This is a genomic window from Streptomyces sp. NPDC020845, assembly GCF_044334165.1.
In the GTDB taxonomy this organism is placed as follows: domain Bacteria; phylum Actinomycetota; class Actinomycetes; order Streptomycetales; family Streptomycetaceae; genus Streptomyces.
In genome coordinates this window covers 57,672-114,298 of the sequence record NZ_JBIRSJ010000004.1, presented here as the reverse complement: position 1 = coordinate 114,298, position 56,627 = coordinate 57,672, and the positions used below count along the sequence as shown (strand labels likewise).

The 56,627-nt window shown below is 69.9% G+C and carries 49 protein-coding genes and 4 pseudogenes (2 of these 53 cut by a window edge); 24 read left to right on the top strand and 29 right to left on the bottom strand.

Translation table 11 applies throughout. The annotated features are described in order from the left end of the window. The 3 genes and pseudogenes from ACH4U7_RS10665 to ACH4U7_RS10655 form a co-directional block, all read right to left on the bottom strand. Window positions 1-589: the 5' portion of a helix-turn-helix transcriptional regulator gene (locus ACH4U7_RS10665; RefSeq protein WP_398527600.1), read on the bottom strand. It extends 101 nt beyond the left edge of the window; only the first 589 of its 690 coding nucleotides appear in the window; its start codon is at window positions 587-589; its stop codon lies beyond the left edge, outside the window. A 78-nt stretch (window positions 590-667) separates the two neighbouring features. Next, on the bottom strand, window positions 668-796 hold the full coding sequence (locus tag ACH4U7_RS10660; protein ID WP_398527982.1) for a methyltransferase domain-containing protein: 129 nt from the start codon (window positions 794-796) through the stop codon (window positions 668-670). 146 nt (window positions 797-942) lie between these two features. Beyond that, window positions 943-2,125 (bottom strand): annotated as a pseudogene (locus tag ACH4U7_RS10655) (IS256 family transposase); the annotation flags it as partial. A gap of 211 nt (window positions 2,126-2,336) precedes the next feature. On the opposite strand from ACH4U7_RS10655, the pseudogene ACH4U7_RS10650 reads away from it, so the two are divergent. Continuing rightward, a pseudogene (locus ACH4U7_RS10650) lies at window positions 2,337-2,580 on the top strand (transposase); the annotation flags it as partial. 364 nt (window positions 2,581-2,944) lie between these two features. Next, window positions 2,945-3,227 (top strand): annotated as a pseudogene (locus ACH4U7_RS10645) (transposase); the annotation flags it as partial. Window positions 3,228-3,378: 151 nt separating this feature from the next. On the opposite strand, the gene ACH4U7_RS10640 reads toward ACH4U7_RS10645, so the two are convergent. Beyond that, window positions 3,379-4,311 (bottom strand): LysR family transcriptional regulator, encoded by a 933-nt coding sequence (locus ACH4U7_RS10640; protein WP_398527599.1) that lies wholly within the window; start codon window positions 4,309-4,311, stop codon window positions 3,379-3,381. Window positions 4,312-4,657: 346 nt separating this feature from the next. Here ACH4U7_RS10640 and ACH4U7_RS10635 point away from each other — a divergent pair, with 346 nt between their 5' ends. Both ACH4U7_RS10635 and ACH4U7_RS10630 read left to right on the top strand, forming a co-directional pair. Next, entirely contained in the window at window positions 4,658-5,599 is a 942-nt protein-coding gene (locus tag ACH4U7_RS10635; protein ID WP_398527598.1) for a YeiH family protein, read from the top strand. Between the two features lie 329 nt (window positions 5,600-5,928). Beyond that, window positions 5,929-6,072, top strand: a complete 144-nt coding sequence (locus tag ACH4U7_RS10630) for a hypothetical protein (protein ID WP_398527597.1) — start codon at window positions 5,929-5,931, stop codon at window positions 6,070-6,072. 34 nt (window positions 6,073-6,106) lie between these two features. On the opposite strand, the gene ACH4U7_RS10625 is transcribed toward ACH4U7_RS10630, so the two are convergent. Together ACH4U7_RS10625 and ACH4U7_RS10620 are read right to left on the bottom strand one after the other, a co-directional pair. Further along, window positions 6,107-6,628, bottom strand: a complete 522-nt coding sequence (locus ACH4U7_RS10625) for a YbaK/EbsC family protein (RefSeq protein WP_398527596.1) — start codon at window positions 6,626-6,628, stop codon at window positions 6,107-6,109. Further along, entirely contained in the window at window positions 6,598-7,566 is a 969-nt protein-coding gene (locus tag ACH4U7_RS10620) for a DMT family transporter (protein WP_398527595.1), read from the bottom strand. The genes ACH4U7_RS10625 and ACH4U7_RS10620 overlap by 31 nt, the downstream gene beginning before the upstream one ends. A gap of 80 nt (window positions 7,567-7,646) precedes the next feature. On the opposite strand from ACH4U7_RS10620, the gene ACH4U7_RS10615 reads away from it, so the two are divergent. Both ACH4U7_RS10615 and ACH4U7_RS10610 read left to right on the top strand, forming a co-directional pair. After that, the gene (locus ACH4U7_RS10615) at window positions 7,647-8,570 is read left to right on the top strand and encodes a LysR family transcriptional regulator (protein WP_398527594.1); all 924 of its coding nucleotides are present in this window, start codon (window positions 7,647-7,649) and stop codon (window positions 8,568-8,570) included. Window positions 8,571-8,669: 99 nt separating this feature from the next. Next, entirely contained in the window at window positions 8,670-9,374 is a 705-nt protein-coding gene (locus tag ACH4U7_RS10610; RefSeq protein WP_398527593.1) for a Clp protease N-terminal domain-containing protein, read from the top strand. A gap of 148 nt (window positions 9,375-9,522) precedes the next feature. Here ACH4U7_RS10610 and ACH4U7_RS10605 read toward each other — a convergent pair whose 3' ends face one another. The 8 genes and pseudogenes from ACH4U7_RS10605 to ACH4U7_RS10570 all read right to left on the bottom strand — a co-directional run bounded on the left by ACH4U7_RS10605 (window position 9,523) and on the right by ACH4U7_RS10570 (window position 16,792). Then, entirely contained in the window at window positions 9,523-10,278 is a 756-nt protein-coding gene (locus ACH4U7_RS10605; RefSeq protein WP_398527592.1) for a TetR/AcrR family transcriptional regulator, read from the bottom strand. A 48-nt stretch (window positions 10,279-10,326) separates the two neighbouring features. Next, a complete protein-coding gene (locus ACH4U7_RS10600) occupies window positions 10,327-10,992 on the bottom strand; it encodes a DUF4232 domain-containing protein (RefSeq protein WP_398527591.1) in 666 nt (221 codons plus the stop codon). A gap of 231 nt (window positions 10,993-11,223) precedes the next feature. Further along, a pseudogene (locus ACH4U7_RS10595) lies at window positions 11,224-11,717 on the bottom strand (ABC transporter permease); the annotation flags it as partial. 166 nt (window positions 11,718-11,883) lie between these two features. Further along, the gene (locus ACH4U7_RS10590) at window positions 11,884-12,792 is read right to left on the bottom strand and encodes a class I SAM-dependent methyltransferase (RefSeq protein WP_398527590.1); all 909 of its coding nucleotides are present in this window, start codon (window positions 12,790-12,792) and stop codon (window positions 11,884-11,886) included. 58 nt (window positions 12,793-12,850) lie between these two features. Then, window positions 12,851-13,984, bottom strand: coding sequence for an NAD(P)-dependent alcohol dehydrogenase (locus tag ACH4U7_RS10585; protein ID WP_398527589.1), 1,134 nt, complete (start codon window positions 13,982-13,984; stop codon window positions 12,851-12,853). Between the two features lie 2 nt (window positions 13,985-13,986). Then, window positions 13,987-15,387 (bottom strand): aldehyde dehydrogenase family protein, encoded by a 1,401-nt coding sequence (locus tag ACH4U7_RS10580; protein ID WP_398527588.1) that lies wholly within the window; start codon window positions 15,385-15,387, stop codon window positions 13,987-13,989. A gap of 8 nt (window positions 15,388-15,395) precedes the next feature. Then, a complete protein-coding gene (locus tag ACH4U7_RS10575; RefSeq protein ID WP_398527587.1) occupies window positions 15,396-16,172 on the bottom strand; it encodes a (5-formylfuran-3-yl)methyl phosphate synthase in 777 nt (258 codons plus the stop codon). Window positions 16,173-16,333: 161 nt separating this feature from the next. After that, window positions 16,334-16,792 (bottom strand): MerR family transcriptional regulator, encoded by a 459-nt coding sequence (locus ACH4U7_RS10570; protein ID WP_398527586.1) that lies wholly within the window; start codon window positions 16,790-16,792, stop codon window positions 16,334-16,336. A 29-nt stretch (window positions 16,793-16,821) separates the two neighbouring features. Between ACH4U7_RS10570 and ACH4U7_RS10565 the strand changes: the two genes are divergently transcribed. Beyond that, entirely contained in the window at window positions 16,822-17,592 is a 771-nt protein-coding gene (locus ACH4U7_RS10565) for a methyltransferase domain-containing protein (RefSeq protein ID WP_398527585.1), read from the top strand. Window positions 17,593-17,668: 76 nt separating this feature from the next. Here the strand turns inward: ACH4U7_RS10565 and ACH4U7_RS10560 are convergent, their stop codons facing one another. The 3 genes from ACH4U7_RS10560 to ACH4U7_RS10550 form a co-directional block, all read right to left on the bottom strand. After that, the gene (locus ACH4U7_RS10560) at window positions 17,669-19,294 is read right to left on the bottom strand and encodes a multicopper oxidase family protein (protein WP_398527584.1); all 1,626 of its coding nucleotides are present in this window, start codon (window positions 19,292-19,294) and stop codon (window positions 17,669-17,671) included. 96 nt (window positions 19,295-19,390) lie between these two features. Next, on the bottom strand, window positions 19,391-19,867 hold the full coding sequence (locus ACH4U7_RS10555; RefSeq protein WP_398527583.1) for a hypothetical protein: 477 nt from the start codon (window positions 19,865-19,867) through the stop codon (window positions 19,391-19,393). A 206-nt stretch (window positions 19,868-20,073) separates the two neighbouring features. Continuing rightward, a complete protein-coding gene (locus ACH4U7_RS10550; RefSeq protein WP_398527582.1) occupies window positions 20,074-21,510 on the bottom strand; it encodes an MFS transporter in 1,437 nt (478 codons plus the stop codon). A gap of 405 nt (window positions 21,511-21,915) precedes the next feature. On the opposite strand from ACH4U7_RS10550, the gene ACH4U7_RS10545 reads away from it, so the two are divergent. After that, window positions 21,916-22,563: a TetR/AcrR family transcriptional regulator gene (locus ACH4U7_RS10545; protein ID WP_398527581.1), complete on the top strand. Its 648-nt coding sequence runs from the start codon at window positions 21,916-21,918 to the stop codon at window positions 22,561-22,563. A 53-nt stretch (window positions 22,564-22,616) separates the two neighbouring features. Further along, window positions 22,617-23,186, top strand: coding sequence for a S1 RNA-binding domain-containing protein (locus ACH4U7_RS10540; protein ID WP_398527580.1), 570 nt, complete (start codon window positions 22,617-22,619; stop codon window positions 23,184-23,186). Between the two features lie 188 nt (window positions 23,187-23,374). Here ACH4U7_RS10540 and ACH4U7_RS10535 read toward each other — a convergent pair whose 3' ends face one another. The 3 genes from ACH4U7_RS10535 to ACH4U7_RS10525 all read right to left on the bottom strand — a co-directional run bounded on the left by ACH4U7_RS10535 (window position 23,375) and on the right by ACH4U7_RS10525 (window position 27,947). Beyond that, window positions 23,375-23,959, bottom strand: coding sequence for a hypothetical protein (locus ACH4U7_RS10535; RefSeq protein ID WP_398527579.1), 585 nt, complete (start codon window positions 23,957-23,959; stop codon window positions 23,375-23,377). Window positions 23,960-24,194: 235 nt separating this feature from the next. Continuing rightward, window positions 24,195-27,671, bottom strand: a complete 3,477-nt coding sequence (locus tag ACH4U7_RS10530) for a DUF4132 domain-containing protein (RefSeq protein WP_398527578.1) — start codon at window positions 27,669-27,671, stop codon at window positions 24,195-24,197. A 63-nt stretch (window positions 27,672-27,734) separates the two neighbouring features. Then, window positions 27,735-27,947, bottom strand: coding sequence for a hypothetical protein (locus ACH4U7_RS10525; protein ID WP_398527577.1), 213 nt, complete (start codon window positions 27,945-27,947; stop codon window positions 27,735-27,737). A gap of 261 nt (window positions 27,948-28,208) precedes the next feature. On the opposite strand from ACH4U7_RS10525, the gene ACH4U7_RS10520 reads away from it, so the two are divergent. Next, the gene (locus ACH4U7_RS10520) at window positions 28,209-28,694 is read left to right on the top strand and encodes a DUF2269 family protein (RefSeq protein WP_398527576.1); all 486 of its coding nucleotides are present in this window, start codon (window positions 28,209-28,211) and stop codon (window positions 28,692-28,694) included. Window positions 28,695-28,739: 45 nt separating this feature from the next. After that, on the top strand, window positions 28,740-29,192 hold the full coding sequence (locus ACH4U7_RS10515) for a hypothetical protein (RefSeq protein ID WP_398527575.1): 453 nt from the start codon (window positions 28,740-28,742) through the stop codon (window positions 29,190-29,192). 42 nt (window positions 29,193-29,234) lie between these two features. Here ACH4U7_RS10515 and ACH4U7_RS10510 read toward each other — a convergent pair whose 3' ends face one another. Beyond that, window positions 29,235-30,206, bottom strand: a complete 972-nt coding sequence (locus tag ACH4U7_RS10510; RefSeq protein ID WP_398527574.1) for a LacI family DNA-binding transcriptional regulator — start codon at window positions 30,204-30,206, stop codon at window positions 29,235-29,237. A gap of 190 nt (window positions 30,207-30,396) precedes the next feature. Here ACH4U7_RS10510 and ACH4U7_RS10505 point away from each other — a divergent pair, with 190 nt between their 5' ends. From ACH4U7_RS10505 to ACH4U7_RS10495, 3 genes are all read left to right on the top strand, one after another. Then, window positions 30,397-32,322 (top strand): purine-cytosine permease family protein, encoded by a 1,926-nt coding sequence (locus ACH4U7_RS10505; RefSeq protein ID WP_398527573.1) that lies wholly within the window; start codon window positions 30,397-30,399, stop codon window positions 32,320-32,322. A 75-nt stretch (window positions 32,323-32,397) separates the two neighbouring features. Further along, window positions 32,398-35,205: a hypothetical protein gene (locus tag ACH4U7_RS10500; protein WP_398527572.1), complete on the top strand. Its 2,808-nt coding sequence runs from the start codon at window positions 32,398-32,400 to the stop codon at window positions 35,203-35,205. 6 nt (window positions 35,206-35,211) lie between these two features. After that, window positions 35,212-35,658 (top strand): RbsD/FucU family protein, encoded by a 447-nt coding sequence (locus ACH4U7_RS10495; RefSeq protein WP_398527571.1) that lies wholly within the window; start codon window positions 35,212-35,214, stop codon window positions 35,656-35,658. Here the strand turns inward: ACH4U7_RS10495 and ACH4U7_RS10490 are convergent. Beyond that, window positions 35,618-36,319, bottom strand: coding sequence for a lactate utilization protein C (locus tag ACH4U7_RS10490; protein WP_398527570.1), 702 nt, complete (start codon window positions 36,317-36,319; stop codon window positions 35,618-35,620). The two genes, ACH4U7_RS10495 and ACH4U7_RS10490, sit on opposite strands and share 41 nt — an antisense overlap. A 137-nt stretch (window positions 36,320-36,456) precedes the next feature. Between ACH4U7_RS10490 and ACH4U7_RS10485 the strand changes: the two genes are divergently transcribed. After that, window positions 36,457-37,140, top strand: a complete 684-nt coding sequence (locus tag ACH4U7_RS10485) for a GntR family transcriptional regulator (protein ID WP_398527569.1) — start codon at window positions 36,457-36,459, stop codon at window positions 37,138-37,140. A gap of 61 nt (window positions 37,141-37,201) precedes the next feature. On the opposite strand, the gene ACH4U7_RS10480 is transcribed toward ACH4U7_RS10485, so the two are convergent. Beyond that, window positions 37,202-37,909, bottom strand: coding sequence for a GntR family transcriptional regulator (locus ACH4U7_RS10480; RefSeq protein WP_398527568.1), 708 nt, complete (start codon window positions 37,907-37,909; stop codon window positions 37,202-37,204). A gap of 186 nt (window positions 37,910-38,095) precedes the next feature. Here ACH4U7_RS10480 and ACH4U7_RS10475 point away from each other — a divergent pair, with 186 nt between their 5' ends. The 7 genes from ACH4U7_RS10475 (at window position 38,096) to ACH4U7_RS10445 (ending at window position 45,683) form a co-directional block, all read left to right on the top strand. Continuing rightward, entirely contained in the window at window positions 38,096-39,385 is a 1,290-nt protein-coding gene (locus ACH4U7_RS10475; RefSeq protein ID WP_398527567.1) for an alpha-L-fucosidase, read from the top strand. Next, entirely contained in the window at window positions 39,372-40,724 is a 1,353-nt protein-coding gene (locus tag ACH4U7_RS10470; protein ID WP_398527566.1) for an ABC transporter substrate-binding protein, read from the top strand. The genes ACH4U7_RS10475 and ACH4U7_RS10470 overlap by 14 nt, the downstream gene beginning before the upstream one ends. Beyond that, window positions 40,724-41,656 carry a carbohydrate ABC transporter permease gene (locus ACH4U7_RS10465; protein ID WP_398527564.1) on the top strand — a complete coding sequence of 311 codons (933 nt, stop codon included), beginning with the start codon at window positions 40,724-40,726 and terminating at the stop codon, window positions 41,654-41,656. The genes ACH4U7_RS10470 and ACH4U7_RS10465 overlap by 1 nt, the downstream gene beginning before the upstream one ends. Before the next feature lie 152 nt (window positions 41,657-41,808). Further along, window positions 41,809-42,588 carry a carbohydrate ABC transporter permease gene (locus ACH4U7_RS10460; RefSeq protein WP_398527563.1) on the top strand — a complete coding sequence of 260 codons (780 nt, stop codon included), beginning with the start codon at window positions 41,809-41,811 and terminating at the stop codon, window positions 42,586-42,588. Window positions 42,589-42,640: 52 nt separating this feature from the next. After that, the gene (locus ACH4U7_RS10455) at window positions 42,641-43,729 is read left to right on the top strand and encodes a mandelate racemase/muconate lactonizing enzyme family protein (protein WP_398527562.1); all 1,089 of its coding nucleotides are present in this window, start codon (window positions 42,641-42,643) and stop codon (window positions 43,727-43,729) included. A gap of 41 nt (window positions 43,730-43,770) precedes the next feature. Continuing rightward, the gene (locus tag ACH4U7_RS10450; protein WP_398527561.1) at window positions 43,771-44,691 is read left to right on the top strand and encodes an amidohydrolase family protein; all 921 of its coding nucleotides are present in this window, start codon (window positions 43,771-43,773) and stop codon (window positions 44,689-44,691) included. Next, window positions 44,688-45,683: an aldo/keto reductase gene (locus ACH4U7_RS10445; protein ID WP_398527560.1), complete on the top strand. Its 996-nt coding sequence runs from the start codon at window positions 44,688-44,690 to the stop codon at window positions 45,681-45,683. Before ACH4U7_RS10450 ends, ACH4U7_RS10445 begins: the two co-directional genes overlap by 4 nt. A 150-nt stretch (window positions 45,684-45,833) precedes the next feature. Here the strand turns inward: ACH4U7_RS10445 and ACH4U7_RS10440 are convergent, their stop codons facing one another. The 4 genes from ACH4U7_RS10440 to ACH4U7_RS10425 form a co-directional block, all read right to left on the bottom strand. Next, complete coding sequence (locus ACH4U7_RS10440; protein ID WP_398527559.1) at window positions 45,834-48,785, bottom strand: hypothetical protein; 2,952 nt, start codon at window positions 48,783-48,785, stop codon at window positions 45,834-45,836. A 2-nt stretch (window positions 48,786-48,787) separates the two neighbouring features. Then, a complete protein-coding gene (locus tag ACH4U7_RS10435) occupies window positions 48,788-50,707 on the bottom strand; it encodes an HSP90 family protein (RefSeq protein WP_398527558.1) in 1,920 nt (639 codons plus the stop codon). Between the two features lie 63 nt (window positions 50,708-50,770). After that, window positions 50,771-51,757 (bottom strand): hypothetical protein, encoded by a 987-nt coding sequence (locus ACH4U7_RS10430; RefSeq protein WP_398527557.1) that lies wholly within the window; start codon window positions 51,755-51,757, stop codon window positions 50,771-50,773. A 96-nt stretch (window positions 51,758-51,853) separates the two neighbouring features. After that, complete coding sequence (locus ACH4U7_RS10425; RefSeq protein WP_398527556.1) at window positions 51,854-54,529, bottom strand: FHA domain-containing protein; 2,676 nt, start codon at window positions 54,527-54,529, stop codon at window positions 51,854-51,856. On the opposite strand from ACH4U7_RS10425, the gene ACH4U7_RS10420 reads away from it, so the two are divergent. Continuing rightward, window positions 54,509-54,706 (top strand): hypothetical protein, encoded by a 198-nt coding sequence (locus ACH4U7_RS10420; RefSeq protein ID WP_398527555.1) that lies wholly within the window; start codon window positions 54,509-54,511, stop codon window positions 54,704-54,706. The two genes, ACH4U7_RS10425 and ACH4U7_RS10420, sit on opposite strands and share 21 nt — an antisense overlap. A 420-nt stretch (window positions 54,707-55,126) precedes the next feature. Here ACH4U7_RS10420 and ACH4U7_RS10415 read toward each other — a convergent pair whose 3' ends face one another. Then, a complete protein-coding gene (locus tag ACH4U7_RS10415; protein WP_398527554.1) occupies window positions 55,127-55,738 on the bottom strand; it encodes an ATP-binding cassette domain-containing protein in 612 nt (203 codons plus the stop codon). Between ACH4U7_RS10415 and ACH4U7_RS10410 the strand changes: the two genes are divergently transcribed. After that, entirely contained in the window at window positions 55,714-56,463 is a 750-nt protein-coding gene (locus ACH4U7_RS10410) for a SpoIIE family protein phosphatase (protein WP_398527981.1), read from the top strand. The two genes, ACH4U7_RS10415 and ACH4U7_RS10410, sit on opposite strands and share 25 nt — an antisense overlap. Before the next feature lie 13 nt (window positions 56,464-56,476). On the opposite strand, the gene ACH4U7_RS10405 is transcribed toward ACH4U7_RS10410, so the two are convergent. Next, on the bottom strand, window positions 56,477-56,627 hold the 3' end of the coding sequence (locus ACH4U7_RS10405; protein ID WP_398527553.1) for a DeoR/GlpR family DNA-binding transcription regulator. The gene runs 656 nt beyond the window's last position; only the last 151 of its 807 coding nucleotides appear in the window; its start codon lies off the right edge, out of view; the stop codon is at window positions 56,477-56,479.

Here is a 56,627-nt window from a genome sequence, read left to right as displayed (position 1 = left end):
CCAGCAGCGCGAGATTCATGCCGCAGACCAATGGCGGGAAGCGTTCGGCGACAGCATGGAAGGGGCAGTTGCGCATACGCACGACACTCGCGGCCGCCTCCGACACCCCTTTGGCGTCTTCGGCGCCTTCCAGGTGTGGTTCGTAGCCGCGGGCGGCCAGCATCTCCATGGCCTCTTCAAGACCGCCGCAGGGCGCCGCCGAGCCACGCAGGACCTCACCCCGGCGGCGCGCCGCCGCACACAGCCCGGCATCCAGCCCGGCCTGCTCGGCCGCCTCAGCGAGCAGCACGGCGGCAGTGCGGTAGTCGCGGGCGGGCAGCGACACCGACAGCTCCGCCTGCGCCCGCGTGTACACCTTGGCGGGACGGCCCGCCCCCGGCCCCGAGCGGCCCGACAGACGGCGGCTGCCGCTCTCCAGCAGCCCGACCTCGGCCAGCCTGTCCAGATGGTGCGCAGCGAGCGTGCGCGCGACCCCGGTCGCCTCGGCGGCCTCGTTGCGCCCGACCTCGCGGCCCTGCGCCGCCACGTACTCGTACAGGCGACGCCGCACCGGATCCTGCAACGCCGCGATCGCGTCAATGTCCTCCACCCGGCCATTCTAGGAACAACACAGGTTGGAGATAGAACGGCGGACCCGACCCCGGCCAGTGTGCCCGATTCACGTGGCCTATCTGGGATGCAGGTGGCGTGCCCGTTCGATCATTCCTGGCGAGATATCGGCGCCCGTGAGGTTGTCGAAGCCGTGCTGTTCGAGCTTCTCCATGACGCGGCCGTAGCCGGATCCGTGGTCGAGGATCGCGGCGTGCCTGCTGATCCCGTCGAGCCGGGACAGATGGAGCGGGTGGGTGAACGCCTTCGTGGCCGCGGCGGCATCCCAGTAGGGAACCTAGCTGTCGAGGTAGGACATGAGGGATGCCTCCCTGGGGGCTTGGCTGAAGCCGGTCATGCTGCCATGGCGGTGGGACGCTCGACGAGCTGGCCGCGCTCGAAGCGGGCACCTGCCCGGACAAGAGCAACCAGGTGAGGCGCGTTCACGGCCCGCCACCGATGCTGGGCGGACTCCACCAGCTTGAAGACCATCGCCAGGGCGGCCGTCCGGGAGCCGGCCCCGCGGGTGACCTTGGTCCGCAGGCGGACGGTGGAGAAGGTGGACTCAATGGGGTTCGTGGTGCGCAGGTGAATCCAGTGCTCGGTGGGAAAGCCGTAGAACGCCAGCAGTTGCTCCTGGTCGTCAGTGATCTTCTTGACGGCCTTGGGGAACTTCGCGCCGTAGGAGCTTCTCGAACGTCTTGACCGCCGCCGCAGCGTGGTCGGTCCTCGGCGTTGTAGATGTCCTGGATCGCCTTCTTCGCTCCGGGCTGCGCGGACTTCGACATGGAGTCGAGGACGTTGGCCGTTTTATGAACCCAGCACCGCTGCTCGCGGGTGGCGGGGAACACCTCGGCCAGGGCCTTCCAGAAGCCAAGAGCGCCGTCACCGACCGCCAGGACGGGGCGCGCATGCCCCGGCGGGCGCAGTCGCGCATCAAGTCAGCCCACGATTCCGCCGATTCGCGGTAGCCGTCGGTGAGGGCGACCAGTTCCTTGGAACCATCGGCGCGGACCCCGATGAGGACCAGGACGCAGGCTTTGGCCTCCTCCAGGCGGATGTTGAGGTGGATGCCGTCGGCCCACACGTACACGTAGTCGGCATGCGACAGGTCACGGTCCATGAAGGCGGCGTGGTCGGCCTGCCACTGCTGGGTGAGCCGGTTGACCGTGGTCGGCGAGAGCCCGGCCGCACTGCCGAGGAACTGCTCCAAGGCCGGGACGAAGTCCCCGGAGGAGAGGCCGTGCAGGTAGAGCAGCGGCAGCACCTCACTGATCTTCGGGGACTTGCGGCACCACGGCGGCAGGATCGCCGAGCTGAACCGCTTGCGCTCGCCTGTCTCCTCATCGACGCGCTTGTCGTTCACCCGCGGGGCCTTCACCTCGACCACCCCGGCCGCGGTGCTGACCTTCCTGAGCCGGCGGCAGCCGTTGCGGACCACGAGCCGTCGGCCGGTGCCGTCGCGCTGGTCGGCCAGCTCGGCTATGTACGCGTTGGCTTCGACCTCCAGGGCCGCCGCGAGCATCCGCCGGCGCCCTCGAACACCGGGCTACTCGATGACCATCAGTCGATCACTCGGGAAGGTACGCCCTTCGCGCGCTCCCCGAGCTCGATCCACAGGTCTTGAGCATGGCTCGCGCGACCTTGGTCACCTGCCCTGTACGTGAACGAGGCCAAACGGCGTCGGGCCGCAACTGCCTGAACTGACGCCACCCGTGCAGGGCCCTACACGGTTCCGATCCACCGCCCGTCCGAAGCTCCGTACCCCCGGGGCCTGCGACCGCTGGACCTGGCTCGTCATCGCCGCCAACACCCAGCCCCCGCTCCTCCGCCAGAGTCCGCCGGAGGCAAACCCTCACGGCCAGGCCCGGACGACCTCCCGGCTCCAAGAACAAGCGGCCAGCAGCCCGCTACGACGCAGGCAAGACCATCAAACGACCTGACAGCATCTACCGAACGCGACCAGCTCAGAGAGTAGAACTCAAGCTCTAGAGTCACGGTATGACTCTGAACGACCCGGTCGGACTGCGAAGGCGGCTTCGACAGCCCAGCGGTAGACGCCCAGGCCGAAGCTTCCGAAGAACCGAAGGCGGTTCATGGACTCACCGGACCGGTATGGTCCCAAGCTGTGCCACCGAACAGTTCCTGACGCAGATACGCGCCCGCGCGGTGGCGGGCAACCCAGCCGCCGCGCGCGAGCTGGGACGCCTGCTCAACCTGCCGCCTGGCGACCCAGCGGATATGGAGGCGGCCGATCTCCCTGGTCATCGACCTAGTTGGCCCGGTGAGCCCTGGTTGCGTGCGGCGCTCTCGGCCCGTCCTGGCGACACCGCCGCAGCCTTGCTACTCGCGGGTCAGCTCCTGCGGCAGATACAGGACCGGCAGCAAGCACCACGTAATCACCGAGGCGCACGGCATCCCACTCGCTGCCACGCTGACCGGCGGCAACCGCCACGATGTCGCCCAGCTCATACCCCTGGTCCACGCGGTTCCGCTGTGCGGGCAGGCGCGGGCATCCCCGTCGGCGTCCCGACGCGCTGTACGCCGACCGCGGCTACGACTACGACACCTACCGCCGCGACCTGCACGAACTGAGCATCCGCCCGATCATCGCCCGCCGCGGGAGCCAGCACGGCTCCGCCCAGCACGCGGCATGAACTGCGCGGATGATTTATCGGCCCCCAAAGGGACCCGGCTTCGGCCAGGGGCCCGTTCCCACGTCAGCGCTGTGGTCGCTGCAGTCCCGGCCGGTAGTGGCGGTCGTCCGCGGGGTCGCCTCGTCGCGCGCGCTCATCGCGGGGTGACGCCCGTGGCGGCGACGTCTGGTCTGTGTCGCCTGGTCACGGCAAGGAGTTCAGCAGCAGGGCCGACCAGGGGGCGTTCCGATGCCCATACGGCGCGCAGGACACGGTGCAGTTTGATGCCCTCGACCTCAACCGCTACCAGGCGGCGATCGGCGAGGTCCGTTCGCACAGCGAGTTCGCTGATCACTGCCGGGCCGGTCCCGGCGATCACGGCGTTTCGCACGGCGGTCGCCGACCCCAGCTCCAGCAGGGGCCGGGGCTCAGCCGCCCCCGCCCGGCGCAGCGCCTGGTCCAGAGTTTCGCGTGTGCCCGATCCTTGTTCACGGAGAACCAGCGGCGCGGCGGCAAGCTCGGCGACGCCCAGCGGGCGACGGCGGCGCGCCCAGGGGTGCCCCGGCGCAACCACCACGAGCAGACGGTCATAGGCGACCCGCCGAGCAGGCAATCCGGCTGGAGCCTGCGGTGACTCTATGAAGCCGACATCCACCGCTCCACTGCGCAACAACTCGGGGACGTGCTCGCTGTTGGTCACCTGGAGACCCACGTACAGCTCCGGCCGCATCCGGCGCAGTTCGCCGAGCCAACCCGGCACCAAGTACTCGGCCACAGTCATGCTCGCCGCGACCCGCAACTCGGCGTCCCGCTTGGTGCGCAACGCCTCCGCGCCGGTGAGCAGACCGTCCAAGTCCTGGAGAACCTGCTGGGCCCAGCCCGCCACGGCCCGACCCGCATCGGTGAGCTGTGATCCGCGCCGCGTCCGCTCCACCAGCACCAGGCCGAGCCTGCGCTCCAGTGTGGACAGCCGTTTGCTGGCCGACGGCTGAGCGAGACCGAGCTGCGCCGCCGCCCTGCTCAGACTCCCCACGTCGCCGACAAGGACGAGCAAGCGCAGCGATTCCAGATCCGGCAACTGGCTCATAGCTCCAGGGTATGGCTCAGGTCAGACCAGCAGTCATACCTCTTGGCTATGACCTTCTCGCGATCTCAGTACGACAACCACGGCTGTGGTCGCGCCCGTGACGCGAAGATGTCCGCCCCGTCGTTGGCGACCACGCCCGTCAATCCGCCGTGCTGTCCCAAGCAGGTGCACTGACCTGGTGTCCAGCCGCTCTGTCATGCACTCCGGGTATGACGTCCCAAGTTGTTGACCGGTACCGCGCTCCGCGCAGCACGACGACGATCAAATCATGATCAAACCAAGACACCTTGTCGGGAGTTCCACAGCCACTGCCAGGCCGGTTCGTTCGCTGGGCCCGGGGCTGCTCATGGCGGCTATCGGCACGGCTACCGCGTTCTCTCTCAACGAGCTGGTGCCTGCGGTGAGCGCGCTTACCGTCGCGGTGGTGCTCGGGGTCGCCGTGGGAGGTCGTCTTCCGGCGAAGACGCAGGAAGGTCTGGGCTGGGTGACGAAGAAGTTTCTGCGGCTCGGCGTCGTTCTGCTCGGCCTCCAGCTCGGGCTCGGCGAGGTCTGCGGGCTCGGCGCGGGCAAGGTGCTGGCGGTCGTGGTCACCGTGTTTGTGGCCTTCTTCGGAACACTCCTGCTCGGTCGGCTGATCCGAGTGTCGAAGGGGCTCGCGCTGATGGTGGCGACAGGATTCTCCATCTGCGGGGCGTCGGCGATCGCGGCAATGGACAGTGTCACCGAAAGCGATAGAGAGGACGTAGCGACCGCTGTCACTCTGGTGACCCTTTACGGAAGCGCCGCGATTGCGCTCGTACCGTTCGTCGGCCAGGCGCTGGGAATGAGTCCTGAGCACCTCGGGTCCTGGGCAGGACTTTCCGTTCACGAAGTCGCCCAGGTGGTTGCGGCTGCCTCACCGGCGGGCGGCGGGGCGGTTGCCATCGCGGTCGTCATCAAGCTGACCAGGGTCGTCCTGCTCGCCCCGATGGTCGCCGGCGTCAGCATCGTGCAGCGCCGGCAAGGCGGGGCCTCGACGGGGAAACGCCCGGCGATCGTTCCGCTGTTCGTCCTCGGTTTCCTGGTCATGATGCTGGTTCGCAGCAGCGGTATCGTGCCGTCGACCGCGCTGTCCGTGGCCAAAGTCGGCACCACGCTGCTCTTCGCCGCCGCCCTGTTCGGTCTGGGCAGCGGCGTCAAGATCGGCGCACTGCTTCGCGCGGGAAGACGAGGTCTTGCCCTGGGGGCTTTGTCCACGCTTCTCGTCGCGGTTGCCGGATACGGCGCGCTGGCCGTCGTCGGTGTCTGATAGCGGAAGATGTCGGCGATCTCGGCCGGGGTGTAGTCGGCGATCTGGTCTCGACTGTTTTGGCAGGCACAAAGGTGCCCTCGGGAGGCGGCTGAACTCCTCGATGAGTGCACGGATGCGGGCCGGGGTGCGGTTGTGGGCGGGCGATGTGCTCATCGTCGTGCCTGCTTCTGGGGGTGAGGAAGGCCGGGCGGGGCGCATGACCCCGTCCGGCACCGCGGGATGGTGCCCGCGTCCGCGACGGTCTGGCCGAAGCGCTGCGGGTGGGGTGCTCCTGGGTCCTCGTGGGCGTTCTCCGGCCCGGAGTGCAGGGCACCACGGACACCACGATGAACGTCGTCGCAGCGGTGGGCGCCGGCCTGGCCGGGCCCCTCATGGACTGGATTGGCTACGGCGGGCTGAACGCCGTCACCGCGGCCTTCGTCCTGCCCGTAATCGTCTTCTGGATCTTCCTCGGCCGTCGGCCGGTCTGATGCAGCACGTGCAGTCCTTCACCCGAGCGAGCGCTCATACCGGTGTGGGTGCTTGGGCGCCGACGTCGTCGGGGGTAGCGATGCGTTCGATCCGCGGGTCGGCGAGCCGTACGTAGTCGCCGCCGGAGATGACGGCGGAACGGTTGAGGCGGGCGGCATTGAAGTAGAGCTGTGGACGGGTGACGATCTCAGGGTCGGCGACGAGTTCCAGATCGGGATCGAACGAGAAGGGCAGGACCGTGCCCGGGACGGCGTGGGCCAGTCGTTCGGCGGTCGCCGCGTCGCTGAATCCGACGTAGCGGGCATCGAACAGCCGGCGGACGGCGTCCAGGTCGACGCGCCGGTCGCCGGGGACGACCGCGAGCACGTGGCGGGTGGTGCGCCGGTCGATCTTGACTCTGAGGATGATGCACTTGGCTGCGTGGGACACGGGGTGACCGCGCAGGGCACTGACCGATTCCGTCGTGCCGTCCGGTTCATGGTCGATGAGCCGATAGGGGGTCTGGGTGGTGTCGAACAGGGCGATCAGACGCTGGTAGGTGTCGGGGTAGGGCACGTTCTGTCCTCTTCCAGAGTTTTGCCGGTGCCGGTGCCGGTGCCGGTGCCGGTGGCGGTGGCGGTGCGATGGGTGCGTTCGATGGCCTGGCCCCAGTACGTTCCGGCGATCATGAGCACGGCACCGAGGGAGGCCCACACGGTGAGCCGTTCGTTGCCGAAACTGATCCCGATCGCGACGGCCCAGATCGGTTCGGTGCCCAGCAGCAGGGTGGCCCGGCTGGCGGAGGTGCGTTGCACGGCCCAGGTCTGGACGAGGAAAGCGAACACACTGCAGAACAGGGCGAGATAGATCAGCTGCGACCATGTGGTGGCGCTGCTGTGGGCAAGGTCGGGCAGGTGGATGAGGGCGGGCACCAGGAACAACGCCGAGCCGACGACTGTCTGCGCGGTCGTCAGGTGGAGCGGATCCATGGGGCTGCGGGCGGTGAGCCGTCCGACGAGCGCGACATGCCCGGCCCGTACAACCGCGGCGGCGAGCACCAGGGCGTCGCCGAGCCGTAGGGCGTGCAGTCCACTGCTGGAGGTGAGCAGCCCGACGGCCAGCACGCACAGGCCGGCGGCGACGAAGAACGTCCAGGGCAGCCTGCGGCTGCTCGCGGTCCGGTCAAGCAGCGGCGTCAGCACAATGGTCAGGCTGATGATCAACCCGGCGTTCGCGGCGCTGGTGTGCGCGACCCCGTAGGTCTCCAGTACCAGAACGGCTGCCTGCGTAACCCCCAGCAGCGACCCGGCGCGGACCTCTGCGCGAGTCCAGCGGCGCGCCCGGCGACGGGAGACGACCAAGGCTCCGCACGCGAGCGCGGAGATCGCGTACCGGGCGAACAGCACGGTGGTAACCGGGAGCGCGCCGGTGGCCGTCTTGGCCGCCAGGTAGCTGGAACCCCAGACCAGCGCGATCAGGAACAGCGCTACATCGGTACGGCGTGCAACGGGCATACGCCCACGCTGCACCACCAGGATGTTGAAGACAATCACCAGCTTCTAAAGCAAAGCTGTAGCTGCCCTACACTGTCCGCATGGATGAGCGGCAACTTCAGATCCTGCGGGAACTGGGAGAACTGGGCAGTGTCAGTGCGGTCGCCAATGCACTGCACGTGACGCCTTCCGCCATCTCCCAGCAGTTGCGCCTGTTGCAGCGCTCCATCCCCGTCCCGCTCACCGAGCGCGCCGGGCGCCGGGTCGTGCTGACCGAGGCCGGGCAAGCCCTGGCCCGCGCGGCCATCGAGGTGGAGACGGCCCTGGCCCGGGCGCGACACACCATCGCCGACTTCGCCGAGCAGCCCGACGGCGACGTCTCGCTGGCGGCGTTCCACAGCGCGGCCTCCGCGTTCTTCCCCCTGCTGCTGCGCAGCCTCGCCGGTCCGAGCCACCCACGACTGGCTCTCGCCGACGAAGATGTCGCCCAGGACCGCTTCCCCGCCCTCACCCGTGACTACGACCTCGTTCTCGCCCACCGCCTCGACCACGGCCCACCCTGGCCACGCACCGTCACCGCCAGCACCCTGCTGCGAGAGCCGCTCGATGTCGCCCTGCCGACCGGCCACCCGCTGGCCTCCAAAACGCTGCTCTTCCCACATGACGTGGCCGACCAGCCCTGGATCACCGTCCATGACGGCTTCCCGCTCATGTCCACCATCGAAGCCATCGCCAGTGTCGCCAACCGCCGCCTCGACATCGCCCACCGCATCAACGAATTCGCTGTGGTCGCCGAGGCCGTAGCCGCCGGCGGCGGCTTGGCGCTGATGCCACGCTGGACAGCCCGCGAGCACCCGAACCTCGTCCTGCGGCCGCTGGGCGCAGTCCACGCCCGACGCCACATCGACGTCCTCCACCGACCGGAACGCACCGCACGACGGGCCGTCCGAACCGTCCTCGCCGAGTTGCACCGCGCCGCCGCAGAGATCCAAAGCCAGGACACCCACGCGTCTGACTGCGCTTGACCGGGCGGCGGCCAGAAAGACACAGCGTGCGGGGAGCGCACCTGAAACGAGCGTCAATTACAAGTTGACGGCCAGCTATCGTCAACTTACGATTGACGCATGAGCCCACTCGACATCAGCCTCGCTGACCTGATCGCCCGTCTCGATGAGGAACTTTCCGACGCCGACGAACTGGCCCGCATCAGCGAGGCGCGACTTCGTGCCCAGACCCTGTCCGACCTCGGTGACCAGCTCATCGACCACTACGTCAGCAAGGCCAAGCGGACCGGCGCGTCGTGGACCGAGATCGGCGACGCCATCGGAGTGTCCAAACAGGCCGCCCAGCAACGCCACACGCCCGCCGCATTTGACCGGTTCACCAACCTGAACCGGCACAGCATCGTGCTGGCACAGGAGGCCGCCCGAACCCACAAGCACGACTTCATCGGCACCGAACACATCCTGCTCGGTCTGCTCGGCGAACCGCAGGGCCTGGCGTACGAGGTGCTGATGGCGAAAACCGAGTCTGAGCAACGCATCCGCGACGCGATCGAGGAAGCGATGCCGCCGGCCGGACAGAAGGCGCTGCGAGGTCACATCCCGTTCCGGCCGGAGAGCAAGGAGGCCATCGAGCAGGCACACCGCGCGTCGGCCGACCTCGGCCACGACTGGGTCGGCACGGAACACACGCTGCTAGGCCTGATCCGCGCCGAGGAGAGCCCCGCCGCGCAGATCCTGCGCAACCTCGGCTTCACGTCAGACGAGCTGCACGAGACGGTCAAGACCCAGATCGCCAAACGGCTCGCCGTGCGCGACAAGCAGTAACGAAACGAGCCGCCGCCGCGCGTCGGCCAGGAGGCGGGCGTCTCGATCCCCAGGGCCCAGACCCCGGGGAAGGGGGTGAGGCCGCACGCTGTGGTGGGCATCCGCAGTGCCGCAGCGCGCCTGCTCGCCCATGATGAGCTCTGTTTGGTCAGGCGATGGGGTCGCCGACGGCCCCGCCAGTCGCCGTGCGGATCGCGTGGGCGAACCGCCGGGCGGCGGCCTTCACCTCGGTCAGTTCCGTGGCGCCGGTGCCGGTGCCGGTGCCGGTGCTGGTGTCGGCGCCGGTGCCGGTGCCGGTGCCGGTGCCGGCGAGGAAGGCGACGCCGATCTGCTCGTCCAGCACCCGCACCACCGCGGCGGTGGCCGCGGCGTGCAGCCGCACCTCCAGATCACCAGCCGGACGCCCCAGCCGGTCGCCGATGATCACGCGCATCTGCTGTTCGGTCTGATCACAGGCCATCAGCCAGGCCGTGCGCAGCGCCGGTTCGGTGTCGGCGAGCCGGATCATCTTCATCGCCAGCATCTCATCAGCCAGATCGACCGGCCGCATCTCGTACTGGAGCCGGACCAGTTCCCCCGCCAGGTGATCTTCGAGGGAACTGTCCTTCGGCCAGCTGTGCAGCACGCTCATCAAGGTGACGACGCCCTGCATGACGATCGGCTCGGCGCATGCTTCCTTGCTGCGGAAGTGGCGCCAGATGGTGCGCGTGGACAACCCCACCGCATCGGCGATCTGGTCGCCGCTGGTCGCGGCCACGCCCTGCTTCCAGAACAGGCGCGCCGCCTCCCGGGAGATCTCCAGCCGCAGCCGCGTACGCCGCCGCTCGCTCATCCCTCCCACAGGGCGATTCTCCGTCGCCATAACATTCATCAACTCTTCTCCTTCTCCGTCCACAAGCGGCATGACGTCGCCAAGTGAGCCGATGCGCGGCGGTGCGCGGCGGCGGTGGTGTTACCAGCTGAGGGCGTTGTCCATCGACTGCTGCCAGTACGTGACGCTCAGGGAGTCATCCACGTAGACGCCCTCGGCGGGCAGAGACGGGTGAGCGACCCAGGAGGTGTTCTTCCCGGCGCGATCCTGGAAGGTGACGGCGAGGGACTTCACGGTGTGGCCGTTCGTGCCACTGCCGTCAGTGGCCGAAAGATTCACAGCCGCGTAGCCGGACTCGCCCGGCGCGAGCGTGACGACGGCCTGCGGCTTGGAATCCTCGTCGACCGGCGGCACCGACTGGGCCTCGCCGAAGCGGGCGGCCGGGTAGCCGTAGAGGTCGCAGGGGACGCTGCCGGTGTTGGTGACCGTCAGCAGCATGTGGTTCACCGGGCGATTCACCGGGGACGCAACCGTCTTGATGCTGGAACTCTTGCAGGCAACGGCCTTGTTGCCACTCGCGCCGGCGCCGCCGGAACTCACATCTTTACCGGGGGACGAGCCGGAGGACGAGCCGGAGGACGAGCGAGAAGAGGAGCCGATCGAGGAGCCAGCCGGGGAGCCACCTGCCGACGAGCCCTCATCAGACTCCCCCGATCCGTCGCTGCACGCGGTCAGGGAGAGAGCGGCGATCGCGGCGGCTGCGGTGGCGGTCAGCAGGCGGGTACGGGTGTCCCGGACACTGGACATGTGGGTGGTGTGCCCTTCTGTGGTGCAGTGGGGGGTGCTGGATGACCGGAGTCTGTTGGGTGATCCATCCCAGCCGCTACGAAGGACCGGCAATTGAATACGCTGGGACGGAAAACGGGCCCTGACCAGGAGCGATCCAGGGAGCCTGGAATGCGGGAATGGGACGCGCCGGGCCACGTGGGACATGGCTAGGAACGGTGTCAGGGTCGATGGAGCTGGTCGTGGAGCGGATCACCCGGTGCTCAGCGCCTCGGTAGGTGCCAGGCGGGCGGCACGTACGGAGGGGTACACCCCGGCCAGGACGCCGATGGCTGTCGCCCCGCCCGGGCCCATGGCGAGGGCGGTCAGCGGGATCGCCAGTGGCCAGCCCTGATACGTCACGTAGGCGACCGTGGCCAGAGCGCCCATCACTGTTCCTGCCACACCGCCGAGCAACGAGAGCACCACGGATTCGGTCATGAACTGGGCTCGAATCTGTCTGCGGTTGGCCCCCATCGCACGCCGAAGGCCGATCTCACTGCGCCGTTCGAGGACTGAGATGTACTACATGGTGTTGGTGTCTCCGATGCCGCCAAGCAGCAGTGCCACCCCCGACAGTCCTAGGAAAACGTGCTGTCCGCCGCCCGCTTGGCGGCCAGAGCATCGGATGGCCGACTGACTTGCACCAGCCCGGGGAGCCGCGGGTACACGGTGGCGGGAAGGACGTCGGCCACGGCCTCCATGGCGATCGTGCGGCTCACCCCTCGGGCTGGTCATCGTGCGCCGCCTGGCCGAAGCGCACAAGGGAACGTTCACCGCGGTCACCCCCGGTGAACGCCGGTCCCCCAGTGAACGCCGGTCGGCTACGGCCCCGGGGCCGCACATTCCGAGCCCGTCAGGCTTGACGGCGCGTTACGGCCGTGGCTTGTTCGCGAAGACCCACCGGTTGCCCGCCAGCGCGTCGCTCGGCTCGGGCAGCGGGCCGCGTCCGTGCCGGCGGGTGAAGTCGAAGGGGGTGTGGACCGATGTGGACCAGCCCTTGCCCGCCAGATCACCTGCGGAGTCGGGCCGCGGCTCGCCATCGAACAGGTTGAGCAGGTCGATGCCGATCTGGTGTTTCGTCGAGGTGTAGAGCGGGCTGTCGCTGAACTCCAGCAAGTCCTTGTCGAGCTTGACCTCGAACGCCAGGGCGCTTCCCCCCGTGCTCAACCGGTCCACCGTGTCGATGAGGTACGTCTCGGCGGCGCCTGGCAGGTAGAACAGCAACCCCTCGGCCAGCCAGACGCTCGGTGCGGCCGCGTCGAAGCCGGCGTCGGTCAGCGCTCCGACCCAGTCGGCGCGCAGATCGATCGGGATCGGTACGCGCGCTGCCTTCGGGGTGGCCGACAGTCCGCCGAGCACCTTGCGCTTGAACGCCAGCACGCCTTCCCGGTCGACCTCGAAGATCACACAGCCGCAAGGCCAATCGAGACGGAACGCCCGCGAATCCAACCCCGCTCCGAGCAGGACCACTTGGCGGGCGCCCCCCGCGTGCACCGACTGGAGGAGAAAGTCGTCGAGGACCCTCGTCCGCAGACCGAAGTAACGCGCGAATCGCCCCCACAGCGGGTTCGCGTCCCCGTCCGGAACCTGTTGTATGCGGACCGGCCAGCCTGCGGACGCCGGTGCGGCGAGCACGAAGTGCTCTGCGTACACGTCCCGTGCCAGGCTGTCGTGGCGGTGGGTCTCGATCGCCCGTGCCGCGGCGACCATGAGAGCGGTCAGACCGACACCCCCTTCCACGCCTTCCACACCGGTGTTCCGATGCGCTGTGCCGACCATGTGTCCTCCCTTGGCGCGAGGGTGCGGTGTCCATGACTGCCCGCCAGGTGGCGGCCCATCAGACAGGCAGCGGTGTTGAAACGCCTCGCCCATCGTCCCTCCCCTGCGGAACCAGGACGGGTTTGACCACGCGGCCCGCGTCGCAGTCGCGTTCGGCCTCGTTGATGTCGGCGAGCGGGTACGTACGGATCAGCTGGTCGAAAGGAAAACACCCGGCCTGCCACAGCCCGGTCAGCCGCGGAATCAGCAGTCCCGGCACCGCGTCCCCCTCGCAGATGTGGGAGATCCTGCGGCCCCGGTCCAGTGCCCCCGGTTCGAGCGGCAGCGCGGTGTGGAGCCGTGCCACCAGGCCGAGGTGGCCGGTCGGGCGCAGGGCCCGGAGCGCGTCGTTGATCAGCTGGGCGGAGCCCGTGGTGTCCAGCGCGTACTGCGCGCCGCCGTCGGTCAGTCGCTGAATGCGGTCGGGCAGGCCGGTCGATGCAGCGTGCAGAGGGATCGCGCGGAGCCGCTCGGCGAGGGCCAGCCGTTCGGGGTGCCGGTCGACGGCCACGGTCACTGCCCCGGCGGCGGTGGCCGCCATCACCGCGGCCAGGCCCACCGCTCCCGCGCCGAAGACCGCGATGGTGTCGCCGGGGCCGACGCCGAAGGAGTTGAAGACCGCTCCGGCGCCGGTGAGGAAGCCGCAGCCGAGCGGTCCGAGCAGTTCGATGGGCAGCGAGGGATCGACCCGGACGGCGTTGCGGGCCGGGACCATCGCGTACTCGGCGAAGGAGGACTGGCCGAACCACCGGGGAGCCAATTCGTCCCCGGCCGCGTCGGTGAACCGCGCCGCGTTCTCCTTGCGCCCTCCGAAGAGGTTGAGCGACGCGAAGGAGTCACAGTAGGCGGGGGCCGCGCCCATGCAGTTCCGGCAGCGTCCGCAGGAGTCGAAGCTCAGCACGATATGGTCGCCGACGCTCAGGCCGGTGTCCGGGCCGCCCGTCTCCACCACGACCCCGGCCCCCTCGTGGCCGAGCACCGCTGGCAGCGGTGAGCGGCCCGCCGAACGCCGGACCGCGAGATCGGTCCGGCACATCCCACAGCCCGCGATCCTGACCAGGATCTCGCCATCGGCCGGCCCCGCGTTCAGGATCACTTCCTCGACGGCGAATCGGCTCTGGTAAGAGCGCAGTACCGCCGCACCGAACCTCATCGTCACGCCTCCTCCGGACGGTGCACGACGAACGGCCTGAGGTTCCCGTAGAGCCCCCACGGCCCGCCCGCGACGCCGACGCCGCTCTCCTTGATGCCCGCGAAGGGCTGGGCGAGGGACAGTTCGGCGTGGTGGTTGATCCACGCCGTCCCGCACTCCAGCCGGTCGACCACCGCCTCGGCCCGGTCGAGGTCGGTCCCCCATACCGAGCCGCCCAGCCCGAAGCCGGTGCCGTTGGCCGCCTCGACGGCTTCGTCGAGGCTCCCGTACGGAAGCACCGGCAGGACCGGACCGAACTGCTCCTCCGTCACCACCGGGCAATCGGAGGGGACATCGGCCAGGATCGTCGGGGCGAAGAAGTAGCCCGGTCGGTCCAGCCGGTGGCCACCGGCCACGGCTCTGGCACCGGCTGCCAGGGCCTGGGTCGTGTAGCGCTCGACCCGGGCCAGTTGGGGGGCGTTGTTGACCGGCCCCAGCTGCGATCCCGGGTCGAGCCCGGCTCCGACGACGGCGGTCTTCGCGCGCTGTGCCAGGGCCTCGACCACCTGGGCGTAGAGCCGGGCCGGGGCGTAGACGCGCTTGACCGCCATGCAGACCTGCCCGCAGTTGCGGAACGCCGCCCAGAACAACCGGTCCGCGATCCGCTCCACATCCACGTCCTCCAGCAGGATGGCAGCGTCGTTACCGCCCAGCTCCAGGGTGACCCGGGCGAGCGAGGCCGCCGCGCCCTCCGCGACGGCCCGTCCGGTGCGCATCGAACCGGTGAAGGTCACGTGGCGGATCCCCGGATGGGACGCGAGTCGGGCGCCGAGAGGTTCGCGACCGGTGACGATCGTCAGTACGTCCTCGGGGAGCGCGGTGGAGATGACGGACCCCAGCAGCCGCGTGGCGAGGGGCGTGAACGGGGAGGGCTTGAGCACCACCGTGTTGCCTGCGGCGAGCGCGGGCGCGAACTTCGCCGACGCGAGCTGGAGGGGAAAATTCCACGGGACGATCGCGGCGACGGGCCCGAGCGGTCGCCAGCGGATCTCGCCGCGTACCGGCCGACCGTCTGCGATCGGCTGGGGCCCGGGGTCCAGCTCGGCGAAGTAGCGCAGGCGGGCCGCCGCACGGGCGATCTCCGCGTACGACTCGGCCAGCGGTTTGCCCTGTTCACGGGTGAGCAGCGGAGCGAGGTCGGCCCCGGCCGCCTCCACGGCGTCGGCTGCCACGAGCAACGCGGTGGTGCGGGCGACGGGATCGGCCCGCCAGCCGCGCCAGGCCTCGTGGGCCCGCTCGACAACGGCGTCCAACTCGTCCGGGTGCTGATCGGGAGCCTCGTCGAAGGCCTCGCCCACTGCCGGATCGAGAACGGCGAAGCGCTCGCCACAGGTGGGCGCGCGACGGGGCAAATGTGCCGGCATGCCGGCGGTCAGCTCGTGGCGGCGACGGCAGCTGCGTGTTCCCGGGCATGCCGGTCCATCTCCGCCCGGAAGGCGGCCACCAGCTGCGGCTGAATCCTTCCGGTGTTGCGGTCGCCCCCCTGGCAGACCGCCCCGCGCACCCCCACGATGTCCGTGCCGATGCGGGTCAGCGCGCCGAGGTCTCCCACCTTGACGCTGCCTGCGAGGGCGGCGAGCAGATCGGCCTCGTGGGCCAGCCGGACGAACTCCGCGCAGACGTCGGGCGGAACGTGGTCGAACAGCCGTGTCCCGTCCTTGATCGCGGTGTCGAGCATGGCCGCGTCGGAGCCGGAGCGGCGGGCGATGTCGGGCAGCGCGAGCGGGTTGACGCAGCCGATCCGGCCGGCGTCGGCGTAACCCGAGGCGACGACGAACGCGTCCGGCCGATAGTCCTTCACTGCCCGGACGACCCCTCGCATGACATCGATGGCCTGTTCGGGCGTCGTGCAGCCGTAGAGGCCGACCTTGATATACGTGGCTCCGGAGACAGCTGCACCGAGCGCCGCCTGGGCCACCGTGCCGGGCTTGTACGGGACGTCTCCCACGGTGGCGGACACCGGCTTGTCCGCCGGGACCGCATCGCGGATCTCCCTGATGACCCACGGGAAGTTCGCGCCCAGCGAGCCCTCGTCAGGCTTCTTGACATCGACGATGTCGAGGTGCTCCGCCGCCTTCGCACAGTCGAGGGCCTCCTCGACGCTGTCCGGGGAGATGAGAAGCAACAACGTGGCTTCCTTCCACCGCATATCCACCTGCCAAAGGGCAGGTGTGCGGAGTCGTCTGGATCACGTGCGGTCTGCTCATCATTGCTGCGGCCCGTGGCCATCGGCAGAGCGCGCGGAGTCCGAACGGGTCGTTGCATGACGTGTCCGCGCCCCTCAGCACGCCGTCCACGCCGGTCCGAAACCTACGGCTTGACAGGGATGTGGGGAGCAGCGTCCAGGCCGATGCGATCTGCCACCATCTGCCGGAAATGAGCGCACTGGGTGAAGTCCTCGTGATCGCAGTCGAGAGCGCATTCGATGAGGTCGAGGGACGCCTGCGCAGCTGCGATACGGGAGCGAAGCGCCTCGGCCTCCTCGCACAGGATGTCCCGTCGCTGCGTCGGATCGGCGGTAGCGGCCAGAGAGCGGATGGTGTCGAGGGAGAGCCCCGCCTCCTTGGCGCGCAGGATGACGGCGACGCGCGTGAGGTCGGTGATGCCGTAGCGGCGCCGACCGGCGGCATCGCGTGCGGGGGTGAGGAGCCCCATTGACTCCCAGTGACGCAGGACGTGCGTGGCCAGACCGAAGCGTTGGGCGATGGCACCGATGCTCATGGGCTCGCGCCCGCCGCCGGCAGTCATCCCGTGCTCGCTTGACTTCATGCCGACATTAAGTCGCAGCCTTGGGGCTCATGACCAGGGAAACAGATCAGAAACCCCAGTCGACGGACGACCTCATCGCGCTGCTCGACGCGGCCGACCGTCTACCGGGTGCCAAGGAACTGAGGGCTCTGTCCTGCGATTTGCTCGGCGCCGCCGCCGGCAAGTGGGTGGTCGACGTGGGTTGCGGCGCCGGCCGGGCCGTGGCGGAACTGGCCGAGCAGGGTGTGAAGGCCGTCGGTGTGGACCCGAGCGAGCGGATGATCGCCGTCGCCCGCGGCCGGTGGCCCGAGGGGGACTACCGGATCGCGGGGGCATACGAGTTGCCGCTGCCGGACGCCTCAGTGGACGGTTACCGGGCCGACAAGGTGTTCCATGAACTGAGTGAGCCGGAGCAGGCGTTGGCGGAAGCACGCAGGGTTCTTGTGCCCGGAGGGCGGATCGTGCTGGTCGGGCAGGACTGGGACACGTTCGTCATCGACTCCGCCGATCCGGCCCTTACCCGCACCATCGTGCACGCCCGCGCCGACCTGACCGCCGGCCCGCGTGCCGCTCGCCGATACCGCAACCTACTGCTGGACGCCTGCTTCGACGACGTGACGGTCGAGGTGCACACGGGCGTTTTCACCGGGTCGACGATGTTGCCCCTGCTCACCGGCCTGGTCGAAGGAGCTTGCTCCGTCGGCGCCGTCACGCGCAAACAAGCGGACGGCTGGATCGCTGAGCAGCGTGAGCGGGCCGAGGCCGACCGGGTCTTCCTGGCGCTGCCGATGTTCGTGGCAGCGGCGACCTCACCGCGATGAAGTGGTAGCCGGCTACTACCCGGTGCTGGGGCCGACCGGGCGGGCCGGCCCCAGCACCGGGCAGGAGCGGTGACGGTCAGGCCTGGTACGCGACCAGCGCCATCATGCCGGCCTCTCCGTGGTACGCGTTGTGGCAGTGCAGCATCCACTGACCGGGGTTGTCGGCGTCGAAGACGACGGACAGCTTCTTCTTGGGCAGCACGATGGCGGTGTCCTTGCGCGGGCCGGTGTTTCCGAGCTGGTAGGTGTGGCCGTGCAGGTGCATCGGGTGCCACATCTCCGTGGTGTTGACGAAGTCCAGCCGGACCCGCTGCCCTTCCTCGATCGTGAGCGGATGCGCGGCCGGGTCGTCCATGTCGAAGGCCTTGCCGTTGATGGCCCAGTTGTACTTGTCCATGCCGCCGGTCAGCTCGACACGGTGCACCCGGTCCACCTTCTTGGACGGCAAGCGGACATCGTCGGCCGCGCGCAGCTGGGACGCCGTCAGGATCCTGCCGTTCAGTTCCTTCGGGCGGACGGTCGCCTTCGGCGCGCTGCCGGATCCTGTACGCACCAGGGCCATGCCGGTGGCGTTCTTGCCCTCGGCCAGCGCGACGAGCGGGAAGACGCCGTCGCCGACCGTGACCAGGACGTCGTACCGCTCCCCCATGCCGATCAGCAGGGCGTCGACCTGCTGGTGCTCGACGGGGAACCCGTCGGTGTGGGTGATGGTCAGCTTATGGCCGCCGAGCGCCACCCGGTACGCGGTGTCACCGCCCGCGTTGATGATCCGCAGCCGGACCCGCTTGCCGGGCTTGCCCTGGTAGACGTCCGGGTCGGCCGGCACTCGGCCGTTGACCAGGTGGTACGGATACTTCACGTCGCCGGCGTCGCCGCCGAGCAGCTCGCTCTCGGCGCCCATCAGCATGAACTTCATCGACGTTCCGCCGGACGTGGGCGAGGCGGACGGGGACGCGGAGTCCTCCCCCATGTCCATGCCCCCCTTGCCGTGCATGTCGTGACCCTCCATGCCGCCGGAGCCGGAGTCACCGCCCATATCCATACCGCCCATGTCCATGCCGCCCATACCTTGACGCAGTTCGGCGAGGACCTCGTCGGGGGTGCCGGTGACTCCGTCGACCCAGTCGTCCAGGACGACGACCCATTCGTCGTCGTACGACAACGGCTCCTGGGGGTCCTCGACGATCAGCGGCGCGTACAGCCCGCGGTCGAGCTGGACGCCGACGTGGGGGTGGAAGAAGTACGTACCGGGGGCGTCGGCGATGAAACGGTACGTGAAGTTGGCACCCGCCCGTACGGCCTGCTGGGTCACCGGGGGCACGCCGTCCATGTCGTTGCGCATGGCGAGGCCGTGCCAGTGGATGGAGGTGGTCGTCTTGTTCGGCAGTTGGTTGGAGAGTTCGGCTGCCAAGGTGTCGCCGGCGGACAGGCGGATCTCCTTGCCGACGGCCTGACCGCTGAAGGCCCAGCTCTTGGCCATGATCCTGCCGCCGAGGTCGAGTATGGCGGGCGCGGCGGTCAGGGTCACCTTCTGCGTCCTGCCGGTGCCCTTCCGCTTCTTCTCGGTCGCGGCGACCGCCGAGCCGGAGGGGCTGATCAGGGTGGGCGTGCTGGTGGAGCCGCTGCTGCAGGCGGCGAGCGCGCCGGCGCCCGCGGCGCCGAGCCCCGCGAGCAAGAGGGAGCGACGGTTGATGCTGTTCATCGGGTGTCCTCGTTCTCAGTGTGCACATAAGGAGTTGGCATGCTGGAACGGCTCCTCGGCATGACAAGGGCGGCACGAGAAAGCCGTGGGCACGGCCTAAATGCGCAGCTGAGAAAGTACGGACAGGTCCGGCGGCGCCCGGTCCACCGTCCCGGCGGCCTTCGGCCCCGCGGTGACACCTCCGTGCGCGGGGACATCCCACGACGCAAGGGTCTGTTGCGGTGCCGCGAGCTTCACGGCCTCGAGGCTTGCGGTCGAGCAATGCTGCATGGCCATACCGGAGCAGGCCGGGCCATCGGCACTGTTTGTCGCGGGGGCGGTCGCCATCGGCGCGGCGGACTGTGCGGGAGCGCTACCGTGCGTGTGCCCGGACATGGCCGTCGCCGGTGCGGCATGGTTGCCCGCCATCACCATGCCGGGCGTCATCACGTGCGCGGCGGACGAGGGCGTCGGTCCGATCGCCAGGGCCGCCGTCTCGTGGTGGATCAGTACGGCGAGCGCCGCGAGCAGAGCGATGACGGCAGCGCGCGCCCAGCGGACGGCAGCGCGCGAGGCGCTGGTCCGCGGGGCCAAAGCTCCTCGTGCTGTCATCGCTGCCCTCTGGGTTCCGGTGAGACGGTGCCGCCAATATACCCGGTGGGGGTAAGTGGCACGTCAGTACGGTCACTCACACCGGGGTACGGAGAGCTCGACCTGCGGGTCTGCGGCCATGTGCGCAACGTTGATGAGGAGCGGCCACTCTTGGTCGGCGACTGCTCTTGGTCGGCGGCTACTCTTGGTCAGTGCACGTGCGGGCCGCCGGCCGACTGCGGCTTGCCTCGCGGTACGAGGCCCAGGGCCACGGCGGCGCTGGCGGCCGCCGCCACCGCACACACGATGAACGCGTCGGCGAAGCCACCCACTGAGCCTCGCTCGAACCCGGAAGCCGCGACCGTGGAGACGACGGCGACGCCGATCGAACCACCCACCTCGTGGAAGGTGTTGACGACTCCGGAGGCGAGCCCCGCCTCCCGGTGTTCCACCATGGCCAGTGCGGTCGTCGTGGCGGTGACGAACACAGCGCCGACGCCGAGCGAGGCGATCACGAAGCCCGGCAGGAGCCCGGTGTACACGCTGCCGGTCTCCGACAGCTGGGTCAGCGGGACGGTTCCGGCGGTGGCGACGAGCATGCCCGCGACAGCGGTCGGGCGGCTGCCGATCCGGCCGACGAGCCGGGAACCGAGGTGTGCCCCGATACCGGTGGCGACCGCGACGGGCAGGAACACCAACCCGGTGCGCAGCGGGCCGAAGCCCCGGAGGCGCTGCAAGTACACAGACCCGAGGAAGAAGAACGCGATCAGCAGGGCGGTGGCGATCAGCATCAGGAAGGCCCCGGCGAGCACGGGCCGCCGGGTGAACATCCGCAGGTCCATCAGCGGAGTCCGGCTGGCCCGCTCGACCGCCGCGAAAGCCGCGTACGCGAGCACCGCACCGACCAGCGGCAGCAGGCTCGAGGCGGCCGCCCAGCCGGCGTCCCCCGCCTTGACCAGGCCGTAGATCAGAGCGGCGGTGCCCGCGGTGACCAGCAGCGCGCCGGGGACGTCGAGCCGTGCGGGCTGCGGCGCTCGGGCCGGGACGAAGGCGGGCAAGGCCACCAACAGGAGCAGCCCGACCGGCACGTTGATGAAGAACACCCATTCCCAACCAGGCCCGCCGGTCAAGGCTCCGCCGACGAGGACACCGGCCGCGGAGCCGGTGCCGCCGATGGCCGCCCAGACACCGAGCGCCTTGTTGCGTTCGGCGCCGTGGAAGGTGGTGGTGACGATGGAGAGTGCGGCCGGGGAGAGCAGGGCTGCGCCGACGCCCTGGCCGACCCGGCCGCCGAGCAGTGTCGGGGCGTTCTCGGCCAGGCCGGTGACCAGCGAGGCGGCGGTGAACAGCGCGAGTCCGGCGAGGAGCGTACGGCGGGCGCCGAGGGCGTCGGCGAGTCGGCCGCCGAGCAGCATCAACCCGCCGAAGCAGAGGGTGTAGGCGGTGACCACCCAGGTCACCGCCTCCCGGCCGAGGTCGAGGTCGGCCGCCATGTCGGGCAGGGCAACGTTCACGACGGTGACGTCGAGAATCAGCATGAACTGGGCGAGGCAGATCAGCGCGAGGGCTGCCCAGCGGCGCGGGTCGGCGGGCGGGTGGTCGTCGTGTTCGGCTGTATGCGGTGCACCGGCTGCAGAGTGGGTCATGACGGGTCCTTCTGGTGCGTGGTCAGGGTCGTGGGTCGCGGGTCGTGTCCGCGCCGCGGGAGGGCGCGAGGAGAAGGGCGAGGAGCACGGCTGCCGCGGTGACACCGGCCCCGGGGGGGGCACCGCCGGGTCCATGCCGTCGACGAACGCTCGGCCGCCGCGCCGATTTGGATGGCGGCGCTGTTGGCGACACCTACGGGCACTGACGACGGCGAGGGTGACCATCGCCGGACCGGCGGGGCGGAGGTCTGCGGTGCAGCGGTCACCGGATCGGACGCGGAAGGCACGAGGTCCCCTTTCTGACGCACGGTCCCGCTCTCGCTCGGCCGAACGCCCATCTGAACCATACTGTTCAGTTCAGATGAACTCAACCGTACAGTTCAGATGGATGCTAGGGTCGAGGTCATGAGCGTGGACAGCGTCAAACGACCGCCGAGCGGCCCTCGGGCAGAGCTCAAGCGGCAGGCCATCGTCCGGGCCGCCCGCGAGCTGTTCCTGCGGGAGGGCTTCGGTGTGGGAATGGACACCATCGCCGCCGAGGCAGGCGTGTCGAAGGTGACCGTCTACAACCACTTCGGCAGCAAGGAAGCCCTGTTCACGGCGGTCATCACGAGCGCACTCGACGAGCCGCTCGCCGGTGAGTCCTCAGCCGCACTCGAGGGCCTCGCGGAAGCCGAGGACCTGCGGACAGCCCTCGTCGAGGCGGCCCGCACCTGGGTCCACGCCGTCCGCACCAATCACGAGGTCACCGCTCTGCGCAATCTCGTCGCCGCCGAACTCCACCGCTTCCCCGAGCTGGGCGAGGCCTGGAAACACCACGCCACGGAGAGCCACCACCCCGCCGTCGCCGGCGCCCTGCGTTCCCTCGCCGAGCAGGGCCGGCTGGAAATCCCCGACCTCCAAGTGGCGATCATCCAGTTCTACGGGCTCCTGGTCTTCCCGCACATGGTCTTCAGCTCCTACGGCACACACATCGACGAGGACCTGACGGACCGTCTCGTCAGCAGCGGCATCGACATGTTCCTGGATCACTACAGCCCACGGGACGCATAGCCGGTACCGCTCGAGGCCGCCGAGGATCCGCGTGTCATGAAAGGCTGGGCAGCATGGGCGGACCGTCTGAGAATCCTGAACTCTGGGCGTTTCTGGAATCACTGCACCTCGGCGAGACCCTTTCCGGAACCATCACAGCGATTGAACGGTTCGGCGTGTTCGTGGCACTGGACGACGGCCCCAACCACCCGGTTTTCCCCGGCGTCGGGTTCATCTCGATCCCCGAACTGTCCTGGCGGCGCTTCGAAGCGGCTTCCGATGTCGTTCAGGTCGGACAGCGTGTCTCATGTGAGTTCCTCCAGCTCGACACATGGAACCTGGAGGCCAGACTGTCCTTGCGGGCGACGCAGCCGGATCCCTTCCAGGCATTCGCAGATCGCAATGCGGTGGGTCAGAAACTGCGTGGGCACGTCACCAAACTGGTCCCATTCGGTGTCTTCGTCCAGGTGGCCAACGGAATCGAGGGGCTGATCCACCTACAAGAGCTCACATGGACCCCCCTGAAGGCTCCGTCGGATGTCGTCCAAGTCGGCGACGAGGTCACGGTCGTCGTCACCCAAATCGACCGAGAGCTACGCAGGCTGGTGCTCTCCCGACGACAGGCCTCACCCGACCACCTGTGACCCCGCTGTGTTCCCGTGACACGGTTCCCTGCGTGAGCGTCTCGAAGTGCCTGTCGACAGTCACGTATTTCGGCTCTGTCGGGGATCTTGTGATGACTGCCATCTGCGGGCTCCGGGCGCTGACGGCCGCCCGAGGGTGGCTGATCCACCGTCTTGATCGTCGATCCCGAACCGCCCAGCCTTGCCTTTCACCGCCAGGCGGGATTGCGGTTCGGCAGCCATGGCCCGAACAGGGACTCGTACGCGTCGCCGGTTTTGACGGTGAGTACAAAATCAGGCGCGGTAGCGGAAACCGCAGCATGCAGGCGAGCCAGCAAGCCCGGGACGGACCCGAGCTTCAGGTCCAGCGCCGCCGCCACACGCACTCGGTCAGCGCCGATTTCCGGTTCGTCCCTGAGCTCGTCGCGGCCAAGGTGGGCTGCGGTCGTCCGCATAACCTCCAGATCACCGGATCCGGAGAACTTCAGGCAGTCCCGCCAAGACGGCAGTCCAATCATGATCTCCAGTGCTTCGGCCACGCTCTGGCCGATCAGACCGGCCTGTCCCTCCGAGCTGGCATACAGCACGGGCCGAGCCGCGCCGTGATCACCACAGCGGAAGAACGTCCCGCCGGTGAAGTCGCCGGCAACACCGTCCAGGGCAACCCCGGACGACAGCCGGACAGGCTCACCGTGGTCGCCACGCGAGAGATCGAACTCGCAAACCTGCCATAGCAACTCAGCGAGCGCAGAGTCCCGCCGGATCGAGTCCAGGATTTCATCGTCGCTCGCCACGCAGTGCACGATAACAGCACCTCGACCCACTCCTTTCGAGCCGGCTTCGGGAGGACGGCCTGACTGCGCTCGAAGCGGCTGTACCGCCACGGCTGGCTTACCGCCGCCCAAGCCGACGTACCCAACTCCCGCTTCAACGGCGCCTTGCCCATCCGACGCCCGCGCCGACCGAGGACCGGCCGCCTCCACGTACCGGCTAGCTGTGCCGTGCGGTGTGGTGCGGTGCGGTGCGTCGTCAGCGGGCCACCAGCTCCGTGAGGTCGGCGAGCAGCTCGGACGCGGTCACCGGGTCGAGTTCGGCGAAGGCCAGCCTGGACGGTTCCCCGGGCGGGTCCCATGCGCTGGGCTGCTCGGACAGCCCTATGAATTCCAGCGACTGCTCGGTGGAGACGTCGACGGCGCCGATCGTGAACCCCTCCGACGGACTGACTACGATCCAGCGGTCCTTCGCGACTCGCTTGGACAGCCGGCACTGCACACCCGCGAACATCGGCTCGTCGCGCTCCCAGCCGCGCCGTTCCAGGCCGAGCAGTTTGGCGGTCGGCACGGTGATGTCCTCGAACCGCGCCAACCGGTCGGCGGCCGCCTCGTCGTCCGTGAGCCGGTGTACGGCACGGCCGAGCTGCGGGAACGGCTGCAGGATCTCGTGGTCGACGAACAGCCCCTCCCACTCCGTCAGCTCCTCGCCGAGGTGGAGCGGGTGCGCCAGCCGCACCGAGGCGTCCTCCGGCAACGAGAACTCCTCGTCCCGTACGTCGGCGAAGGTGCGGTCCTCCGCCACCCGGAACGCCGTCGCCGCACCAGCGCCGCTGATGGCCGGGGCCCCGTACAAAGCCCCCTCCGAAACCCCGGCCGGGATGCACAGCCACACCAGCCGCCGCACCAGATGCCACAGCAGGGGATGGGAGACGAACAGCTCGCGGAACTCACCGGTCGTCCAGCTGCGGCCCGCGACCATCGCGCCCTCCAGCCGGCGCACCTGGTCCGAGGCCACCGTCCGCACATCCTTCTTCAGCGCCATGAACCGCTTGCGTTCCGCCGGCGCCAGCTCGGCGTCGTCGCGGGCACCCGGCTTGGGCAAGTCCTTGCGCCGCTTGCCGTCCTGGTCCAGGACGTACGGCCGCAGTTGCTCGTCGAAGCCCACGGTGAAGCGCCGGGGCCCGTAGTCCACGACGGTCGAGCCGTCGGTGTCCAGCCCGAAGTCCGGCACCAGCCGGTCGGCGAGTTCCTCGCCGGACAGCCCCAGATCGGCCGCCACCTGCTCGATCTTCTCCTTGGCGCGCGTCTTGAGCGCCTTGAATTTCACCCGCTGGGACACCCCGTGCAGATGCATCAGGGCCACGTCGCTGCCGATGGCCGCCAGCACGTCCAGGCCCTCCACAGCCCGCTGGTGCGCTCCCTCGCCGGGCCAGTTCCGCAGGACCGGCGCCAGCCGGCGCACCGTCTCGTCGTCGCCGAGCCACCCCAGGGCATGCAGCGCCCAGCTTTCCTTGGCCGGCATCCCGGACAGCCGCCACTGCTCGAACAGGGACCAGGCGAAGGTGGCCAGCGACTCGGGATCGCACGCCTCCTGCACTGTCTCCACGCCCGTATAGACCGCGCCCGGCCGGGAGATCGCCAGCATGGTGAGCAGATGGCGCACGGATTCGGCCGGCAGCGCCGAGGTCCGGTCACGCAGCAGCACTCGCGGCAGCAACCGGGGGGCCGCCCAGGCGACGGGCTCCGGCATCCTCGACGGCAGCGCGAGCTCCAGACGATCGGCCGACAGCAGGTCACGGACGACCGCGACCGCCTTGGGACCGTGACCGGCCGCCGCGTCGAGTACGGCGTCCTTGCCGTGCGTGGCGGCGATGGCCCGCAGCGCGTGCTCGGCGCTGTGGCGGGCGGCGCCCGCCGGACCGGCGGCGTCGGGCACCAGCAGCACGGCGGCGTCCGCGCCGTGCCTGGCGAACCAGGCGCGAGTCGTGGCCGCGACGGACTTCAGCCGCACGAACCAGTCGGCCATCAGCCGCGCGACCTCCAGCTGCCGATAGGGCAGGAGCAGCCCGCCGGCCACAGCGGGCTGCCGCGCCGCGGCGTGCAGCAGCGGCGGCAGCGCGTCCTCCTCCCATCGGGCGGCCACCGGCTTCAGCTCCTTGACGAGCTCCCACATGTGCTCGGGAGTCCACTGCGCCAGCAGCGGGCGGTACGTGTCCGGGCCGTCGGCGAACAGGGCGGCCAGACGATAGTTGTCGAGGTCCGTGAACTGCTCCCACAGGGTTCGGACGTCGGGATACGGCTCGTTCTGCCGTTGCCGCACCCGCCGCCTGGGCTCCTCGACGGCGGCAGCCCATGCCTCGCGCTCGCCGGGCTGCCACAGCATGCGGGTCTCCTCCCCGACGACGAGCCCCTTGACGGTTCCCGGCATCGGCGCCGTCCGCGTGCCTGTCCACGGCGGGCTCACCAGCAGCCCGGGCAGCGCATCGGCGGGGGCGTCGGCTGCGGCGGGGTGCAGCAGCACCCGCACCACCTCGGCGACCTTGGGCGGGAACTGTGCGAGCCGCGACTCCAGCAGCTCACCGTGCGTGGCGACATGCGCGGTCAGCAACTGGCCCAGCAGGAAGGAGTTACGGCCCGGGGCGGGCGCCGCCCGGCCGGCCAGCAGGCGGGCCGCGCGCACCGGATACCGGCGCACCGCCTCCAGCAGCGCCGGACGCACCTGTTTGTCGTCCGCGTGGGCCATCAGCAGCTCGAACGCCTCGTCCGTCGGCAGCTCCGCCAGGATGCCCGCCTGTTCTTCCGCCGATGCCCCGTAGGAAGGCGTACGGTGCCGCCAGATCTCCGCGATCAGCGCGGCGACGGCCGGGCCGACGCCCTCGGCGACGGTGGCCGCGGTGGAGAGCCTGCCGTCGTAGGCGGACACGCCGCCCGCCCGCAGCAGAGCCCGCAGCTGCTCCTCGTCGTTCAGCGACTCGAACAGCATGGCGCGTACGACACGGTCCTCCCGGCCGCTCTCCCCCGGGTCGGCGCAGCACTCCGCGACCCAGTCGGTCTCGCCCGGGACCAGATACGACACCACAATTCGGCGCCGCGCACCGCCGCGGTGCGCGGCCAGAGCCGCCACCACCTCGCGGTACTCGCCCTCACCGGCCATCGACAGCAGCGTCCGCACCCGGTCTGCGGCGCCCCGGCGCAACCACAGCCGCTGCGGCGAGTCGCCCTCGGGCAGGACGGCCAGCCTGGTGGTCCGGCCCTGGTCGTCGTCATGGTCGAGCTCGAACAGCTCCACCGTGGCACGGGCCGCGAAGGCCCGCCCGTGCCGCAGACACCAGGCGTCGGCGACCGCGTCGTACAGCAACCTCCCGCGGTCGGTGACCACCGCCAGGACCGCGGCGCCGACCGGATCCGCCGTCCCCTCCAGATAGCGGCGTGCGGCGGCTGCCGGCTCAGGGGCGATGGCCGGGACGGCCCCGCCGAGGACCGTGCCGGTCCACTCCTCCTTCGCCGCCGCAAGCCGCCTGTCCCAGGAGTCGAGAGCCGACTCGTGGGGGGCGTGCGAGTACCGGGTGATGCCGCCCCAGCGCGGGCGGAGGCGCTGCCGCCAGGCGGCGGGCAGCGTGAAGGAGTCCTCGTCGGGTGCCGCCGCAGCGTCTTCGGCATGTCCGGTGCCCCCGGCGTCCGACGTGTGTCCGGCGCCCACGGGCGCGTGCCCCTCGCGTTCCTTCTCCCGCACGGCCGCCCCTTCCTCCGCTCCTGTGATGAGCCCGCCCCCGACACGGGCTTGACGGGCCTCACATTAGATCCGGTCACTGACAACAGCCGCCGGCAGCCCTGCACTCGGCTGATCCGGCGGGCCTTCAGCGGTGTTGTCCTGGTCGTGATCGGTGGAGAGGGCGACGTGCCGCCAGGTGTCCATCTCCTTGCGGAAGGTGTCCAGCTTGGCGTCGAAGGCTTGCAGGGTGTCGGCTCCGAGCGGAAGGCGCAGGGGCGGCTCGGCAACGGCGGTCATCTCGACAATGGCGCGCGGCCTTGACCGGGTCGCCGGGCTGGGCGTGGTTCAGGCTCGCGGCGGCCGCACGCATCGCGCCGACGGTGGGCGCGTAGTCGTCGATCGTGTCGGGGCCGGTGTGCAGGCTGGCGGGGTCGAGGAAGTCGGTGCGGAAGAAGCCCGGTTCCACGAGCGTCACGTGGATGCCCAGGGGTGCCAGTTCGGCGTGGAGGGTCTCGGTGAAGCCTTCGACGGCGAACTTCGTGGAAGGGAGACACCGGCATGGCCAAATTCCTGCTCAGCATCCACGTGCTGGCGGCGATCCTGCTCATCGGACCGGTCACCATCGCGGCCAGCTTGTTCCCGCGTTTTGCGCGCCAGGCGCTGGCAGACGGGCCCGAGCAGCAGTCGGCCAAGGGCCCGGTCCGGCTGCTGCATCGGATCTGCCGGGTCTACGCCGTGGCCGGCATCTCCGTCCCGATCTTCGGTGTCGGCACCGCCCAGGTGATGGGCGTAATGGGCAGCCCCTGGCTCATCGCCTCCATGGCTCTGACAGCGGTGGCCGCCGTCCTGCTGGGCATCGCGGTGCTCGGCACCCAGGACAACGTGGTCAGCCGGCTCGACAAGCCCGAACAGCCGTCGACCGCCGCGGAGTCCCTGATCGCCCGGCTGCCCCGCCTGTCGATGATCACCGGCCTGTTCGCCCTCGCCTGGCTGATCGTGGTGGTCCTGATGATCGTCCGCCCCGACTCGACGACAGGCGCATAACGGCTCAGCCGCCGAAAAGCAGGTTTGGATTGCTGAAGTGCGTCAATGGGCTGGAATATAGAGGTAGTTGCTGTCCGGCAGGACGAGCTGTACGAAGCGGTGCCGGACGTGTTCATCGAGACGAGCACCACGATGTGTTTCGAGGACGCAACGTCGGGCAGGCGGGTACCGCATCTGTGCGCAACGAAAGTCGGCGACTGGGTGGTCGTCATCGATGCGGGCTGCAGGCTGTCGGGGAACTACGACTACCTGGATGAGGCATCAGCGTCGACAGACCTGCATCTTGTACGGATCGCCGACAAGCCGATCGCACTGCACTACCGCAACGGTCAGCAGGTGTTGGAAGCGACCGGCAGCGATGCGGTTCCGGAGATGACGCCTGACGATGACGGAGAGTCGTGGGCGATGCATGCGCTATTCAAGAGAACCGGCGTGAATTTCGGGGAAGAAGACCCATTGGGCCTATGGAACGCGAAATTCACGCTCTTCACGATCTGACTGGTTCGCCCCGTTGGTCGGCCGGCGATCCTGGATTCGCAGTCAGCCGCTGGAACCGCGGACCACGAGCTCGGGTTTCAGGACGACATCACCGCTGCCGCCGTCGAGGAGGGCGAGGGATGCCTCGACCATGCGCTCGGCGGTCGAGCCCAGGGTGGTGAGTCCCGGCGCGGCGGTGTCGGAGAGGTACGTGCCGTCGAAACTCGTGATCGCGTACTCGGCAGGCACGCGCTTACCGGCGTGCTGAAGCGCCGTCAGCAGGCCGAGCGCGACAGTGTCAGCGGTGCAGATGATCGCATCTGTGTCGCCGGGGTTCGCGAGCAGGTGCTTCGCCGCGTCGATGCCGCTCGCCACGGTGAAGTTCGGCATTTCCAGAACCCGGTCGTCCGGCCCGGCGAGCGCGCGGAACGCGGTTGTGCGCTCGATGCTCGACGAGGAGTCCTCCTGGGCGTCGACCATCAGGATGCTGCGGCGGCCCCGCGCCCGCAGGTGATCCACGAGCAGGCCGACCCCCGCCGCGTTGTCGAGCCGTACCGACGGCGCTTCGACGCCTCGTGCGCGGCGGTCGACCTGCACGACACGGTTGGACCGCGCGAGCTCCGTGATCGCCGCGCCACTCCGCTCGAACGCCGCAGGCACCACGAGTATCGCGTCCACCAGCGCCCGATCCATGGCGCCGAGCTGACGCTGCTCGGTCTCCGGGCTCTCGCCCGTGTCGATCGTCACCAGCCGCTTGCCCTGAAGATCCAGGCGGCGCGAATACGCCGACACCAGCTCCGCGAAGTACGCGTTCGCGATCGCGGGAACGACAAGCGCCAACGAATCCGTCGACTGGATCCGCAGCGCCCGCGCCGCCGCGTTCACCCTGTAGCCCAGTTCCTCGCATGCGTTCCGCACCCGCAGCGCCAGCTCCGGATCGACGTTGCGCTGAACACCGGAGAGCACACGGCTCGCCGTCGGCACTGACACTCCCGCGCGCAACGCCACGTCCTTCAAGCCGATGCGCGCGCCCATCTTGATCTCCCCTGGCTCCTGGCCGTCGATGCTATCAGGGCGTTCCCGGCGACCCGTTGACGCGGCAGGGACCAGCGTGCTTAGGTTCGGAAATGGTTTTCCCGACGATGAGAGTACCGCGTGACCGCCCGCCGTACGCCCCAGGGGGCGACGGACGGGCGCTTGTCGTCGGATCGGTCCCGCTCATCGCTTGCGGCGGCAGGCGCATCGTCGTCCACGCGGGAGCCGGCGATCTCCTGAAGCCCGCGCATGTCCGCGCGCTCGCCGCCCCTCTCACCGGCGATTTAGCGGTCCACCCCACCGCTTAGCGGCCCGCCTCACCGCCGTACACGCGTCCCCGTACACACATCCCCGTACTCGCGTCCGCCGCGACCGCGATGGCCGTCACCGCGAACGCCGCACATCGCATGCGGAGCCGCGTCGTCCCCGGACGCGGTCGACGCGCTCCTCGAACGCGAACCCACGAATTCCCCGAAGCTTCAACCACCCGCCCCTCCCCACATCGCCATACATCGAAAGGCGCCCTTCCATGAGCAATGAGGCTCAGCAAGGTCGTAGAGGCACGACCGTCGAATCGAACGGCGTCAATCCCGTTCCCGATGCCGAACGACGCGGAAGGCCGAGCGGCCTGTTCGCTGTGTGGTTTGCCTGGAACATCTCGATCCTCGGCATCAGCTACGGCATCTTCGTCTTCGGCCTCGGTCTGAACGTCTGGCAGACGATCGTCGCCGGGACCATCGGCTACCTCGCCTCGTCCGCCCTCGTCGGCATCCTCGCGGTCGGCGGGCCCCGCACGGGACTGCCGACCCTCGCCCAGACGCGCTTCGCGTTCGGCATCAAGGGCAACAGGATTCCCGCGTTCTTCGCCTACCTGTCCAATATGGGCTGGAAGGTGACGATTATCACCCTTGCCTCGACCACCGGTGCGAACCTGTTCGCGAAGCTGTGGCCGTCGGTGTTCGCCGATACGGACGGGTCGAGCGCCACGTTCACGATCGTGCTGTGGTTCGTGCTCGTGCTCGCCGTGACAATGACGGTCTCCGTCCTCGGCCATGAGTTCATCATGAAGGTCGAGGTCTGGATCTCGTGGGTGACCGGCATCATGACGGTCGCGTTCCTCGGATTCATGGTGCCTGAGATCGAGTGGTCGCACCTCGGTGACACCCCTGCGGGCGGACCGCTGGTGTTCATCGGCGGCATCATCATGGCGATGACCCTCGTCGGCCTCGGCTTCCTCAACTACGGCGGCGACTTCGCCCGTTACCTCCCGCGCGATACCCCGGCGCGCGGCGTGATCAGCTGGACGGTCGCCGGGCTCAGCCTGCCGGTCGTCATCCTCCTCGCCGTCGGCGCGCTTCTCGTCGGCGGGGATTCGAAGCTCGGTGCCGCCACAGCGTCCGACCCGATCGGCGCGCTCACCGCGCTCCTGCCGATGTGGTTCTTCGTTCCCTTCTCCATCATCATCGTCATCTCGCTCGTTTCGGCCGCCATCACCGGCATGTACAGCTCCGGCCTCGCGCTCATGGCGGTCGGCGTGCGGCTGCGCCGCTCCGTGACGACCGCGATCAACGCGGTCATCATCGCGGCGGGCGCCTTCTACCTGCTGTTCATCTCCACCTCGTTCCTCGCGACGTTCCAGTCGTTCCTGTCGCTCATCGCCGTGATGATGGGCACCATGGGCGGCATCCAGATCGTCGACTTCATCCGGCAGCGCCGCATGGGCTGGAACACCGATATGGCGAACCCGCGTGGCTACGGCGGCCGCGACGCGCGCTGGACGGCGATTCTGAGTCTGATCACCGGAACCGTCGTCGGTCTCGGCCTCGTGACGAGCTCCGACCCGAACTTCGGGGAGATCACGGGATTCCTCCTCACCGAGAGCGGCCGCACCGGCGTGTTCGGGTCGAGCGGGCTCGGCATCGTCATCGCCCTGGCGCTCGGCGCCACGCTCTACGCGATCCTCACGTTCGGACTCCGGCTGGACCCGAAGCCCGACTATTCGCTCATGACCGCGGGAGACGCCGCTCGCGCGAAGGGCGGACGCGGGGAGGGCGGGCGCGAGGTTCCGACTCCCGACGCGGCCGGCAGGCATGCGGCCGACCGCACCGAACGCTGACCGACCCGTGGCGGTGAGGCCCACGCGGGGTCTCGCCGCCGCTCGAGGAGCTGACCGATCGAGGAGCTGACCCCCTTGTCCGCACATGAGACCGCGCTGCAGCGATTCCGGAACCCGGACCCGTGGCATGCGCCCGCCGCCTACTGGTTCTGGCATCGGCTGCCCGACAAGGACACGATCCGCGCCCAGGTGCGGCAGATGCACGACGCCGGGATCCGGAGCTTCCAGGTGCAGGCGCGGCTGTCGTACCCGATCGAGGGTTACCTGGACGACGACTACCTCGCCGCGTGCCGTGCGGCCGTCGAGACGGCCGCCGAGCTCGGCATGATCGTCGGCATCTATGACGACTACAACTGGCAGACCGGTCACGCGGCGGGCCGGGCCGTGGCCGACCACGACGAACTGCGCGAACGGCACATGTTCTGGGTGCGGATCCCCGCGGGCGCGAGCGATGGCTCGCTCAGCGGGATCCGCTCGGCGACGGAGAACCTCGGCCCGGCCGGGATGGACTGGCACTACGAGGGCGGGGTCGTCGCCTGGGCCGACTGGCGGGTCGAGTACGCGCTCGTCGTGGAAGGGGAGCAGGGCGCGGCCACCGAGCGGCCCGAGCTCGTCGACCGCGTGGACGGCACCGCCGACAGGTGTCGTGTCCGCCTCGTCGACCCCGTGCCCGACGGCGCGGAGGCGATCGTGTTCGTCTCCGCCCGCTGTGCGACCTCCCGGCTCGTGAACCCCGTCGACCCGGTCGCGGTCGATCGCTTCATCGAGGCCGGCTACCAGCCCTTCGCCGACGCCCTGGGCGACTTCTTCGGCTCCACCGTCGCCTACATGTTCTTCGACCAGCCGCACGCCGTGTACTACGACTGGGCGGAGCGCGCCGGAGATCTGCGTTCGGCGATGCCGTTCCATGAGAGCCTGGCCGTCTCGATCCGGGAGCGCTGGGGCGGGCAGACCCCCCAAGTGCTCGCCGCCGTACTCGACGGAGACGACCCGGAGCGGCTGAGCCTTCGCGCCCAGTTCTACGAGCACTTCAGCGGCTACGCGATGGAGACGTTCCTCGGCAAGCTGCGCACCTGGAGCCACGCCCACGGCCTGCGTCAGACCGGCCATGAAGTCCTCGGGCACGTCGGCGGCTGGGCGCTCGACACCGCGTTCTCGAACTGGGACCTGCGCGTGAACTTCGGGCTCGACCACTTCGGCGTGGACGGTTACCGCGACCTCACCGCGGTGGATGCGCAGGACGCCCTGGTACAGCTCAGCCCCGTGTTCGGCGACTCCGTCGCCCGCCACCACGGCCGCGGCGGGACGATGGTCGAGCAGTACTTCCTCACCCCGCCCGAAGGCGGGACTCCGTGGTCCGGCCACTGGGGGCTGACCCTGCAGGAGCTGCGCACAACGGCGATCAACCACCATCTGCAGGGCATGCGGCAGATGGTCTTCCACGGCTTCTATCAGACCCACGGCCATGGAGACGATCACGAGTCGCTGCGGAATCCACGCTTCGACTTTCCCCCGGGCATCAATTTCGAGCCGTGGTTCGCCGATCATCACCTGCGGTTCGCGCTCGAGAGCGCGCGGCTGAGCGAGTTCCTCGAGCCGGTGTCACCGCAGAGCGACGTGGCGGTCCTGTACCCGTTGCGTACGGTGTGGACCGCGGGTCAGCTCGGCGAGCAGGCGTCGGCGATGGGCGAATGGGCCCGCGCGCTCACCGAGGCCCGGGTGGGCTTCCACCTCGTGGACGAACGCGATCTCGACGCCGCCGCTGTGGAGCAAGGCGCGGTGCGCTTCGGGGACCACCGGTACCGGGCGCTCGTACTTCCCGCCGTCACGACGCTGCGCTCGGCCGCATCGCTGCGCCGGCTCCGCCGTCTGACCGAATCGGGGGTACGGGTGCTCGCGAGCGGTGCGACGCCCGCTGTCTACCAGGATGGCCCGCAGACCGCCGTCGAGGACTGGGCAGGCCTCGCCCCGGCCGTGGAGGTGTTCGCTACGGTCCCCGAGGAGGCGGTGCTGCGCGGGCTCGTCGCGCGGCGTGGGCAGACCGAGCCGACACTGCGCGTCCCCGCGGGCTCGGCGGTGCGCTGGCGCGGCGGCCCGGACGCGGCCGACGGCTTCCGCTTCGCGTGCTTCGCCGAGACCGAGGGCACGGTGGAGCTCCTGCTGCCGGACGGGCCCTGGCGTATCGAGGAGTGGGATGCCGCCGACGGCACCGTACACGTCCTCGAAGCAGACGCCCTCGAAGCAGCCGAGGGCCCGGTCGTGCTGCGGCTGGAGCAGAACGCATTGCGTTTGTTGCGTGTGTACCGGGGCGCGGAGACCGCTTCCGGTCGGGCGCACGCCACGGAAGGTTCCGAGGCCGCGGCCGGTCGCGGCACGCCGGAATGGTCGGCGCCCGAGGAGCTCGTGTCCGGCTGGCTGCTCGAGGTCGCCGAGGACGCGTACGAGGAGGCGGGCACCCGCCGCGACATCGCGGTGACGTACGGCTGGGAGCGCCAGGACCTTCCGGCGTTCGCGGGCACCGCCGACTATGTGCGGCAGATCGAGCTCGACGCGCCGGTCCCCTTGGAGCTGACGCTCCCGGCTGTCGCCGGAGCTGTGGTCGTGTCCGTGAACGGCGTGCGTGTGGGGGCGCGCGCCTGGGCGCCGTACCGCGTCACGATCCCCGCCGATGTCCTGCGGCCCGGGGGGAACGAACTCCGCATCCGGGTCGCGCCGTCGGCAGCCAACCGCTACTACGCCGGGACCGGGCTCCGCGCCGAGCCCGAGCCGTGCGGACTGCTCGCGCCCCCGCTGCTGAGCCACGCGCTCGCGACCTTGGACCTCGGTGCGCCCCCGGACGGTTTCGACTCCGGCCCCCGCTCATCCTCGGTCACGGAAGGCTGATCCACCTTGCTCAAAGGACTCGACCCGCTCCTGACCCCGGACTTGCTGTACGCGCTCGCGCAGATGGGACATGGAGACACGATCGCGCTCGTCGACAGGAACTTCCCCGCGCACTCCGTGAACGACCGGGTCATTCGGCTGGATGGCACCGACGTCGTCTCGGCGGGCCGGGCGGTGCTGGGACTGCTGCCGCTCGACACATTCGTCCCCGAGCCCATCGCGAGGATGGCGGTCGTCGGCGACGCCGCCGCCGAGCCGCCGGTACAGACGGACTTCATCGCCGCCGCGGAGGAGGCATCGGGCCGCCCTCTCGCGGTGGAGCCGGTCGAACGCCACGCGTTCTATGCGCGTGCCCGCTCCGCGTTTGCGGTGGTCATCACGGGCGAGGACAGACCGTACGGGTGCTTCCTGCTCACCAAGGGCGTGCTGCCGGAGTTCTCTCCGGACCGTTGACGCCTGCCGCCGAGCCGTCACCCTCGCACAGCACCACTTCCAGGGTGCGCGGTCCGTGCACCCCCTCGACCCGGTCCAGCTCGATGTCGCTGGTGGCGGACGGACCGGAGATCCAGGTGAGTGGTCGCGTCGGGTCGAGCCGTTCGAGGGCCTGAGGGACGGAGGACACCACCTGGCCGGGGACGCGGACGACGCAGATGTGGTGGTCGGGGACGAGGGTGAGGCGGCGGCGGCCCTGGTCGGGTGAGCCGTCGAGGACGATGGTTCCCGTCTCGGCGATCGCCACGGCACAGGCCGTCACGACGCTGTCGACCCGGTCGAGTTCGGCCGCCGTGGTCGCGGCGCGGTCATGGATCCGAGTCGCGTCCACCGCCTTGATCCAGTACGCGGGCAGTTCGGGAGGCACGACGACGGTCTGCGCGCCGCGCTCGGCGAGCAGGCGCATGATGACCTCCGACAGCTCCTCGTCGGTGCACCGGTGGACGACCGCCCGATAGTCCGCGAGGTTCTCTGCGAGCAGCTCGACCGTCTCCTCGGTCGTGCGTGCGCCGTGTTCGCGCAGATAGCCGCGGTCGATGTCCGTCCCGTACGTGGCCGGTTCCCCGGCCGGGCCGCCGAGCGCGCGCCGCACCCGGCCCAGGATCACGTCCCTGCTGCTCATTTGTCTGCGTCCTTTCCGCCGTCCGTCCGTCGCCACCAGTCGCGGAACGGTTGGGCCGGCACGGTCGGCAGGTCTCATGTTGCCGTCCATACTTTGCCGGGGCCCGGGATGAGCAGGGATTCTCTATGATTCATGGCATGACTGATGGGACTCGACAGGATGCGCTGACCGATCGCGTATACGAAAGCGTCAAGGCGATGGTCATGGACCATGAGATCGCGCCTGGCGCCCGCGTGAGCATCGAGGGACTGGCCCGTCAGCTCAACGTGTCGGCGACCCCGGTGCGAGAGGCGCTCGCCCGGCTCGAATCAGAACGGCTCGTGGTCAAACGGCCCAACGCCGGCTATCGCGCCACCGACCTGCTCGACCGCGACGCCCTGCTCGACCTGTTCGAGATGCGGCTGTTGCTCGAACCCCGGGCCGCTTCACTGGCCGCGGAGAACGCGAGCGACGACGAACTGCGTCAACTGCGGTCCGTCGTCGAGGAGATGCGCCGCCAGCCCGACCTGGGCGAGAAGTACGCGGACTATCGCCGATTCGCCGCGCTCGACCAGGAGTTCCACGATGTGCTGGCCCAGGCTGCGGGGCGGCCGCTGCTCGCCGACGCGGTGAACCGCCTCCACGCCCATCTGCACATGCTGCGGTTGAACAGCGCGCCCGGATCTGTCGACGCCACCGTCGCCGAGCACGAGCACATCCTGAACGCTCTCGTGCAGCGCAACCCGGAGAAGGCGGCCGAGGCGATGGCCACACATCTGCGCTCCAGCCGGGTACGCCACCGCCCACAGCCCCCGGCACGCAGCCGGACCGCGTCCCGCTGAGCGCCAGAGCCGCGTTGTGCGGCTCGCCCGGCACGCTGCCCCCGCGAGCTAGGGCGTCCGGTCAGGATTCGCCGGTGTTCCTCAGGCGCGACCTCGACGACTCCAAGTGGTCGTGCATGGCGCGCGCCGCGGCCTCCGGGTCCTTGGCCCGGATGGCGTCGAGCACCGCCTGGTGCTCGACGACGGCCTCACCGGCGATGCTGTGCCGGAAGTAGAGGCGGTAGCTGTGGGTGTGCGCCCGGAACCGGCGCAGCGTGTCGGCAATGAGCGGGCTGCGGCTCGCCTCGGCGATCGCGTTGTGGAAGGCGGCGTCGAGCTCCGCGAAGCCGCGATAGGCCTCGTAGGTGTCGCCGCGCAGCGGCGGTCTCATCCGCTCAAGCATGTGGCGCATGCCGTCCAGTTCGGCTGAGGTCGCGTACTGCGCCGCGCGTTCAGCGGCGGCCGGCTCGAGGAGCAGGCGGATGTCGTAGAGGTCGTCCAGGCCGGTCCGGTCGAGCAGGGGGGCGACCAGGTAGCCGGCGTTCGGCCGGCGCACGACGAGGCCCTCGGACTCGCATCGGGCGAGAGCCTCGCGGACCGGCGTCTGGGACACCTCGAGTTGGCGGGCGAGCCCGGCGATCGACAGCTTCGTACCGGGCTCCAAGTCGTGATCCATGAGCAGGGTCATCAACGCCTGGAAGACCGACTCACGAACGTTGATCTTGCCTGATCCACGGGAACCCGAGCTGTTCATCGCGGCTGCGACCGTCAGCGGCATGGGCTCACTCATCAACCCTCCACATCCTCGATCACTGAATCTAACGCGCTTGACGCCGATCCATCCGGAGGACGGCTTCGATCGTTCTGAAATCTTCGCGACACCTGTTGACGCACGATTGGAACACCTGCATCCTCAATCAAATCCTATAGTATCCGATCCGGGATCAAGATCCCCTCGATGCGGAGGGTGACCCTCGTGACCATTCCCGACTGGTTCGGTGAAGCGGCCTTCGGGCTCTTCGTCCACTGGGACCACGCCAGTCAGCAAGGCGTGGAGATCGGCTGGCCGCTGGTCGGCCATTCGATCCTTCCGGGCCGTACCGAGCCTGAAGCCGACATCACGGTCGCGCAGTACCAGTCGACCGCCGCGACCTTCGATCCGCGCCACTGGGATCCGCGGGCAGTCGCCCGCCTCGCCCGTGCAGCGGGTGCGCGCTATGTCGTCTTCACCGTCCGGCACCACGCCGGCTACTCGATGTACCACACCGAACATTCCGACTTCTCCATCGCGGCCTCACCGTACGGACGCGACATCACCCGCGAGTTCTTCGACGCGCTGCGCGCCGAGGGCCTTCGGGTCGGCGTCTACTACTCGCTGCTGGACTGGAACCATCCGGACTACCCCGCGTTCACCGACGCCGACCGCCCCTACCCGCACGACCGGTACCGCCGGCCGTCGCCGGAGCGGTGGGCGCGCTACATCGACTATGTCAAGGGGCAGCTCACCGAACTGCTCACCCGGTACGGGACGATCGACCTGCTCTGGTTCGACGGGGAGTGGGAACGCACCGCGGAGGAGTGGCATGCCGCCGAGCTGCGCGAGCTGATCAAGTCGCTGCAGCCGGAAGTGATCATCAACGACCGGCTGCCGGGCCAGGGCGACTACGCCACTCCCGAGCAGGGCATGCCGCGCCGCCCGCCGGGCGGACCGTGGGAGCTGTGCCTCACCATGAGCGACAGCTGGGCGTACCGGCCCGACGACCTGGACTACAAGAGCCCGCGCCTGCTCGCCGGCTACCTCAGCGAGGTCGTCTCGCGCGGCGGCAACTTCCTGCTCAATATCGGGCCGCGCGGCGACGGAACGCTTGTGCCGACCGAGGTGGCCATACTCAAGCGGCTCGGCGCCTGGCTCGCCAGCCACGGCGAGAGCCTCTTCGGCGCCGGGCCGGCGTCCGAACGCCTCGACTTCCACGGCCCCGCCACCCAGCGCGGCGACACCATCTACCTGCACCTGCTGCTGCAGCCGCAGGACCTCCTCGTCGTGCGCAACGTGCCTATCGGCTCGGTGGCCGGCGTACGCATGCTCGGCACCGAGCAGCCCCTGGAGTACTCCGTCAATGAGGAAGTGCACAAGGCCAACGGCGCCGAGGACGAGCCCCTCGGCGAGCTCTTCATCACCGTGCCGCCACCGACCGGCGCCCTCATCGACGTGATTGCCATCGAACTGTCCAACTCCCGGAAAGACGAGTCACGTGCGGCCCTTTAACACTTCCAAGGCGGCCAGGCGTGCCGTAGTCCTGCTCGCGGCCGCGAGCATCCTCTCGGCGTGCGGCACCGGTCCGGGCGCTTCATCCGGCGACGGCAAGTCGCTGCGTGTGCAGATCCCCGCCGGGCCGATGGCCGATCGGATGCAACAGGTCGGCAAGGACTTCGAGAAGGCCAACCCCGGCACCAAGGTCACCTTCGAGAGCGTCGACTCCAACAGCTCCCGCGGCCCGAACGTGGCCCTGCTCAGCTCGACCGCCACCCCGGACATCGGCTACCTCCAGCGCAGTACCGGCGTCTGGTCGGCGCTGCTGAAGAACAAGCAGCTCACCCCGATCGACGATGTGTGGAATGCCGCCGGTCTGGCGGACAAGTACGCCAAGAGCCAGACCGCCTACTACACGACCAACGGGCATCACTACGGCGTTCTCTACGAGGAACTGCTGATCGCCCCGATCTACTACAACAAGGCGGCGTTCGCCAAGGCCGGCATCCCCGACCCGGCCGATCACCAGGTCGCCTCCGTCGCCGAGTTCGAGTCCATGGCGGCCAAGTTGAAGTCCGCGGGGTACGAGGGCCTCGGCGTCGGTGGGTCGAGCCCGTACGACCTGGGGCACACGCTCGACGCGCTGCTGCCCACCGCGGTGTCGCAGAGCGATTACCAGGCCATGCTCACGAACTTCAAGCCGGGTTCGCCGACGAACGTCAAGTACACCGACCCGGGCTTCGTGAAGACACTGCGGACCATCCAGGGCTGGCAGAAGAAGGGCATCTTCCAGAAGGGGATGCTCGGCATGGACACCACACAGGCCCAGGCGCTGTTCACCAGCGGCAGGCTCGCGATGCTGCAGGGCGGCAACTACAGCTACGCGGACCTGAAGGCGGCCAAGCCGTCGTTCGACATGGGCTGGTTCCTGCTGCCGCCGCTCACGAAGGGCCGCAAGACGCCGTTCAACGCCTTCAACGGCGACACCCTCGTCATACCTGCCAAGGCGGCGAACCCGGGGCTGGCCAAGAAGTTCCTCAAGTTCTTCATGACCGACAAGTACCAGGTCAGCGTGGTCGCCGCCGGCGGCTCCCTGCCGGTGTTCACCTCGATCAAGCCGTCGAGCCTGTCGAACCTGGGCGACCTGGTGCAGCAGCAGTTCGAGCTGTCCAAGTCCGTCGGACTGGTCAACATCTGGGACTCGACCGTGCCGTCCACGCTCGGGCAGTCGTTCGCGGTGCCGGTGCTGCAGAAGCTCGTCTCCGGCAAGCTGACCCCGCAGCAGGCGGCCCAGCAGTTCCAGACCGGGCTGGAGGACCTGCAGTCCGGCAAGGTCTCCGGGGCGACGGACTGATGACCGCCCAGGAGATCCCCGCGGTTGCCACCTCAGCCACCGCCACCGCCCGCAGGCCGCGCCGGAAGGCACAGAAGTTCCCGATTCTGATCCTCGCACCGGCGCTGGTGCTGATGACCCTGCTCATCGCCTACCCGGTCGCGGAGTCGGTGCACATCAGCCTCGGCTCGTGGGACGGCGTGGGATCCGTCACCTACCGCGGGCTGGCCAACTACCGGCGGCTCATCAACGACTCGCTGGTCCGGCAGTCGATCGTGACCAGCCTGGTGTTCTTCGTCGGCACCGTGGTCTGCACGGTGGTGATCGCGACGTTGCTCGCCAACGCGATCAACCGGAAGGTACCCGGCGCCCGCTTCTTCAAGACCATCTGGTTCCTGCCGGTGATCGTCCCGGTCAGCGTCGCGGGCGTCTTCTGGTCCAACTCGTTCCAGCCCTCCACCGGCGTGGTGAACACAGTGCTCGGCTCACTCGGACTCGGCGACGCACACGCCTGGCTCGCATCGCCGACGACCGCGCTGATGGTGACGATCTTCGTCGCGGTGTGGACGCAGACCGGGTACGCGATGCTGATCCTGCTGGGCGCGATGGACACCATTTCCCCCGAGGTCCACGAGGCGGCCACGCTCGATGGCGTGTCCGAGGCCGGACGGCTCTTCCGGATCACACTGCCGAACATCGTGCCGATGCTCGGCACGGTCACGACCCTGATGTCGGTGTTCTCCTTCAACGCCTTCGGCATCATCTACGCGATGACCCGGGGCGGGCCCGGCAACGCCACGAGCATCCTGCCGGTGCTGGTCTACAAACAGTCGTTCATCGACCAGGACTACGGCTACGGCTCGGCCACCGCCGTCGTGACGACGCTGATCGTCAGTGTCATCGGCGTCGTGGTCCTGCAACTGTTCCGCCAGCAGCGGCTGGACGCGCGATGACGGCCCCGACGACACCAGCCCGGCTCGCGAAGATCCGTACGGCCGACACGGCGGCAGACGCACACCGACACCGACGGCACCGACGGCACCGACGGCTCCGGCGACGCGGCCCGCTGTGGTACCTCGGCTACCTGCTGCTGCTCGTCTGGACGTTGATCACCGTCGTCCCGTTCCTGTCGATGCTGTTGCTGTCACTGCATCCGACGGCCGACATCTACGCCCATCCGCTGGGCCTCAGCGGTCGCTGGATGCTGTCGAACTACTCCACCGCCTGGCGCGGCACAGTCGGCGGAGCGCCTCTGCCGACGTACATCGTCAACAGCCTGCTGATCACGCTCTGCAGCCTCGCCATCGGCGTGACCTGCGGCAGCCTCGCCGGCTACGGCCTGGCCCGCACGACCCGCGCACTGTCGGGCGTGGTCAGCCGCATCATGGTGCTCGCGCTGAGCATCCCGCTGATCGTCGCGCTGATCCCGACGTTCGAAATCCTCGGCAGGTACCGCCTGCTCAACAGCGTGCTCGGCATCTCGCTGGTGTACGCGGCGTTCATGACGCCGACCATCGCGCTGATCATGCGGTCGGTGTTCGCCGCCGTGCCGCGCGAACTGCTCGAGGCGGCCAAGATCGACGGGTGCGGGGAGTTCGCCGCGCTGCTGCGCGTCGTCCTGCCGATCAGCAAGGGCGGCTTCATCTCGGTCTCGATGCTCGGGCTGATCTTCGTCTGGAGCGAGGTGCAGTTCGGCGTGGTCTTGCTGACCCGCCCGCAGAACCGCACGCTGTCAGTCGGTCTGCTGTCCTTTCAGGGACAATTCGTCAGCGATCAGGGAGCCTTCTTCGCCGGCCTCACCATCGCGACGTTTCCCATCGTCATCCTCTTCCTCATCTTCCAGCGCTACGTCACGAACGGCATCACGCTGGGCGCCCTCAAGTGAGCCGCAGCCCTCAAGTGAGCCGTACCGTGCCCCGATCCAGGAAGCCCACGACATGACCCGAATCGAACGCATCGACGTCCAGCTGGTGGATCTCGAGCCGGCTGCCGTACGCGTCGACGCGATGCAGTCCTTCGTCAAGCAGGAGACGGTCCTCGTCACAGTCCACACGTCCGACGGGCTGTCCGGCATCGGGTACTCCTACACCATCGGGACCGGCGGGCGGGCCGTCGTGTCGCTCATCCGGGACCACTTGGCCCCGGCACTGCTGGGGCGGGACGCCCGGCCCATCGAGGCGCTGTGGCGGCACATGCTCGACCACACTCGGGCGACGACCGTCGGGGCGATCACCTCGCTGGCGTTCGCCGCCGTCGACACCGCGTTGTGGGACCTGCGCGGTCGCCGTACCGGCGAGTCGCTGTGGCGGATGGCGGGCGGCGCCCATGAGCGGCTGCCCGTCTACGACACCGAGGGCGGCTGGCTGCACCTGCCGATCGAAGAAGTCGTGGAAGGCGCGCGGCGGTCGGCGGCGGCCGGGCTGCGCGGCGTGAAGATCAAGGTGGGCAGGCCGTCGCCGGCCGAGGACGCCGAGCGGCTCGCGGCCGTCCGCGCGGCCGTGGGCCCGGAGCTGGAGGTGATGGTCGACGCGAACCAGGCCTTCACGGCCGCCGAGGCGATCCGCCGCGCTCGCACGTACGAGCCGCTTGACATCGCCTGGTTCGAGGAGCCTCTGCCGGCCGACGACCTGGCCGGGCACCGCCGGCTGTCCGCCTCCACCAGCGTGCCGGTGGCCGTCGGCGAGTCGCTGTACTCCGTCCAGCGGTTCGGCGCCTACCTGGCCGCGGGCGCGGCCGGGATCGTCCAGGTCGACGTCGCCCGCGTCGGCGGGATCACCCCCTGGCTGAAGGTCGCGCACGCCGCCGAGGCCTGCAACGTCGCGGTGAGCCCGCACTTCCTCATGGAGCTGCATGTCAGCCTTGCCGCGGCCGTGCCGAACGGGATCTTCGTGGAGCACATACCGCAACTCCAGGCGATCACGCACAGCACGCTCGCCATCGAGGACGGCTGTGTGACCCCTCCCGACGTACCCGGCATCGGAATCGACTGGAACCCCGACGCCCTCGACGACCACCGGGTCGCCTGAACGACTTGTCGCCTGAACGACTTAAGGAGCAAGGAGCCTTGATGAAACGGGTGGACCGCGCTGAAGCCGCCGAAAGCGTGGCGGGGCCGCCGCCACGTGTCGACGCGCATCACCACGTGTGGGACCTGTCGGTCCGGGACCAGCCATGGACACGGGACCTGCCCGTACTGCGCCGCGACTTCACCATGACCGACCTGGCACCGCAGCTCGACGCGCACGGCATCGACGCGACCGTGGTCGTCGAGACGGTGGATTCGGCGGACGAGACCGTGGAGCTGCTGCGGCTGTACGCGCGCGACATCCGCGTTGCCGGTGTCGTCGGCTGGGCCGAACTCACCGCGCCCGACCTCGCCGGCACCCTGGACCGGCTGCGCGCGGCGGAGGGGGGCACCGGCCTGGTCGGCCTGCGGCACCAGGTTCAGCTCGAACCGCCCGGCGCGGCGGAGGGAGACTGGCTGCTGCGCCCGGACGTGGCCGCCGGCCTGGACGTCCTGGGCGACCGCGGGCTGGTCTTCGACCTGATCGTCACCGCCGCACAGCTCCCGTCGGCGATCGAGGCGGTACGGCGCCACGCCGGCACGTCCTTCGTCCTCGACCACGCGGGCAAGCCGCCCATCGCGGCGGGCGCGATCGAGCCGTGGGCGACGCACATCGCCGAGCTGGCGGCCCTGCCGAACGTCGCGGTGAAGTTCTCCGGCCTGCTCACCGAGGCCGGCAACGGGCAGCGCGACGCCGAGCACCTGCTCCCGTACGCCCGGCCGCTGCTGGAGGAGTTCGGCGCTCGGCGGCTGATGTTCGGCTCGGACTGGCCGGTGTGCACCCTGGCCGCCGACTACGGGCACACCTTGTCCATCACGGCGGCGCTACTGGAGACGCTCGACGACGCGGACCGGGCCGCCGTGTACGGGGGCACCGCGAGCCGCTGGTACGGGCTCGCAGTTGGCAGCGGGGCCGCCGCGTGAACCGCCGGCGGATCGGACGGACCGGCGTCCACGTGACCGAGCTCGGCTTCGGCAGCGCGCCGATCGGGAACCTGTACGCCGCCGTCGACGACGAGCAGGCACTGGCGACCGTCGACGCGGCCTGGCAGGCCGGCGTCCGGTACTTCGACACGGCGCCGCACTACGGGCTCGGCTTGGCCGAGCGGCGGCTCGGCCGGGCGCTGGCGTCCAGGCCCCGCGCCGAGTACGTGATCTCGACGAAGGTCGGGCGGCTCCTCGTCCCCAACGACGATCCGCGTGGCACGGATCTCGACTCGGGGTTCGCCGTACCGGACACGCTGCGGCGGCGGCTCGACTACTCCCCTGCCGGGGTCAGGCGCAGCCTCGAAGACAGCCTGACCCGGCTGGGCGTCGACCACGTCGACATCGCCCTCGTACACGACCCCGACCTGCACGTCCCGCAGGTGATCGCCGAGACGGTGCCTGAGCTGCTGCGGATGCGCGACGAGGGCCTGGTCTCGGCGGTCGGCGTCGGCATGAACTACTGGCAGCCGCTCGCGGAGATCGTGGACCGCTGCGACGTGGACGCCGTGATGCTCGCCGGACGCTGGACCCTGCTCGACCGTTCCGGCGAGCCGCTGCTGCACCGCTGCGCCGAGCGCGGCGTGTCGGTGCTCGCGGCGGCGCCGTTCAACTCCGGCATTCTCGCGCGGACCGAGCCGGGCGAGGGCGACACCTTCGACTACGCGCCGGTGACCGAGCCGGTGCTGCGCCGCGCCCGCGAGCTCGCCGCGCTCTGCCGGGCCGCAGGCGTCGAGTTGGCCCACGCCGCGCTCCGCTTCCCGCTGCGGCGGCCGGAGGTGGCGTCGGTGGTCGCCGGTATGGCCTCCCCCGACCAGGTGCGCCTCGCTGCGCGGCGGGTCGACGAGCCCATCCCTGATGCGCTGTGGCCGCGAACACGGCCCGCGGCACCGCTGCCCGAGGGCGCGTTCAGCCGGCCGCCGTCGCCGTGAGCACGGTGTGCACCACGGCCGCGCACCGCTCACCGTGGCGGCGTGGCACGCGCCCGGCGAGCCGGTCCGTGGGACTACGGCGAGCGCCGACACAGGCCCGGGGAAGTGGGCCCCGGTACCGGGGCGGGCTGTCGCCCCGGTACCGCCGCGTCACTCCTCGTCGCGCAGCCGAGCCGCCAGGGAGATCAGCGGCTCGGTCTCCTCGGTGTGGCCCAACGCGGTCAGGTGGGAGACCGCCGCATCGAGGCGGGTGAGGGCGGGGGCGGGGCGTTCCAGGTAGATGCCCTCCACGGCGCCCGCGAGGCGGACGCACTCGGCCCATTCGCCGGCGCGGTCGTCGTCCCTTCCCGGCTCGCCGAGCAGAGCGAGGGCCTTCTCCAGGGCGGCCAGGGCGCCCTCGTACTCACCGGCGTAGGCGTTGACCCGTCCGTGTTCGTAGGCCAGAGCGGTGTCCAGGGAGCGGCCGCGGGCCTCGTATTCGGCGGCGCGGGCTTCGTCGGCGATCCGGCCGGCGTCGGCCAGGAAGGCGAGGGCGTCGGCCAGGCCGTCGGGGCCCTGCTGCTCGGCCTGGAGACGGGCGAGTTCGCGCAGGCAGTTGCTGAGCTGCTCGTAGCGCGGGGCCCGGGCGTGGGCGGCGAGTGCCTGGTCCGCAGCCGCGCGGGCCCGGCCGAACTCGCCGGACTCACCGAGGAGTACAGCCGTCTCCGCGGCGATCATGGCGTGGCTTCCCGGGTCGTCCTCCCAGTCGGCCGACTCGGCCGCGAGGGCGACGAACTCCGCCGTGGCGGCCTTGAGGTCCTCGCCCGCGTGCAGTGCGCGGGCGCGGGTCAGGCGCAGTTGAGCGACGAGCCGGTCGTCCTGCTCTCCGGCGGCGACGTCCGGTTCGGCCAGAAGGGAGTCGAGCAGCGCGATGCAGTCCTCGACGCGGCCCAGGTCGAGGGTGAGCTGGGCCGCGTTGCCGTAGGCGCAGAACCCGTCCGTCCGGCGGCCGCGGCGAAGCTCCAGCTCCGCGGAGCGCGTCAGGTGCCGCAGGGCCTCGTCGGGGCGGCCCAGGTGCATACAGGCCTCGGCCAGATCACCGTGGAGGCGGGCGGTGTCGGCCGCGTCGGCCGGCCAGTCGGCGGCCAGTCGCAGGCCTTCGGTCAGGTCGGCGTGCGCGGCCTGCGCGGCCTGGAGGCCGAGTTGGAGCCGGCCGCGCAGTCCCAGCGTGCGGGGCAGGTGCCAGGCGGGGCCTTGCCCCTTCAGCCGGTCGAGGAGGGCGTCGATCTCGGTGACGGCGGCGGGCAGGTCGCCGGAGATGGCGTACGTGCCGGCCCTCAGCAGCAGGGCGCCGGAGATCTGTCCGGCGAGGTCGTGCCGGGTGGCGAACGCGTGCGCCACGTCCACCTCGGCGAGGACCGGCGCGACGTGCTCCTCGCTCCCCGACGTCTGTAGGCGCAGGCCGAGCGTGGTCGCCCGCAGCCGCAGCAGGCGGGCCTCCTGGTACGGGGCGAGGCCGGGCGTCTCCTCGTGCAGGCGGACCATGGACGCGTGGGCGGCGGTCAGCGCGGCGGCCTTCGCCTCGGCTCCGTCGGCGCGCTGTGCGGGGGTCTCGACGGTGGCGAGCAGGGCGCAGGCGCGGGCGAGCGCCGCGTCACCCGGCTCCCCGGCGTCGTCGTACAGGGCCGCGGCCTCCTCGTGGAGGGCGGCGGCGTCGGCGAACTCCTCCTTCTCGCCCGCCCGGCTCGCCTCGTCGGTCAGCAGGTCCGCGCGCAGTCGTACGAGCGGGCCCACGGCAGGGTCGTCGGGGTGGGTGTAGTCGCGGGCGGCGACGAGCGTCCGCAGCCGCGCCCAGCAGGCCTGTGCGTCCGGGTGCCCCTGTTCGTCCAACGTCCTCGCCCGGAGGATGAGTTCGGGCAGCGAGCCGGGGACGGCGGCGGCCGTACGGGCGGCGGGCGCGACAACCGGGGCGGCCGGGGCCACGTCGTCGAGGCTGCGGGTGCGCAAGCTCAGTTCCAGCGCGTCCAGCAGCGGGGCACGGTCGAGGCGGGCCCTGCGGCGGTCGGTGTGGGCCGTGGTTCCGTTACGGGCGTCGAAGCGGGCGGCCAGGTCGTCGGCGCGGCCGCGCACCTCGGCACCCAGGCCGGCCACCGTCCAGGTGCGGCCCGCGTACCCGGCGGCGGGCAGTTCGCCGTGGCCGAGGGACTCGACGCGCTGGAGGAGGACCTCCACGCCGGTGAGGAAACTGAGCAGGTCCAGCGGCGAGTCGACCTCGTCGAACAGGCTCCGGTTCTCGGCGAGCAGTTCCAGGCCGCGTGCCTCGTTGCCGGTGAGCGCGCAGAACTCCAGGTGTCGGCCGACCTCCTGGGACGTCGAGGGGTTGCGGCGGCAGCCGCGGTAGCCGGCGAGGTGCAGTTCGCGCGCCCGGTCGGTGCGACCGGTGCGCAGCAGGGGCAACAGCGCGTACGAGACGGAGCGGGCCGGCTCCTCCTGGCAGGATTCCTTCCCGGCCAGGACGGGCTCCCAGGTGCGCAGCGCCCGCTCGTCGTCGCCCGCCCCGAGGTGGTACAGGGCGCGCTCGCAGATCTCGCAGGCCTCGCAGTCGCTGAGCCTGGTGCGGGTGCGGCCCGCCCACAGCTCGTAGGCGAGGGTGGTGTCCTCGCCGACATGGGCGGCGAGCTGGTACGCCTGTGCGTAGTAGGGCTGAAGGCCGAGGCCGGCCTTTTCGTACCGGTCACGCATCTCCGACAGCCACTGGTGCAGGCTGGTCAGCGGTATCTCGGGCAGCGCGAGCAAAGCGTTGGCCACCCACTTGAACCGCCAGAACAGCATGTGGCGCAGGCGCTCGTCGAAGACGTCGGGCTGCTCGTCGAAGAGGGTGAGCAGGCGCGCGAAGACGACGGGCGACTTCCGGGGTTCGGAGCCGTAGGTATACGCCTCCTGGAGCTCGAGGAGCGCATCGACGAGCGGGAGGGGCTCCGCGAACTGCTCGGCGGCGTCGACGAGTTCCTCGGCGATGACGGTCCGGGCTCGGCCGTAGGCGCGCCGGTCGTTCTCCTGGAGCGCCTGGTACAGCTCGTCTGTGTTCCGGGGATGGGGTGCGGGTGCGGGCGCGGTCGGCATCGTCAGCTGTCCTTGCGGAGGGCGTGGGCGAGCAGGTCGAGGAAGGAGCGGTTGATGAGGCTCGATTCGGCGGGCCTCAGAGGGCGCCGGGACAGCATCGCGGCCTGCCCGTAGAGGGCTTCGGCGCTGGTGCGGGCCAGCTCGGGCTCGTCGATGGTGACGGCGGTGCGGACCAGCGGGTTGAGCTGGTTGAGGATCAGCTGGGCCCGCGGGGCCTCCTGGCTCAGAGCGCCGAGGATGTCGCCCCACAAGCCACCCTCCTGCTCACGGGCGAGCCGGGAGCGGGTGCGCTCGTGCCGCGCCTCGCGGCTGTCGACGAGGAGGGCGGGGGCGGAGGCGGGCTGGAAGGTGCGCAGCGCGACATCGCAGTCGAAGACCGCGAGGGCGTCGCGGGCCACGGCGAGGTAGGCCGCGGCGGCCAGTTCCGTCTCCCGGTCCACGGGGTCGAGGTGGGCGGTCAGGGTCGCCGGGTCGAGGTCGGCGACGCCGGCCTCGGGCCTGATCTCGGGCAGCCGGTGGACCAGTTCACGGTCGTAGGTGTAGCCGCCGTTGACGACGCCGAGCCCGGCGGCCGAGGCGATCGCCGCGACCTGCCGGAACTCCTCCACGCTCGACGTCACGAGCACGGTGCGGTGGGTGCGCGCGAACTCGTCGAGGGTGGTGTGCCCGTCCGTGGTCTCGAACGGCAGCCAGGGCAGCAGCATCCGCAGGATTTCGTCGTCGTGCACCGCGAGCGACTTCACGGCCAGGTGGTGAGCCTGGAGGAAGCGGGCGAGCAGGTCCGGGTCGCTGGCGGCGGCCCGGGCGATCCACGCGCGCAGCCGCTCGGCGAGGGCGTCGCGGACGGCGGCGAGCGTGTCGTCCTCGTACAGGGACTCGCGGGACGCCGTCGGGCGCAGGCTCTCGGCGTCGACGACGCAGCGGACGAAGAAGGCCCACTCGGGCAGGATCTCCTCGGCCTGCTCGGACAGCAGCATGCCCTTGACGTGCACGCGGTGGCCGTGGCGGCGCCCGGCCGGCACCGCCTCGGGCAGCACGCACGCGATGCCCTTCAGGCCTACGGCCGGCAGGTCCAGCTCGATGGTGTCCAGCGGCGTGAATCCGAAGACCTCCTCTCCGTACGCGGCCAGCGCACGGGAGCGGGCTCCGGGCGTGGGGTACGTACGCGCCCAGGGTGCGGGCTCGGGGTTGACGGGCACGCCCGGGCCGCCCGTGCCGTCATCGAAGGTCACCGGGTGGCGCAGCAGGGAGCCGAAGTACCGGGCCAGCGCGTGCGCCTGCGCCGGGCGGGTCCACTCGCCCGCGTCGGCGCGCGGCGTCAGCGTGACGGTGGTGCCGGGGCGGGGGCGGGCGGAGGCGGGCAGGGTGCGGACGGTGTAGCTGCCGTCGCCGCGTCCCCGCCACTCCACGGCGGGGGCGTCGGGGGTGCGGGCGGAGCGGCTCAGGACGTGGATCTCGTCCGCGACCAGGAAGCAGGAGAGCAGGCCGATTCCGAACTGGCCGATGAAGTCGCCACGTTGCTCGGCGATCCGCTCGGCGCGCTTGCTGCTGCGGCCGATCGTGGCCAGGAAGGTGTGCACATCGGCTTCGGTGAGACCGACGCCGTCGTCCTCGACGCGTACCACCCGACCGTCGGCGTACAGGCGGATACCGAAGGCATCGACGGGCGCGGCCGGTTCGACCGGTGCGGCCGGTGCGGCCGGTGCGGCCGGTGCGGCCGGTGCGGCCGGTGCGGCCGGTGCGGCCGGTTCGAGGCTTTGCCGGGCGGTCAGCGCGTCCACCGCGTTCTGCATCAGTTCACGCAGGTAGACGCGCGGGCTGGAGTAGAGGTGGTGGGAGAGGAGGTCGACGAGGCCGCGCAGATCCACCTGGAAGGTGCGATCGGCGCCGGCCGGGTGGACGGCGGTGTCAGGCAGAGTCATCGGGCAGTCCGGAGTGGGAGGGGCGACGGGTGGCGGGCAGGCGGCACCAAGGCCGGCGGGTACTCAGGCACGGCGGTGGTGGCGGGCGAACTGCTTCTCGGGCTCCGCGAAGTAGGTCCATGGCCACTTGGTGTACGCACCGTCCAGCGATTGGAAGACGCGCCGGACCGTGTGGCGCTCACCGGCCAGCGACAGGGCCATGGCGAACATGTTGAAGTCGTGCTGCCAGCCCGGGCGCACCGCGTAGCCGGGGTTCAGGATGCTGTGGTCGGCGGCCTCCCGCAACTCGGCCTGGATTTCGGAGGTTTCGAGGCAGTCCTCGTGATCCGACTCGACCCAGTCCTCGATGTGCGCCATGGCGATCACACAGCCGAGGCGGTGCCCCTGCGGGGCGCGGGCAAGCGCCTCGCGGGCGAACGCCAGGGCCTCGCCGGGCTCGCCGCCCCAGCGGGGCTGCAACTGCGACACCCACTCGACGTGGCTCTCCAGGTCCAGTGGGTCGCGGCCCAAGGCGGCGTCGAGCCGGGTCTCATTGACGGCGGGGCCCAGCGACATGCCACGGCCGGAGGTGAGGAGACGGCGCCACGGCGTGACCCATTCCGGCCGCAACTCGGCGGCCTCGAGCAGCTGCTCCTCGGCGATGCGGAGCCGCTCGTGGAAGACCCGCCACTGCTCCTGCGTGACGTTCACGGCACGCGCGGCGGTGCGGGCCTCCCAGCCCCAGCTGATGTGGCGCGTCCCGGATATCAGCAGGGCGGTCGCCCGGTGCTCCTTGTCCTCCTCGCAGGCCCTGCCGATCCAGTCCTGCACACCGTCCAACTCCGCCAGCTCGCCCAGGACCTGGTGGTCGCGGCCGAGATCGAAGGGGGCCAGCGCCGCCTTGACCGCCTCCCAGTCACCCGCATCGGCGGCCTCCACCAGCGCGAGCACCCGTGTGTCCCCGAGCGCGCGCAGTGTGTACATCCCGTTCTTCTGCCTGCGCGGGACGAGTAGGGCGTGCGGATCCGCCGCCGGCCTCTCCGCACCCCTGCCGAACAGCTTGCCGAACATGCCGCGCCCTCCCCTGGTACCGCGTCATCGTCTGAGGCAGCATAAACGGCCCCACCGACACCACTTCCACAGGGTTTTCACCGGCACTTCACAGGCCTAGTCCCGCATGACCTCGGGCTCGTGCCGGCGCAGCAGGCGGGCCACCACGAAGCCGCAGACCAGCCCGATGGCCAGGAGCACAGCGAGGTCGATGCCCCACTGGGTGACGGTGTGGGCCCACAGCGGGTCGACATCGTCCGGCTTGTCGAGATTCCAGGGCGGCATGGTGTGCGCGAGGTCGAGTGTGGTCCCGGCGCCGGCGACCGCCCAGCGGGCGGGCATCAGCCAGCCGATCTGTTCGATGCCCGGGGAGTCGAACAGCTTGAAGAGGACCCCGGTGAAGACGACCTGGACGACGGCGAACATCACGAGCAGCGGCATGGTCTTCTCCGGGGTCCGCACCAGCGCGGAGATGACCAGACCGAACATCATGGTGGTGAAGCCCAGCGCGCTGATGACCACGCAGACCTCGACGGCCGTGGGCATGAGCAGCCCCTGGGCGGGCAGTTGGCGGACGGAGAAGCCGATGGCGCAGATGACGACACCCTGCATCGCGGTGATCAGACCGAGGACGATCACCTTCGACATCAGATACGCGGATCGGGACAGCCCCGTGGCTCTCTCCCGTTCGTAGATCACCCGTTCTTTGATCAATTCACGTACGGAGTTGGCCGCGCCGGAGAAGCACATGCCGACGACCAGCACCAGCAGAATGGTTCCGGACTCCTGGTTGTAGCGGAAGCGGCTGTCGGGCGGTGGCGCGGCGAGTCCGTATGTCGCCGGAATCAGACAGCTCACTCCGCCCAGCACGGCCGGGAGCAGCAGCATCAGCGCCATGAAGCCCTTGTCGGAGGCGATGACCGACACATAGCGGCGCATCAGCGTCCACAACTGGACGATCCAACCCTGTGGTTTGGGCCGCGGAGCTCGCGCGGGCGGCTGCGTCGCAGGGGCGTCCGGCTGCTGCGGCGGGACGGCCGAGTCGATCTCCGCGGCGCACCGGTCGTACTGCCGGGATGCCCGCCAGCGCCCGCCCCAGTCGTCGTCGCGATGGTCCTCGAAGGCGGAGAAGACATCGGCCCAGCTGTCGTGACCGAAGAAGTCCAGGGCCTCGCCCGGGGGACCGAAGTACGCCACGGAGCCACCGGGTGCCATGACCAACACCCGGTCGCACAGGGACAGTTCGGCGACCGAGTGCGTCACCACCAGCACGGTGCGGCCGTCGTCGGCGAGCTCCCGCAGCAACTTCATGACATTGCGGTCCAGGCCCGGGTCCAGACCGGAGGTGGGCTCGTCGAGGAAGAGCAGGGAGGGCTTGGTCAGCAGTTCCAGGGCAACGGACACCCGTTTGCGCTGACCGCCGGAGAGCGAGGAGACCTTCTTGCCCCGGTGAACGTCGAGTCTGAGCTCCTGGAGCACCTCGTCGATACGGGCCTTGCGCTCGGCCGCCTTGGTGTCACCGGGAAAGCGGAGCCTGGCGGCGTACTTCAGAGCGGTGTCGACGGTCAGTTCCTTGTGCAGGATGTCATCCTGAGGGACGAGGCCGATCCGGTGGCGCAACTCGGCGAACTGGGCGTAGAGATCGCGGTGGTCGTAGAGCACCTGACCACGGTCCGCGGGCCGGTAGCCGGTGAGTGCGCGCAGAAGGGTGGACTTCCCGGAGCCCGACGGCCCGATCACCGCGACCAGCGACTTCTCGGGGACGCCGAAGGAGACGTCGTCCAGGATGGTCTTGCCGCGCCCGACGGTCACTGTCAGGTCGCGGGCGGTGAAGGAGACCTCACCGGTGTCGACGAACTCCTCCAGCCGGTCTCCGACGAGACGGAAGGTGGAGTGGCCGACACCGACGATGTCGTACGGGCCGATGATCCGGCGGTCCACGGGCTGCCCATTGACATAGGTGCCGTTGTGGCTGCCGAGGTCGACGATTTCGAAGCGGCCACCGGGCAGGGGCCGGAACTCCGCGTGGTAGCGGGAGACATGCGGGCCCTCCACCACGAGTTCGTTGTCCTGCGCGCGACCGATACGCAGCCGTTGCCCCAGGACGAGTGGGTAGACGCCCGAGGGGTCCCGGTCGATGGAAAGGGCCGCGGCGGCTCCACGGGGACCGTCTGTGGGCCCTTCGGACCGGTGACCGTCCCGGGCGTCACCCGCGTCTCCGGGAGTCCGGGGAACCGCGGCACGGGCGAGATCGGATGCGGCGTGGTGAGGGAGGGGCCGGAACAGGCCGTCGCCACCGGCCGCCGCCACGCCCATGGGGGCTCCCGGAACCTCCCCCGGCCGGGGACCGGGCACCGCCGGGGGCGTGGCGGCGGCCTCCGACGTGCCCCGATCCGTGGCGCCCCGGGCGTTGGGACGGGCCTCGCTCTGGGGCTGCCCAGCGCGTATCCGAACGTCAGCGCGCGCCTGATCGTCACCCACCGCCGACGAGGCTCCGGTGAAGACTCCGGTGAAGTCCAGCCGCATGCCGGTGGAGACGTCTCCCAGCCGGACGATCGAACCGTGGCCGATCTCCATCCGCTGAATACGACGCCCCTCTGCGAACGTGCCATTCGCGCTGCCGAGATCTTCGACGACCCACGTCCCGCCCTCGCAACGGATCATGAGGTGCCGCCGGGAGACTCGGCGGTCGATGAACGAGATGTCGGCCTGCTGGTCGCGCCCGATGGTGTAGCTACGGGACGCGTCCAGGGTCCAGGTGCGTCTATTGGCATGCAGTACAAGTTCCGGCATGTCGGCCCCAAGTCGATCGTGTACACCGAGGCCGTCTGCGCGAGGACAGACGACGGCTCGGACGGTTCCTGCGGTTCCGGCGTGCGCCCGGACGTCCCGGGTGCGGATGGGCGTCATACGGTCCGCGCCATGGGCGGCGTCGGCTCCGCACAGTCCGGATTCGCCGACGCATGGTGAGCCGACTCCCCGGGAACCGAACTGTACATTTCTCGACGAACGCAACGGGCGGTGCCCGGACGATCGATGAGATCGTCCGCGGTGCGGTCGAAGTGTTCGTCGGGCATCAGGGCGGTGTGTCCTCGTGGAGTCGGAACCGAAGTCGGTCAGCCGGTGTGCGGCCCGGACCGGGGCACATCGGCGCGTACGGTCATGGCCGGTATGGAAGAGGGCGCGGGACATGCGGAGGTTGCGCGTCATGGCGCGGAGCCGGGGATTCCGACCGCGTACCGCGCGGCAGACAGTGCGGTGCACCGGGGCGGGCATGCCATCCCCAGCGGCGGCGCGACGGGCATCACCGTCCGGGGCGACCTCGGCTATAGGCACGTCAAAGCCGCCCAGGACACCAGCCCTGGGCGGCTCTCTGCGGGGCGGCGACGATCAGGCGTCGGCCGGGAGTTGAGCGAGTTCGACCTCGAGGTGGGCCATGGCCTCGCCGCCGGCCATCAGGTCGGTGATCTCCTCGCGGGTGCGTTCGCCCTTGTAGAGGTCGTCGGCCTTCTGACCGCGGATCAGTACGGCGAAGTGGTCGCCGACCATCATCGCGTGGCGGACGTCGTGGGTGACCAGGATGACCGCGCCGCCCTTGGCGCGGGCCTGCATGACGATGCGCAGGACGTGCGCGGCTTCCTTCACGCCGAGGGCGGCGGTGGGCTCGTCGAGGATGAGGACGTTGGCGCCGAAGTAGACGGCGCGGGCGATCGCCAGAGCCTGGCGCTCACCGCCCGACAGACTGCCCACCAGGCGGCTGCCGTCGGTGACACGGGTGATGCCCAGGGACTGCATCTCCCGCACCGCGATCTCGCCGGCCAGCTTCTTGTCGAACAGCCTGAACGGGCCGAAGCCCTTGGTGGGTTCGGAGCCGACGAAGACGATGGTGCCGGTGGTGGGCTTGTGGAAGCCAGAGAGGATCTTGATCAGGGTGGACTTGCCGGCGCCGTTGTCGCCCAGCCGCGGTCTACGATCCCATCGCCAGCCGCTGCACCCTCGCAACCGCCGGCCACCTTCCACCCGCCATCGTCACACCGGATCATCACGCCCGGATCATCGACACTCCCTTGGGCCCATCCCTCGGCCTGGGGAATCTGCCTTTCGAATCAGTGGACGTGCACATGCCGGAAGGCAGTCTCCTGGCCCTCTACACCGACGGCCTCATCCGCGAGCGCGGCAGCGACCTGGAGAGCGGGCTCCAGGAGCTGCTGCAAGCACTGAGCATCCCTGAGCCGTCGCTGGACGGGCGGTGCCGGACCGTTCTCGACGCACTGCTCAACGACCGGCCCAGCGACGACGTGGCCCTCCTCATCGCACGCACCCGAGTCCTGGACGCCGACCACGTCGCCACCTGGGACGTCCCGACAGACCCCGCCGCCGTCGCCGACGCCCGCGCGCACGTGTCCGGCCAACTCACCGCATGGGGGCTTGAGGACGCGGTCTTCACGACCGAGCTCATAGCCAGTGAGCTGGTCACCAACGCCATCCGCTACGCGCAGTCCCCGATCCAGCTCCGCCTCATCCTCGAAGAACGCTGTCTGATCTGCGAAGTCTCCGACGGCGGTACCACCACCCCCCACCTGCGGCGGGCTCGAACCTACGACGAAGGCGGCCGGGGCCTGTTCATCGTCGCCCAGCTCGCCGAACGCTGGGGCACACGACACGGCCGTCATGGCAAGACGATCTGGGCGGAACTGATCACGGACCCGGCTCCGGTCATCGCGTAGTTCACGACTCCCGTCAGTGCGGTCGGGCAACGAGGACTTCCACACCTTTGCTCTGCAGCGAGTCGAGGTCCGGCTCCGGGATGTCGGCATCGACGATGACAAGGTCGAAGGCGGTGACGGGCGCGAGTTGGTACAGCCCGCGTCGTCGGAACTTGGTGTGGTCG

Coding starts and splice junctions, on each gene's coding strand:
- ACH4U7_RS10635 (WP_398527598.1), top strand. CDS start 4,658: ATGGCGGCTATCGGCACGGCTACCGCGTTCTCTCTCAACGAGCTGGTG.
- ACH4U7_RS10455 (WP_398527562.1), top strand. CDS start 42,641: ATGACCCGAATCGAACGCATCGACGTCCAGCTGGTGGATCTCGAGCCG.
- ACH4U7_RS10600 (WP_398527591.1), bottom strand. CDS start 10,992: ATGTCCAGTGTCCGGGACACCCGTACCCGCCTGCTGACCGCCACCGCA.
- ACH4U7_RS10435 (WP_398527558.1), bottom strand. CDS start 50,707: ATGACTCTGCCTGACACCGCCGTCCACCCGGCCGGCGCCGATCGCACC.
- ACH4U7_RS10615 (WP_398527594.1), top strand. CDS start 7,647: ATGGATGAGCGGCAACTTCAGATCCTGCGGGAACTGGGAGAACTGGGC.
- ACH4U7_RS10425 (WP_398527556.1), bottom strand. CDS start 54,529: ATGCCGGAACTTGTACTGCATGCCAATAGACGCACCTGGACCCTGGAC.
- ACH4U7_RS10485 (WP_398527569.1), top strand. CDS start 36,457: ATGACTGATGGGACTCGACAGGATGCGCTGACCGATCGCGTATACGAA.
- ACH4U7_RS10510 (WP_398527574.1), bottom strand. CDS start 30,206: ATGGGCGCGCGCATCGGCTTGAAGGACGTGGCGTTGCGCGCGGGAGTG.
- ACH4U7_RS10420 (WP_398527555.1), top strand. CDS start 54,509: ATGCAGTACAAGTTCCGGCATGTCGGCCCCAAGTCGATCGTGTACACC.
- ACH4U7_RS10620 (WP_398527595.1), bottom strand. CDS start 7,566: ATGCCCGTTGCACGCCGTACCGATGTAGCGCTGTTCCTGATCGCGCTG.
- ACH4U7_RS10490 (WP_398527570.1), bottom strand. CDS start 36,319: ATGAGCAGCAGGGACGTGATCCTGGGCCGGGTGCGGCGCGCGCTCGGC.
- ACH4U7_RS10525 (WP_398527577.1), bottom strand. CDS start 27,947: ATGACCGCCGTTGCCGAGCCGCCCCTGCGCCTTCCGCTCGGAGCCGAC.
- ACH4U7_RS10450 (WP_398527561.1), top strand. CDS start 43,771: ATGAAACGGGTGGACCGCGCTGAAGCCGCCGAAAGCGTGGCGGGGCCG.
- ACH4U7_RS10605 (WP_398527592.1), bottom strand. CDS start 10,278: ATGCCGCTTGTGGACGGAGAAGGAGAAGAGTTGATGAATGTTATGGCG.
- ACH4U7_RS10465 (WP_398527564.1), top strand. CDS start 40,724: ATGACCGCCCAGGAGATCCCCGCGGTTGCCACCTCAGCCACCGCCACC.
- ACH4U7_RS10520 (WP_398527576.1), top strand. CDS start 28,209: ATGGCCAAATTCCTGCTCAGCATCCACGTGCTGGCGGCGATCCTGCTC.
- ACH4U7_RS10550 (WP_398527582.1), bottom strand. CDS start 21,510: ATGACCCACTCTGCAGCCGGTGCACCGCATACAGCCGAACACGACGAC.
- ACH4U7_RS10560 (WP_398527584.1), bottom strand. CDS start 19,294: ATGAACAGCATCAACCGTCGCTCCCTCTTGCTCGCGGGGCTCGGCGCC.
- ACH4U7_RS10430 (WP_398527557.1), bottom strand. CDS start 51,757: ATGTTCGGCAAGCTGTTCGGCAGGGGTGCGGAGAGGCCGGCGGCGGAT.
- ACH4U7_RS10545 (WP_398527581.1), top strand. CDS start 21,916: ATGAGCGTGGACAGCGTCAAACGACCGCCGAGCGGCCCTCGGGCAGAG.
- ACH4U7_RS10610 (WP_398527593.1), top strand. CDS start 8,670: ATGAGCCCACTCGACATCAGCCTCGCTGACCTGATCGCCCGTCTCGAT.
- ACH4U7_RS10640 (WP_398527599.1), bottom strand. CDS start 4,311: ATGAGCCAGTTGCCGGATCTGGAATCGCTGCGCTTGCTCGTCCTTGTC.
- ACH4U7_RS10590 (WP_398527590.1), bottom strand. CDS start 12,792: ATGGTCGGCACAGCGCATCGGAACACCGGTGTGGAAGGCGTGGAAGGG.
- ACH4U7_RS10585 (WP_398527589.1), bottom strand. CDS start 13,984: ATGAGGTTCGGTGCGGCGGTACTGCGCTCTTACCAGAGCCGATTCGCC.
- ACH4U7_RS10570 (WP_398527586.1), bottom strand. CDS start 16,792: ATGAAGTCAAGCGAGCACGGGATGACTGCCGGCGGCGGGCGCGAGCCC.
- ACH4U7_RS10515 (WP_398527575.1), top strand. CDS start 28,740: ATGGGCTGGAATATAGAGGTAGTTGCTGTCCGGCAGGACGAGCTGTAC.
- ACH4U7_RS10575 (WP_398527587.1), bottom strand. CDS start 16,172: ATGCGGTGGAAGGAAGCCACGTTGTTGCTTCTCATCTCCCCGGACAGC.
- ACH4U7_RS10580 (WP_398527588.1), bottom strand. CDS start 15,387: ATGCCGGCACATTTGCCCCGTCGCGCGCCCACCTGTGGCGAGCGCTTC.
- ACH4U7_RS10480 (WP_398527568.1), bottom strand. CDS start 37,909: ATGAGTGAGCCCATGCCGCTGACGGTCGCAGCCGCGATGAACAGCTCG.
- ACH4U7_RS10630 (WP_398527597.1), top strand. CDS start 5,929: ATGAACGTCGTCGCAGCGGTGGGCGCCGGCCTGGCCGGGCCCCTCATG.
- ACH4U7_RS10540 (WP_398527580.1), top strand. CDS start 22,617: ATGGGCGGACCGTCTGAGAATCCTGAACTCTGGGCGTTTCTGGAATCA.
- ACH4U7_RS10440 (WP_398527559.1), bottom strand. CDS start 48,785: ATGCCGACCGCGCCCGCACCCGCACCCCATCCCCGGAACACAGACGAG.
- ACH4U7_RS10565 (WP_398527585.1), top strand. CDS start 16,822: ATGACCAGGGAAACAGATCAGAAACCCCAGTCGACGGACGACCTCATC.